This is a genomic window from Croceitalea sp. W27 (assembly GCF_055693185.1).
Genome location: NZ_CM146327.1, coordinates 2,111,713 through 2,169,383, shown reverse-complemented (window position 1 = coordinate 2,169,383; position 57,671 = coordinate 2,111,713). Strand labels below are relative to the sequence as shown.

Here is a 57,671-nt window from a genome sequence, read left to right as displayed (position 1 = left end):
GCAACACGAAGACTATCACAAACCTTCCGATGATTTTGAAAAGTTGAACTATGAAGGGATGGAGCTAATCGGCAATTATATTCTGAGCATCGTTGCCGAGCTGGATGACAAGAAAAAATTGGCCTTCAGAACTACTAAAAATGAAAGTGAAGAAGTACCCCGTTTTAAAGTTGGTCTTGGAGTGATGCCCGATTATCTTTTTGATGGAAAAGGGATGCGAATAGACGGTATAACAGAAAATAGACCAGCTTACAAAGCAGGGCTTTTAAAGGGGGATATTGTAATACAACTAGGCGACAGCACAGTTAGCGACATGATGAGCTATATGAGAGCGCTTTCTGCTTTTGACGAAGGAAGCATTGCCAAAGTGGTGGTAAACCGTAATGGGGAAAAAGTTGAGGCGGAAGTAAAATTTTAAATTTCCTTATTTTTGCAACCCCTTAAAAATCAGAATCTAAAATGCCCAAGATAGGCAACATACAATTACCGGATTTTCCATTGCTTCTAGCCCCTATGGAGGACGTGAGCGACCCTCCTTTTCGCGCTTTGTGCAAAGAGCAGGGTGCCGATGTGGTCTACACGGAGTTTATCTCTTCCGAAGGTTTGATTCGTGATGCCGCTAAAAGTGTGATGAAATTGGATATCTATGAAAAAGAACGCCCTGTTGGCATACAGATTTTTGGCGCCAATATGGATAGTATGTTGCAAACCATAGATATTGTAGAGCGTTCTAATCCTGATATTATTGATATTAATTTTGGGTGCCCCGTAAAAAAAGTAGTTTCTAAAGGTGCCGGTGCCGGAATTTTAAAGGATATCTGCCTGATGGAGCAGCTAACGGCAGAAATGGTAAAACGTACCAAACTGCCAGTCACCGTAAAAACAAGATTAGGTTGGGACCACGATTCTATAAAAATTGTCGAGGTAGCTGAACGACTGCAAGACGTAGGCTGCGCCGCTATTGCCATTCATGGGCGTACCAGAGCACAAATGTATAAAGGCGACGCAGATTGGAAACCGATAGCAGCGGTAAAAAACAACCCTAGAATGCATATACCCGTATTTGGCAATGGCGATGTCAATACGCCAGAACGCGCTGTAGAAATGCGGGATAGTTATGGGTTGGACGGTGCTATGATCGGCCGCGCAACTATTGGAAATCCGTGGTTTTTTAAGCAAGTAAAACACTTTTTTAAAACAGGGGAGCATTTAGCACCCCCAACCTTGGCAGAACGTGTAGAAGCGGCTAGAAGACACCTACAAATGTCTATTGATTGGAAAGGGGAAAAGCTAGGTGTTTTTGAAACTCGTCGCCATTATACGAATTACTTTAAGGGAATTCCCAATTTCAAAGAGTATCGAATGAAAATGGTGACCAGCGATGAATCGGCGGATGTATTTGCGGCTTTTGATGAGGTGTTAGAAAAGTTTGGCGACCACCAATTCGTTACTACCTAAGTTTATTTATAAAATTGTCCCCTTGAGGGGACTTTAGGGGTGTCATTCAAAGATTAAATAAACACTGAATTTTATTGCGCGACTAACTTTTTAGTAATTCTACTACTTGCAATCTTTGAAGAAATCAAGCCCAAAACTATAATGGTAGCTAAAACCACAAAGACGTTCAGCAAATCAAATTCTACAGGATATGCCAAAGAGGGGGTTATCTTCAACCATTCAAAAGCGAGCTGAGAGCCAATTAGAATAGCACCGATCAAAACTCCGATGAAGCCTCCTAAAGATGTTACCAAGACACCTTGCAAAAAGTAAATGCGCCGTAGTTCTTTGATAGTGGTGCCTAGCGCAAATAAGGTCTTAGAGTTTTGTTGTTTGTCTAGAATCATCATAATAATGGCGCCAACCACATTGAACAAGGCTATAATCAAAACTAATGTGAAGATGAGGTAGGTAGCAAGGTTTTCGGTATTGAGCATTTTATAAAGCGTACCGTTAAGCTCACGACGACTTAAGACGATTGCTTTTTCGCCCAGGACTTTTTTTATAGATGAACGGGCATCTTCTAATGCCATACCACTGCTTAACTTAAAATTTACTGCCGAAACCTGTGTACCGTCTTTTTCCAAGAGCTCTTGTACCAAATGTAATTGTGTAATTACATATTTTTTGTCCAAACCCTCTTCAATCGTGTAAACTCCGCTTACTACAAGCGGCAAGCTATTGTATAATTCGGTGTTTAATGATTGTGGAGAAAAAGAGCCTTTTCCAGGTTTTGGGGCCAGAACCTGCATGGGGGTTCTGTAATTGTCTATGGGCACCCCAAGTTCATTGTAAATACCAATTCCCATAACCGCATTGTATTCCGTTACGCCCCAATTGCCAAAATAAAGGGTGCTATCGATACCGGTTACAGAACGATAATTTTCATCGACCCCTTTAATATAAGCTAAGTCGCCCTTTTCTCTAAAGGTTAGATAAACGCGCTCTTCTAGCTCTTTAGAATAACTTGCCATACCGTTTAAGTTAGACAAGGCATCTTCCTCTTCAGGTGAAATAGAAAAGAATTTACCAGTAGTTGGTATAGCCTTTATATCGGGGTCGAATACGTTTGTAAATTGAAGGCTAAATGTTTTTAATCCCGCGAAAGCGGAAAGCACTATAAATAAGGCTGCGGAGCCGATAACAATGACCAAAAAAGTAATAAAATTGATAATATTTACCGCATTTTGGCTGCTTTTTGAACGCAAATACCGCTTGGCGATGTAAAACGGAAAACTCAATTTTTAAGATTTCTTTCGTTTGGCAAGCAGGTCTCGATTTTCAATAGGATTCTCTTCTCCTTTTAATGATTTTTCAATACCATCGATATAATCAAGGGAATCATCTAAATAAAAGGTCAAATTTGGAACACGACGAAGTTGGTTTTTGGTTCGTTGTGCCAATTCATGCTTAATAAGAGGCTCGTTAGACTTCATGCCCTCCAATAGCTCAGAAGCTTTATCATTAGGAAATATGCTTACATAAACTTTAGCAATAGATAGATCAGAAGTGATATAAACCTTTGAAACCGAAATCAAGGTTCCTTTAAGTCCGCCATCAGTAGCTGCTCTCTGCAGAACTTCGGCCATATCTTTTTGAATGATACCTGCGATTTTTTTCTGGCGTTGTGTTTCCATACCTGCAAAAATAAGGTAATAATGCTATCTTAGTGGTGAAATGGATAAGATAGAACACATAGGCATAGCGGTCAAAGACTTGGATGCTTCTAACCAATTATTTAAAAAGCTTTTTGGAACGCTACATTATAAAATCGAGGAGGTAGCTACAGAAGGGGTGCGCACTTCTTTTTTTAAAACGGGACCAAATAAGATTGAATTGTTAGAAGCTACCAATGAAGATAGCCCTATAGCGAAATTTATAGACCGAAAAGGAGAAGGTGTACACCATATCGCTTTTGCGGTAGAAAACATCAAGCAAGAAATAGCACGATTGAAAAATGAGGGGTTTACCGTTTTAAACGAAGAACCTAAAAAAGGTGCAGACAATAAATGGGTGGCTTTCTTGCATCCAAAAACTACAAATGGTGTCTTGGTAGAACTTTGCCAAGAAATCAATGAAAATGAAGGCTAAGAAAATGTTGGTGTATAGAAAAATATATCCTAATTTTGCTGCCCTAGAAAATAGGTCCTATAGCTCAGTTGGTTAGAGTAGCTGACTCATAATCAGTTGGTCCCTGGTTCGAGCCCAGGTGGGACCACTGGGAAATTTCAAAAATTCCCTAAAAGCCTGAAAATAGTTCATTTTCAGGCTTTTTTATTTTTATTGGTCCAGTTACACAGAGGCTAAAATACATTTCTCTTTTAACGAATCTCCATCCCTCCTTCCAATAGAAACTTTATCGCCATCGCTTTCAGCACGGTTGTATTGAATTGCGCGTATTTTGAACTATTTTGGAAAAACACCTGCTAATGGTCAGCTACACAATTGAAAGATACATCAACGTCATTATTGTTTATATTTAAGTCGTGAATCTTGAACAGCAAAGTATTTTAATTTTTAGTGCCCTTGGCGCTTTTAATGGACTTCTTTTGAGTTTATACTTTCTTTATTTTAAAAAAGAAAAACGACTTAGCGATTACTTTTTGGGAGCACTGATTTTGATGCTTAGTATACGCACCATAAAATCTGTATTTCTATATTTTAACCCCCATCTTTTTCAGCTTTTCGTCCAAATTGGTCTATCTGCATGTATTTTTATTGGTCCTTTTTATTATCTCTATGTAGTTTCGATGACTAAAAAAGAGCATCGGCTGAAAAAAACATGGTGGTGGTATATATTGCCGTTTCTTGTGCTGATTCTATTCTTGGGCATTCGCTATCCGTACTATGAATATCATAATATTTGGGCCCCTTTTATAAATCTTTTTTACAAACTGTGGTTTTTCTGTATTATCGCCGCAAGTGTTCATATGATTCCTATTGTTAAAAAGTTTTTTAACAATAGCCGGGAAATCGCAGATGAAGAAATTTGGTTATTGAATATTTCCGTAGGTGTTTTCTTGGTGTATTTAGCTTACGACTTTGGAGAGTATACATCATATATTGTTGGGGCATTAACTTTTTCATTCGTTTTTTATATTACCATTTTACTCTGGGTGTTTCGCCGAAATAAGAAAGCAATTGCTGCCGATTTACCTATTAAATATGCAAATTCAAGCATTTCGGAAGCTGAGGCCTCAAGGTTGATTGAAAAGCTCGACACCATTATGGAAAGCGAAAAGCTATATCTTGACCCGAAACTTACCTTATCAAAACTTAGTGAACGGTTAGAGGTTAAAAGAAAATCACTTTCTCAGTCCATCAATCAGATAAAAGGGTATAATTATTCTAAGTATATCGCCTGTCTCAGGGTTGAGGAGGCCAAAATCATGCTCGCTTCTACAGATAAGAATCACCACAAAATTTCGGCCATTGCATACGATAGCGGTTTCAATAGTACGTCTTCTTTTAATGCCAGCTTCAAAGCGTTTGTTGGTCTTACTGCCAAAGAATACCGTGAATCCTTAAATTAATGCTAATTGATTACCAGAATCATGATTCTGGTAGGATTATCCTTTGCTGTTTTCTTTTTTTGACCAGAAATTAATGAATTGAAATCATCAAATTATATGATTACAAAGAAACTACGCTATCTTGTGTTTTTTGGATACGTTAGTTGCATATTCTCTCAAACCGAAGAAGTAGCAATACATAACGTAATTGACAGTTATGCCCTAGGCACTGCATACAACCAATCCGAAAAAGTTTTATCTGCATTTTTACCTGGGGCCAACATGTTTTTAGATCATAAAGACAAGCCTTTATTCATAATGAAAGTTGAAGAATATGCGAATCGCATTGATGCGTCAAAAGCGGGCCAATTCAACGGAAGGACAACCAACATTTTAAATATTGACCGATTTGGAGGCATTGCAACAGCCAAATTGGAGGTGTTACTACCCGAAGCAAACCTTAGATTTATCGACTATTTATTGTTAAAAAAACTGGATGACGGCTGGAAAATCATTAGCAAGACCGCGGGCAGCGAAAATACCTATAAGAATGGTGAAAAGGTACTTTTAGTTGTTTCCAACGTATCAAAACAAGGAAATTCTGAACTTCCGGCAGGTAATAGTTTTTCAGAAGTGGTTGTGGCTTACGATGAATATAAAAAGGCAGGGTACCATGTAGATGTCGTTAGCCCTAAAGGCGGAAAAATCCCACTGGCTTATATAAACCCTGCAGATAGCCTGCAGCTACAATATTTGTATGATACTGATTTTATATATGCCATTTCACATACCCAAAAACCAGAAGAAATAAGCCCTGATGACTATGTTGTTCTTCAATTTACCGGAGGTAGTGCCCCTATATTTGATATTCCTCAAAATATTGAACTCCAAGATATCGCTATAAAAATCTATGAAAATAATGGTGTAATCGCTGCGGTTTGCCATGGCACGGCGGGTATTGTAAACTTAAAAACTAAAGATGGACAATATCTTATTAAAAACAAAAGGGTAAACGGTGTGCCCGACTCCCACGAGAGCAAACAATTGCCGCACTACACCCAATACCCTTTTATTATAGAAACACTTTTAAAAGAAAGGGGAGGGAATTTTTATCACTCAAAAATTGGCACTCCGCATATGGAAGTCGATGGTCGTTTGGTAACAGGGCAGAATTCACTCTCTTCAGAGATGGTTACCAGAAAAAGTATCGAAATCAGCAAAAAATTAATCGCTTCGAAATTGATAAAATGATGAAAAAAAATTTTAAAAGATACATCAACATCATAGCAATCGTTATGGTTTCACCGATGATGATTTATGGACAAACAAAAGTTAGTCAAGAGCTTGAGCAACAAATCGATTCTATTTTTAGCAGTTTTAAAGAACAACCGGGTTGTGCAATAGCTGTTGCGAAAAATGGCAAGACACTGTTTCAAAAAGGATATGGCTTGGCAAATATGTCGTATAACATTCCGGTTACTACAGAAACGATATTTGATGTTGCTTCTAACTCCAAACAGTTTACGGCAGCATGTATCTTTCTGCTTGAGCAAGAGGGTAAGTTAGATATCAATGACCCAATTCAGAATTATTTACCAGAAATCCCTACTTATCCTCAAGGTGAAATCACTATTAAAAATTTAATTCATCATACCAGCGGTGTTCGCAGTTATTTAGCAACCTTACATTCTAAAAATACCTTCTGGGGCGATAGCTTTAACAATGAAGATGCTATTAAAATATTGGCAAGACATAAAGGATTAAACTTTCCTACTGGAACACGCTATTACTATAGCAATACAAACTATGCACTTTTAGCCAGCATAGTAGAAAAAGTAAGCGGCCAATCGCTTGCAGAATATGCTAAAAGACATTTGTTTAAGCCTTTAGGCATGGAGCATACATTTTTTAAGGAAAAAAGGGATGCCATCATCAAAAATGTTGCTATCGGCTATGAGTTAAATGGAGAATCTTTTATAGAAAATCATAACTATAATGCTACTGTTGTCGGCGACGGGGGATTGCATACCAACTTGGAGGATTTTATTCGTTGGAGCGATAATTTAAAAACCGGAAAAGTTGGTGGTGAGCAATTTATTAAAAGAATGATTACCCCAGGGAAATTAAATAATGGAGAAGCCATTAGTTATGCAGGAGGCCTGTTTTACGAAAATCATTATGACATTGACGGTTTGCCAAGAGTTGCTCATAGCGGAAGTTGGGCAGGATTTCGGTCACTGTTCTATAAATTTTTAAATCATGACACCTCTATAATCTTACTTAGCAATAATGCGAATACCAATGTCTGGCAATTATTAGATCAGATAGCACCTCTTTTTTTAAATGAAGAGATTACTCAGGCAAGGCAAGCCATGAGTGCCAACAGCGATCATGAAATGGAGCCATTAACTCTTACGAACAATCAAAAGAAAAAATTCATTAGTAAATATTATAGTACTTTAAACGGTTATTTAAGGGAGATTTTATTAGAAGATAATAGATTGGTTTATGAGCGTGCTGGGGCCAATCCAGTGCCATTAGTTGCTATAGCTCCGAATGTGTTAGTCTATGAGCATACATCACGGGTGAAGTTTTTATTTGACAAGAATTCGTTTAATTCATTTGTAGTGACCATTAATGACCAAGAACCAATGCCCTATCAAAAATATAAGGAGCATACATACAAACAGTCCGATTTGAAACAGTTTGAAAATAACTATTACAATAAAGATGTGGACGATTTTTTTCAAATTGTTGCTGTGGAGAACGAATTACAAGTATTGGTAAAAGGAGCGGAAATTTTCCGTTTGCAGGGCATTGCGGAAGATATATTTACCTCAGAACATTCAGGATATATCCATTTTGAAAGGAATCAAAATAATACAATAACAGGTTTTACCAGATATGACGATCATTTGTATAATTTGAAACACACTATAGTAAAACCCTACAAGTAGTTGAGTTTAAGAAAATGAAAGCCAATCTGTCACCTAGTAATTTTCAAACTTGCTTGCTTTTGGTTTGCATAGCCTTCTCAATCTGTACTTCTTGTAAAAAAGAAAGTCGCTCTCTTGAAGTACAGCTGCTTTATAGGAATGCTAAAAATGGAGAAACCCTTTTAGGTTCCAAGGAAAATGTTATTAAGGCAATTAGAGAAGGTGCGGATATTAAAATTGGTTGGCAATCTGTGGGGAAAACAAGAAAAATTGAACATTTAAGTTCACCAATATGGTTAGCGATTTTAAATGAAAAAGAGGTTGTGGCTTACCTTGACCCACAGATTTTTGCCGATACAGATTGGAAGAACCTATCTGCTTCGTACGAAGATTATGAGAATCTGTATGTCGAATGGCGTGTGGTTTTAACCACTTCGGGAAATTTCGATGCTGTTTGGTATAATAGAAAGTCAGATTCCGTGGTGCGAAGAGTTCCGCAAAATCATGAAATGACCTGGTTTGCTCGATTTTAATTGAAAAAAACAACTAATTGAACTGATGCAGTGATGAAATATGTTTTACTAATTATTTATTTGAGTGATATAATCGCAGAGCCCCAATTAACACCACTAGAAAATTAGCACTTAATTCTATGAAAAAATCGTTCACTATAATAATAACACTAATTACCATAGTATTAGGCTCAACGAATAGTTTCGGTCAAGGTAAAACGGAAATACTGCTTGATAGTCTTGAAAGTTATATTGAAAAGAAACTTATCCCAGGTGCAATGATTAGCATTGTTACTGCTGACAGTAAAATCTTTGTGGGTGGTATAGGTTATGCAGATATTCAAAAGAAAGAAAAAGTTACCGAGAAACATTTATTTCGTCAAGGGTCAATTTCTAAATCATTTACGGCGATGGGACTCTATAAATTACTTGGAGATTCACCATATGATTTAAGTACGCCTATAATTGAAATCGATAAGAATATTCCATTTACAAATAAATGGAAAGACAAATCTCCAGTTAGAGTATCGCATCTTTTAGAACACACTTCTGGTTTTGAAGATTTTCATCTTCATGCTATGTACAATACAAAATACAACACTCTTCCGGCCATAATTAATTTGGTTAATGACCATAGGAATTCGTTACATTCTAGATGGATGCCAGGGACAAAAAAAGCATATGCAAATCCGAATTATATTCTTGCTGGGCATTTAATTGAAAAGATATCAAATATTTCTTTTACTGAATATGTTGATAGAAACATTCTAAAACCAATAGGAATGTGGTCTTCGGGTTATTTTTTTAATAAACCTGAGGATAACTTATTCGCTCAAGGCTACCAACGAAACGGTAAAATCTTAAATCCTATAGAATTTGCCACAATAAATGGCAGTCCGGCAGGAGATTTTTGTGCAAATGCAGTTGATATTGCCGCATACCTTCAGCACATGATCAAGCGTGATACCTCGGTATTTTCAAAAGAAGAGTTTGAGAGAATCGAAAGTCCCAAGACCAGTATTGCAGCTAAGAATGGATTGATAGTTGGATATGGACTTGGTAATTATTCCATATGGAAAAATGGTTTTCTTTTTCATGGCCATGGAGGGCAAATAGACGGTTTTACCTCACGATATGTTTACTCAAGAGATGCAGATATCGGAGTGGCGGTGGCAATAAATAGAAACGGAAACGCAAACGAAATCGTCGATGAAATCTTGGAGCAGGTTTTAAGCACTGTAAATAAAATGAATGAGAACAGAAAAATAGTGCCGATTCCAGATTCAATGAAAGACGAATTTTCAGGATTTTACGAATTCAAAAGCCCCAAAAGTAAACTAACGACCTTTCCAGATGATATGCTCGCCGGATTGAAATTGGATTTTCAAAAAGAGAAAGTGATTACAAGAACCTTGTTAGGAAAATCTAAAGACACTTTATATTATGCAGGTAAGAATCAATTCTATTTAAATGATGAAGGTGTGCCATCTGTACTATTTATAGGTAATGATTCTGAAAACAAGGTCTTATGGATAAATGATAATTATACAGTGCGGCAATCATGGTTAAAAAGAATTTTTCTTTTTTTCGGCATATTATTATCTGTAGTCTTAGTACTTGCTTTCACATTGTCTAGTTTGATATGGCTAATCAGAAATGGCTTTAGAAAAAACAAAAAAAGCCCAGTCAATCAGCTTACTATTTTTGGGGTTGGCGTCTCATTTATCTTAATTTTTGTTGGTTTTGGTACAACTGCGAGTAATTTAAAATCATTTTCAGGCATAGATTTCCCCTCCGTACTCATGTATTTGAGCTCATTCACTTTTGTTATCATGTCGGTATTTTCAATTTATAGGTGTTTTAAGTTAACCGGATCTAAGGTCTTTAATGGTTTGTATATACTTACTTCTATAGGAGCGCTATCACTAGCATGGTATTTATGGAGCATTGGCTTTATTGGACTAAAAATGTGGAATTATTAGATACTGCTGAAAATCGAATTCTATGAAAAAAAATGACCTTACTATTTTACAAAGCTTCGGGATTACGGCAATCGTGGTTCTTGGAATGCTCTTGTTTAGTCCAATGAGTTTACTATTGGGTAATTTTATGGGCAAAGAACCTGCAACACTTATCTACTATCTTTTGGCCATAGGAGTGCCTTTTTGGATTATAAGCGCCATTCGAAAGAGTAAGATCAATAGCAAGGCTTTCAATTTCAAGATTGAAAATAAAAAGATAATTCCCTTCATTATCATTGCGGCTGTAGCTTTGCTTTTTGGTCTAATTTTTCCTATTACAAACTTGATTCCAATACCAGAAAGTATTAAACAAGTCTTTTTGTCCTTTAGCAATCAAACAGGAATTTTTGCATTTATCTTAATGGTGTTTGCTGCGCCAATTCTCGAGGAATTGATTTTTAGAGCGATTATATTGGATGGTTTACTAAAAAAGTATACTCCAATTACTGCAATTATAGTCTCCAGTTTCCTTTTCGGACTAGTTCATTTAAACCCATGGCAATTTGTAACAGGTTTGGTAATAGGCATTTTTTCAGGATGGGTGTATTATAGAACACAGAGTATCTCATACTCCATAATAATTCATGCGACAGCTAATTTTAGCGGGTATTTGGTCCGATACTTTGTGGACATGGACTCTACCATGGATAAAACGCTAACAGAGCTATATGGCGGATTATTAAACCTAGTTTTAGCGATTTGTGGTTCAGTACTTCTAGTACTAGTTTGTATCTATTTTTTGAATAAAGAGTTTGCTAAGAGAAAAAGCATAAGCAAAGGAAATAATAGCATTATTTTATTGATTCTGTATTCCACAATTTCAATTTCTTCGTGCAGTCCAGAGGTGAAGTCCGAATTTTCTGAAATTCAGAATTATTTGAATGCGTTAACAACAAAAGATTTTTCGGGAGCAATACTAGTTGCTAAAGAAGATAGTATAATTGACTATAGGGCCTATGGCTATGCAAACATCGAACACAAAATTAAGAATGAGGTACACACTAAATTCAATCTCGCCTCCATTACCAAAATGATAACGGCAGTTGGTGTTTTAAAGCTTTATGATGAGGGTAAAATTTCTTTGGAAGAACCGATTGGAAAATATCTACCTAGTTATTCAAATGAAGAAGTTAAAAACAGTGTTACCATTCATCAACTGCTGTCTCATACTTCAGGACTTAATAATTTCTATACTGAAGAACGGTTTTTAGCAACGGATAAATTGCAGTACAAAAATGTAAGTGACTTTGTGCCACTTTTTGAAAATGACACCCTCTTATTTAAACCTGGTTCAAAGTATCATTATAGTGCATCGGGGTTTGTGTTATTAGGTTTGATTATTGAAGAAGTGAGCGGGCAAAATTACTATGACTATATTAAAAATGCTGTTTTTAAACCTGCACAGATGGAAAACGCCTCGGTATTTGAAATAGATGCAATAACAGAAAACAGAGCTGATGGCTATACTTCTCATTTTGGAGAAATGGAAACGCTTAAGAAAAATGAATCTTACCTTTCAAAAGCGTCCCCAGCAGGATTTCATTATGCTACTGCTGAAGATTTGTTCAATTTTTCAAAGGCATTAAGAAAGGGCAAATTGCTTAAAAAGGAAACGGTAAAACAAATGCATCAACCAAAAACCAAAGGCTATAATACCCATATTGGTTATGGAGTGGACATTGATTCAAGGTATAATCAAAAGATTACCGGCCATAGTGGAGGTTGGTATGGAATTCACAACGAATTACTCCATTTCACAAAAGACCAATACACGGTAATCATCTTATCGAATCAAGATGATGATGGAAAAAAAGGAGCTTCCGGAGTAAAGAACTTTTTTATTCAATTATTTGCGAAAAAGAACTAACTAATAAACGTGTATTAAAGTAAAATCATCAAGAAAAATTTCAGAATTATGCATAAAAACATATTAGTTTTAGTAATCTTTTTAATGGTAAGTGTACAGCTGTCAGCTGCTGCTTCAAAAAAATGCTTTCCTTCCATTCAGGCGCGAAACGATTCGACTAGAATCGCCGAACTTGACCGCTATTGGGAACGATTAAATAAAACTGTAATAGAGGGTGATTTTGAAGGGAATAAAGATTGCTTCCATAAAGATGCCGTTATCGTATTTGCGTCAGGAAATAACAAGACTTCTGTGCCAATTTCGACTGCGCTGGAAGGTTGGAAGAAGGGGTTTAAAGATACTAGAGAAGGGGAAATAAAAGTGAATATAGAACTTCGTTTTTCTCAAAGAATTGGCAACGAAACTACTGCTCACGAAACAGGAATATTTGTTTATACATCTACTGATACCAATGGTGGAAACACAGTCAGGTTTATCATTCCTTTTGAAATGCTACTCGTAAAACGTAATAATAAATGGTACGCTATGATGGAATATCAAAAACCACTTGCAACTCAAAAAGAATGGGACGCTCTACAATAGCGAGTATTTGAAAACATAGCACTGGCATACTGAAAATTTCAGAGACGTTTCATTTCTAGGTTGTATGTTCTATTTGAAATGATTAAAGAAAACATTCACATAAAACGAGAGATAATATACTGTATAGAATTATTTGTAACGAACAGAAAGATTATTGTAAATCCTTAAAGCTTTGCGACCGCGTTGTCAAAGTCGGGCAATGCTTCAACAATAGTATTGGTAACTTCCTGGCCAATTTCATCGGCATATTGAGCGTAAATCGTGTAGCCTACAACTAGCATTCCTATAACTAAAGACCAGATAAGGATTCTTGCAGGAAGTAATTTTTCAGAAGCTTTCATGCCAAATTGATTAAGTTGGTTAACTAAAAGTAATCTAAAAAAATTAGATTAACAAATACTTAACAAATCTAATATCTTGTAAAGCAGTCGACTACCCTAAAATAGGGTCTTATTTAAGCATTATGCGTGCCGTCACAGTAGGGCGGATTACTTGTTTTTTTACAAGTACATAAATAGGCTTCTTTGTCTTCTTCAACACTAAAACCCATAGATGGGGTAGCATTATTTGCTCGATGAGAACCATCACAAAAAGGTTGGTTGGTACTATGGCTGCAGGTACACCAGGCATAGCGCTTATCTTTTTCTAAATCAACTTTAATAGGGCTGTAAGAATCACTCATGTCTAATCTTTATTATAAATTAAAATTAGCGTAAACCTTTCTAAGAATTAAAATAAATAAGACAACTTAGCGTACCAGAATTGCAATGGCCCCAATCGCCGTGACCACCAAAATAAAGATGCGATATTGCTTTTCGTTAATCAACTTTACCAGTTTTACACCTGTAAAAAGACCAAGTAAAATAGCAGGCACTAATTTTAAATTTATGGCCAAGGTTTCTAAAGAGATAGTCTCCCAAACGAATAAATGAAAAGGTAACTTAAAGAGATTGGTAATTAAAAAAAGCCAAGCTGCTGTGCCAACAAATTCGTTTTTAGGCAAGCGCATAGCCAAAAAGAAAAGATTGGTAAAGGCACCTGCGAGATTGCCTATCATTGTACAGATGCCTGCAAAAATACCTGTGCCGCCTGCAAAGGCCCAATGAGTAGGCACTGATTTTGATTTTCGTCTTTCCCAATAAATCAAAATGGCCAGACTTATCATAATCACCACGACCATGCCAATTTTAAATTGCTTCTCGGGCAAATCCTTACCTACAAAAACTCCGATTAAAATACCAGTGAGCATCCAAGGTAAAAACTTACGAATGTACTTCCACTGGGTATGTCTATTGTAGTAGATTACGGCAAAAACGTCACCTACCAAAAGCAAGGGCATTATCAGACCCGTAGATTGCTTTGCGCCAAATGCAAGGGCCATAAGGGTTACATTAAAAATAGAGAGGCCTTTGAGCCCGGCTTTTGAAATACCAAGCAAAAAAGAGGCGGTTGCGGCCAACACCCAACCGATTGTGGAAACTTCAATATTCATGCTTGGTGGTTAATTCTGATGTTATTGGTGGAACCTGAGTTTAGGTTGAGCGAATCTAAGGCAAAAATATTTTAAAAATCGATATCTTTAAAAATCGACCAAAACCAACTTATGGAACTCAGTACACTTGACTACGGTTTTATTATAGTTTTTTTCTCCCTTGTTTTAGGAATTGGAATATACGTTTCCAAAAAATCAGGAAAGAATTCTTCAGAATTTTTTCTTTCGGGCCGCACTATGCCTTGGTGGCTATTAGGCCTGTCAATGGTGGCCACAACCTTCTCTACCGACACGCCCAACTTAGTTACTGATATCGTGAGAACTTCAGGGGTTTCTGGAAATTGGGTTTGGTGGTGTTTTCTATTAACAGGTATGCTTACCGTTTTTGTATATGCCAAGCTATGGAGAAAGTCTAATGTAAAAACAGATCTAGAATTTTATGAGATGCGCTATGGAGGTAAACCAGCGAGTTTTCTTCGAAAGTTTAGATCGATATATCTAGGGGCGCTGTTCAATGTAATAACCATGGCATCGGTTACCTTGGCGGCCATAAAAATAGGCGGTATTATGTTGGGTCTAGAGCCTTGGGAAACCGTTGTTGGAGCAGGACTCATAACGGTAATTTTTAGCGCATTAGGGGGTTTTAAGGGAGTAGTCTATACGGATTTTCTTCTATTTTTTGTAGCCATGGCAGGTGCAATTGGAGCCGCATTTTATTTGGTAAATATTCCTGAAGTGGGAGGCATTGAAGCTTTGATAGCCCACCAGAACGTTGCAGGCAAACTAAATATATTGCCTGATTTTGATAATACCAGTGTACTTATAACCATGTTTATTATCCCTATTGCAGTGCAATGGTGGAGTTCTTGGTATCCAGGGGCTGAACCTGGTGGCGGTGGTTATATCGCACAACGCATGTTGGCTGCCAAAGATGAAAATCATGCTATTGGGGCCACCTTCTTTTTTAATATTATGCATTATGCTCTTCGCCCATGGCCATGGATTTTAGTGGCCTTGGCATCTTTGGTGGTTTATCCTGATATTGCTAGTATAGCATCGGCATTTCCTGAAGTGGCTGAAAGTAAATTGGGTCATGACCTTGCATATTCCGCCATGTTGACCAAATTACCAAGCGGACTTTTAGGAGTGGTTTTGGCTTCATTGGTTGCAGCTTATATGAGCACCATTTCAACACAATTGAATTGGGGTTCTTCTTATATTGTTTTTGATTTTTACAAACAACAGATAAATCCTGATGCCACAGAAAAGCAGATGGTTGCAGTGGGTAGAATCTCTACTGTAATATTGATGGTGCTTAGTGCATTATTAGCGCTAACGCTTCAAAACGCATTCGAAGTTTTTGACCTTTTGGTAACCTTCGGCGCAGGAACGGGACTAGTCTTTATTTTACGCTGGTTTTGGTGGCGTATCAATGCATGGAGTGAAATTACGGCGATGTTTGCTTCGGGAATCATCTCAATTCTATTGGTAAAAACCAGTTTGGGCGACATATTATTTGACCCTATAACGGGAGTTTTGCCAGAATGGGCCAATTATCCTTTTGTGGTGGTGGTCACTACAGCAATTTGGGTGGCGGTTACTTTTATGACAAAACCTGAATCTGATGCAACGCTGCGCTCATTTTATAAAAAAATACAACCCGGAGGACCAGGATGGGCAAAAGTGGTTTCAAAAGCAACCAGAGATAATGAGGAGATTAGTACAACTAACGAAAAATGGAGCGTTCCCTCTGGTATTGGCGCAATGTTAATAGGAGTCGTTTTAATTTATAGTATCATGTTTGCCACAGGGTATTGGATTTATGGTGAAACCACATTGGCGCTAACGCTTACGGGCATTGCTATTGTAGCAGCAATTTTATTGGTTCGTACTTGGGGTAAAATGAAGTCAACTATTTTATAACATAGACATGAAAGACAGGATATTAGCGATTGATATTTTTAGGGGCATGACTATTGTTTTGATGATTTTAGTCAATACGCCTGGTACATGGTCTAACGTATACGCCCCCTTTTTGCATGCAAAATGGCATGGTTATACACCAACCGATTTGGTTTTCCCTTTTTTCTTATTTATTGTCGGAACCTCAATAGTTTTTGCATACCAGAACAAAAAGACAAACGCTGGCACCTATAAAAAAATAGCTATCCGAAGCTTAAAACTGATAGGGTTAGGCCTGTTTTTGGGTGCATTCATGCTAAGCTTTCCATTTATAAAAGACTTTTCAGAGATTAGGTTTCCAGGAGTTTTGCAAAGAATAGGGGTGGTTTTCTTTTTCGCTTCGATATTATTTATAAATCTTGACTGGAAAAAACTTATCGGCGTTTCAGCTATTCTTTTAATAGGATATTGGCTGTTGATGACCTTAGTGCCAGTAAACGGCATAGAATCAACTTTAGACCGTGCGCCTAATAATTTTGCAAACTGGATAGATGTAAAAGTATTCGGAACCCACAATTACAAACCAGACTATGATCCCGAAGGACTGTTAAGCACAATTCCATCAATTGTAAGTTCGTTGTTAGGAATTTTCACAGGACTAATATTACTGTCAAAACAAAAGAAAAAGGCAACTATTCTATTTGGTCTGGGAGGGTCGCTACTATTAATAGGCCATTTATGGGATTTTGTATTTCCTATTAACAAAGCGCTGTGGACAAGCAGCTTTGTTTTGGTTACCGCCGGTTGGGCCAATGTGGTTTTAGCATTGATTTATTACCTAACGGAGGTAAAGAAAATTGAATTTGGTAGTATATTCAAATACGCTGGGGCAAATGCTATTGTGCTCTATTTTTTATCAAGCTTTATCAGCAAGGTAATGGGCCTCATTAAGGTTGGAGAAACCTCTTTGCATGGTTGGCTTTTTCAGAATATATATGTTCAAGAATTTATGTCTTTAGAAACTTCTTCCTTACTTTATGGGTTAAGTGTAGTTGCTTTCTATTGCCTATTGGCGTATGTACTTTATAAGCGTAAGATTTTTGTTAAGGTTTAAACAAAAAAAATATTAGTCTAGAATACATTTAAATGAATGTAAAAATCGAACAATTGATTTACAGTTTTTTCTTATGAAATTAAATTTACCATTCTTTTTAGTAGCTCTACTTTTGCTTTTATCATGTAAAAATCAATTCTCAGATTTACCAAAAGAAGTTGCATCATATTTTGAAAAAGGCCTTCATGATTCTAAAAGTTTTGAATTGGTTGAAATAGATTCATATCAACTTCTAAAATCTGAAATGGAGCTTTATATTTCGAGTAAACCTGATCAATTATCTATTGAAGATTATATTAAGAAAGAAGCAGAATTTAATACTATTTTTAAGGAGATTCTTTCGAATCAAGAAAGATATCCAGTCTTACATACTATTAAATATCGAGCAAAAAATGGGTTTGGAAGCTTGAGATTAAGCACAAAATACTGTTTAACCTTTCCAAATGGCGAATTCATAGGTTGTTATGATGATTTTAAAACTTTCTCAAATGGAATTTATGACAAAATTGTAATTCCAAAAGTTCAACATTTAATAGAATAAATACTAATGATTTTATTCTTAGTCAGTCATCCTTTTCGACTTAGCAAAAGAGTCTTACATCTAATGTCATTTTTCCAATAACCTAGCTACATATTTGCCAATAACATCAAACTCTAGGTTTACCACAGTTCCTTTTTTATAGGTGTTAAATCGGGTGTGCTCATAGGTATAAGGGATTATGGCCACGCTAAAACGGTCTTTTTTAGAATCTACCACCGTAAGACTGGTACCATCAATAGTTATTGATCCTTTTTCTATGGTTACATTATTTAAGGACGAATCATATTTAAAAGTAAAAACCCAACTACCGTCTTTTTCTTCAACACTTTGGCAAAAAGCGGTTTGGTCTACATGGCCTTGAACGATATGGCCATCTAATCGGGCACCTAAAACCATAGCTCTTTCTAAGTTTACCTTATCATCAACTTTAAGTTCGCCTAAACTTGTTTTATCCAAGGTTTCTTGTATAGCCGTAACCGTATATAAATCATTATCAATAGCAACGACGGTCAAACACACCCCGTTATGCGCAACACTTTGGTCGATTTTAAGTTCTGAAGTAATAGCAGATGAAATAGTAATATGAAGATTTTCGCCTTCCTTTTTTAAATCTTTTACCTCTCCTAAAGTCTCTATAATACCTGTAAACATGTCTTTTTGAAATTACCTAGCTTTGTAATGTAAAAGTAGCTATTCGAATATTGATTCTATGGACGGAAGTAAAAAAATACGGTTAGGCATTTCAGTGGGTGATTTAAATGGTATTGGATGTGAAGTAGCCCTAAAAACTTTTCAGGATAATAGGATGCTCGATTTTTGCACTCCAGTTTTATTTGCTTCCAACAAGACCATATCAAACCAAAAGCAGACCTTAGGTATTGAAGTCAGTTTTAATGGCGTTCACAATGCTGCAAAGGCACTCGATGGTAAAATAAATGTGGTCAATGTTTGGAAAGAAACTCCAGAAACCGCCTTTGGTCAGGCAACGGAAGAAGGAGGAAAATACGCCATAAAATCGTTAAAAGCTGCGGTCGAAGCCCTAAAAAAAAATGAAATAGACGTTTTGGTAACCGCCCCGATAAACAAGAACAACATACAGGCCGACGATTTTAAATTTCCCGGTCATACCGATTATTTGGCGAAAGAATTAGATGGTGAAAGCCTAATGTTTATGGTTACCGATGAACTTAGGGTAGGGCTTTTAACCGATCATATTGCGGTAAAAGATGTGGCACAAGCAATTACCACCAAATTGATTCAAGAAAAGGTGGCAACCATGGCCAAATCATTGCAGATGGATTTTGGTATTCGTAGACCAAAAATAGCTCTGTTGGGCATTAATCCACATAGTGGTGATAACGGCACTATTGGTGAAGAAGATGAGAAAATTATGAAACCGATTATTGAAAAATTATTCAATGAAGGGCATTTGGTGTACGGGCCTTATTCTGCAGATAGTTTTTTTGGATCTAATGGGCACGAAAAATTCGATGCGATACTGGCGGCGTACCATGATCAAGGTTTGATACCTTTTAAAACGCTCTCATTCGGTAAGGGGGTTAATTTTACAGCGGGCCTCAGCAAAGTAAGAACTTCACCAGACCACGGCACAGCCTATGAAATAGCGGGGAAAGGCATGGCAGATGAAAGCTCTTTTAAAGAAGCGGTATTTGCAGCGATACGTATTTTTAGAAATAGAAATGAGTATGCCGAGCTTACTAAGAATCCACTAAAAAAACAGAGGGTAAAGCGTTCTGCCTAACAGCAACGGATATTTTTCGTTAAAGATTGGCTTTTTGTAAATAAATACTATCTTTGCACCCGCCTTAATGGCTCGTACACAAACCATACGCGTAAAAATGAAGAAGTTGAAGGGGTTTTTTATTCCTTTCTCAGGATTGAAGTTAGGAAAACACGAGTTTGAGTACACAATTGATAATACGTTCTTTGAATCTTTTGGTTATGAAGAGTTTAATTCATCTTCAATTAACATAAAAGCTATTCTTGATAAGATGAACACGATGATGGAATTGGATATCATCGCGTCGGGCAGTGTTAATGTGAATTGTGATCTTACCAGTGAACCATACGATCAAGAAATCGAATCAGATTTGCAACTGGTCGTAAAGTTCGGGGAAGAATATAATGATGAAGACGATGAGATTTTGATTCTACCTCACGGAGAATACCAAATCAACATTGCTCAATATGTCTATGAAATGCTGGTTTTGGCGGTTCCACAAAAAAGAGTGCACCCCGGGGTACTTGATGGAACATTAAAATCTGAGGTTTTAGATAAGCTTGAAGAATTACAACCAAAAGAGATACAAGAAAATAAAGAAGATACAGACCCGAGGTGGGACGGACTAAAAAAATTATTAACGGATAAATAGGCAACAATGGCACATCCTAAAAGAAAAATATCAAGAACAAGAAGAGACAAAAGACGTACACATTATAAAGCGGTTGCACCAACAATTGCGAAAGACTCTTCAACAGGAGAAATGCACCTATACCACAGAGCCCACTGGCACGAAGGTAAATTGTACTATAGAGGGCAAATCCTTATAGACAAAACAGAGGAAGAAACTGCTGCGTAAGTAAGCTCTATTTTTAAAAAATAGCGACTCCCGATGTAATTATCGGGAGTTTTTTTATGGACTCAACTCAATTTTAAAAACGAACGATTTTAAAGCGAAAAGTCGTAAAAAATCACTATTTTTCACCACTTTTTGGTCTATTTTCATCTTTTTTGACAAAAAACGGACACTAGCATGACAAAAAAAACAGCAGCAATAACAGCTGTGGGAGCTTATCTCCCAGATTTCATCTTAACCAATCAGCTATTGGAGACCATGGTAGATACCAATGATGAATGGATTACCAGTAGAACCGGAATCAAGGAAAGAAGAATACTTAAAAAAGAAGGGGAAGGAACATCATACTTGGCCATAAAAGCGGCGGAAGACCTTTTGCAAAAACAAAACCTTGATCCATTAGAGATAGACTTGGTTTTGGTGGCGACCGCAACACCAGATATGATGGTTGCTTCAACGGCAGCCTTTGTGGCTTCTGAGATTGGTGCTACAAATGCTTTTTCCTATGATTTACAAGCTGCATGCTCTAGTTTCTTATATGGAATGTCAACAGCATCTAGCTATATAGAATCAGGCAGGTATAAAAAAGTGTTATTGATAGGAGCCGATAAGATGTCTTCTATTATAGACTATACAGATAGAACTACATGTATCATTTTTGGAGATGGGGCAGGGGCAGTTCTTTTTGAACCTAATGAAGAAGGTTTAGGCCTGCAAGACGAATATTTAAGATCAGATGGTATAGGGAGAAATTTTCTAAAGATGGATGCCGGAGGTTCAATTTTGCCCGCATCTGAAGAAACCGTAAAAAACCGTCAGCACTACGTCTTTCAAGATGGTAAATCGGTGTTTAAATTTGCCGTATCTAACATGGCAGATGTATCTGGCAAAATTATGGAACGTAACAATTTATCTCATGATGATGTGCAATGGTTGGTTCCGCACCAAGCCAATAAAAGAATTATAGACGCTACCGCCAGACGTATGGGGGTAGAAGATAGCAAGGTAATGATGAATATTCATCGTTATGGCAATACAACCTCGGCAACACTGCCATTACTTTTGGCCGATTATGAAAATCAATTAAATAAAGGAGACAATCTCGTTTTTGCCGCTTTTGGTGGCGGATTTACCTGGGGGTCTATTTATTTAAAATGGGCATATTAACTAACTAGAATAACTAAATCAAATTCAATGGATATTAAAGAAATTCAAAGCTTGATCAAGTTTGTTGCCAAATCTGGCGCAAGTGAAGTGAAGTTGGAAATGGAAGATATCAAGATTACCATTCGTACCGGTGATCAGTCAAGTTCTCCAGAGACAACTATAGTGCAACAAATACCTATGGCTCAGGCTCCGGTAGCTGCTGCTCCACAAGCTCCTGCCGCACCCGAAGCCACACCGGCCGCTCCAGCTGCTGCTGCCTCTGATGATTCAAAATATATCACCATTAAGTCTCCAATCATAGGTACTTTCTATAGAAAGCCTGCGCCCGACAAACCTAACTTTGTTGAGGTTGGCAAAGAGATACAACAGGGCGATGTGCTTTGTGTGATTGAAGCGATGAAACTTTTTAATGATATTGAATCTGAAGTTTCAGGAAAAATTGTCAAAATATTAGTTGATGATTCTTCTCCGGTAGAATTTGACCAACCTTTATTTTTGGTTGACCCATCATAATTTTAAGTTTAGAAGTTTGAAGTTTAAAGTTTAAAGCAAACGCTTTCAAACAAATAAACTACTAAACGGTAAACTCTTAAACTAAAAGAATATGTTCAAAAAAATATTGATTGCCAATAGGGGGGAAATTGCACTTCGTGTGATACGAACATGCAAAGAAATGGGTATCAAAACGGTGGCGGTTTATTCAAAGGCCGATGAAGAAAGCTTACACGTGCGTTTTGCCGACGAAGCAGTTTGTATTGGCCCTGCGCCAAGTAGCGAATCGTATTTAAAAATCCCAAATATTATTGCAGCGGCCGAAATTACAAATGCAGACGCGATTCATCCGGGATATGGATTCCTTTCCGAAAATTCGAAGTTTTCAAAAATCTGTTCCGAGCATGATATAAAGTTTATCGGCGCTTCTGGTGATCAGATAGACCGAATGGGAGACAAGGCTACGGCCAAAGAAACAATGAAAAAAGCCGGAGTGCCATGTGTTCCTGGTTCAGATGGTTTGCTCAAAGATGTAACAGACGCAAAGAAGACAGCCAAAAAAATGGGCTATCCCGTAATGATAAAGGCTACTGCAGGTGGTGGAGGAAAAGGAATGCGTGCTGTTTGGAGTGAAGAGGAAATGGAAGATTTATATAATAGTGCTGTACAAGAAGCTTCTGCGGCTTTTGGTAATGGTGCTATGTATATGGAAAAGCTAATTGAAGAACCTCGACACATCGAAATTCAGATTGTTGGTGACCAGTACGGTAAGGCATGTCACCTTTCTGAGAGGGACTGTTCGGTACAAAGAAGACACCAAAAGCTTACCGAAGAAACCCCATCTCCTTTTATGACCGACAAGTTAAGGGATGACATGGGGAAAGCCGCTGTAAAAGCCGCTGAATATATTAAGTACGAGGGAGCTGGAACAGTAGAATTTTTGGTAGATAAGCACCGAAATTTTTACTTCATGGAAATGAATACACGTATTCAGGTAGAGCACCCGATTACGGAACAAGTTGTTGATTACGATTTAATACGTGAGCAGATTTTAGTAGCTGGTGGTGTGCCAATTTCAGGAAAGAATTATTATCCGAAACTCCATTCGATAGAATGCAGAATCAATGCGGAGGATCCCTATAACAACTTTAGACCTTCACCAGGTAAGATTACTACATTACATACCCCAGGAGGCCATGGTATACGTTTGGACACTCATGTTTATAGCGGCTATATTATTCCACCAAACTATGATTCTATGGTGGCAAAATTGATTACTACGGCACAGACTCGTGAAGAAGCTATCAATAAAATGCGCCGTGCTTTAGATGAGTTTGTAATTGAAGGTGTTAAAACGACCATACCCTTTCATAGACAGTTAATGGATGAGCCAGATTATTTGGCGGGTAATTATACTACCAAATTCATGGAAGATTTTGAAATGGATGAAAAATATGACTATTAAAACAAACCCCGATCTTTCGGGGTTTTTGCTTTTATGGAATTAAGTTATTGGGAATATAAGACATGGCTTTCGAACATAGATTTTACTATTGTGGGGAGCGGTATCGTTGGCCTTACGACTGCGGTTCATCTTAAAAAGCGTTTTCCTAAAGCGAAGGTTCTTATTTTAGAAAGAGGGATGTTACCACAAGGTGCGAGCACAAAAAATGCGGGCTTTGCCTGTTTCGGCAGTGCTTCTGAATTGCTCTCAGACTTAAAGACACATACAGAAGATGAGGTGCTTCAATTGGCAAAACAACGTTGTGAAGGCATACAGAAACTTCGAGAATTAGTAGGCGATAAGGCACTCAACTTTGAGCAATATGGAGGGCATGAACTTTATTTGCAAAAAGACGTTGAACAATTTCAAGAATGCAGAGAAAAACTATCTTACCTAAACAAGCTTTTACTACCAGTTTTTAAAGAAGGAGCTTTTGAGCAACAAACAAACACTTATAATTTTGAAGGAATTATACCTTCTTATATTACCCAAAAGTTCGAAGGTCAAATAGATACGGGAAGTATGATGACAGCACTTCTTCATATTGCCAATAAAGAGGGTATTCTTATTCTTAATTCGGTAAACGTAGAGGACTTTTTTGAAAATGAAGATAACGTTTCTATAAAAACAAGTCAGTTTGAATTTTGTACTCAAAAACTCCTAATTACTACGAATGGTTTTGCTTCCCAATTCTTAAATGAAAATGTAAAGCCGGCAAGAGCACAAGTGTTAATTACCAAACCAATTTCTGATCTAAAGTTAAAGGGGACCTTTCATTTTGATGAAGGCTATTATTATTTTAGGAACATTGATAACAGAATCTTGTTCGGGGGTGGCCGAAACTTAGACTTTGATGCTGAAGAAACGACCACATTTGGTAGAACAAAATTGGTACAAGAGCAATTGGAGCAGTTTCTAAAAACGGTCATACTACCCAACTCCGTTTTTGAAATAGAACAACGTTGGAGCGGAATCATGGGTGTGGGAAACAAAAAGAAACCAATTATCAAACAGGTATCCAACAACGTCTTTTGCGGTGTTCGCTTAGGCGGTATGGGTATCGCCATTGGAAGTCTAGTTGGAAAAGAGCTCGCCGATTTAGTTTAAACCTTTCTGCCGTCCAATAGATTTACAATTCTTGAACCGTAGGCGGCATTTTTTTCGGAGTGGGTCACTTGTATAATAGTAACACCATCTTCTTGGTTTAATTTTTTGAAAAGCTCCATGATTTCCTCACTTTGTTGCGAGTTTAAATTCCCGGTAGGTTCATCTGCTAAAATTAGTTTCGGATTTGCAATTAGGGCACGAGCTACACCAACAAGCTGTTGTTGCCCCCCGCTCAATTGAGCCGGGAACAAATCTTTTTTACCCACAATATTAAAACGGTCCAACATATCGGCAACCATGGCTTTTCGTTCCGCGCCTTTGTACTTTTTATATAACAAAGGCATTTCTAGGTTCTCTTGAACCGTAAGCTCATCCAATAAATGATAAGACTGAAAGACAAAGCCTATATATTCTTTGTACAGATTAGCTCTATATTTTTCTTTGAGTGTATGAACTGATTCATCTAAAAAATTATATTCTCCCTCATCAAAAGTATCCAACATACCAATTACATTCAATAGTGTGGATTTACCTGAACCTGAAGGCCCCATAACCGAGATAAACTCTCCTTCTTCTACCTGTAGATTAATGTCTTTTAACAGAAAGATTCTTTGACCTCCTGAATTGACCCATTTGAAAATATTATTTAGTTGTAGTAGCATAGTATAATTATTTTAATTTTTATTCTTCTCTAAGTGCCTTAACAGGATTTTTATTGGCCGCATTAATCGCTTGACTTCCAACGGTAAACATCGCAACTGATAAAGCCGCTAACCCTGCCCCTATAAAGTAGCCCGCATGTAATGGTATTTTGTATGCAAATTGCGACAGCCAATCTTTTGCCAATAAATAGGCTATTGGTAGTGCAATCACCATTGAGATTAGCACTAATTTTACAAATTCACTAGACAACATTATTGTAACTTGAGATGCTGTTTGGCCAAGAACTTTTCGAATGCTTATTTCCTTTTTTCGTCTTTCTGCTGAAAAAGCCGCTAACCCAAAAAGACCTAGGCAAGATATTAAAATGGCCATTCCTGCAAAATATTTGGATAAAGTAGCTACTCTTTGTTCAGATAAGTAGAGTTGTTGGTATTGATTGTCCAGAAAGCGAAAATTAAATTCTAATCCGGGATTGAATTTATTGTACAATTTGGTTAAAGCTGCTATGGTAGCTTTTTCTTCACCTGCCTTTATTTTCACCACTAAATTACTTACCCATTCTGTTCTACATAATAATGCCATTGGGGCAATCTCTTGATATAATGATTGAATATTAAAATCTTTTACAACACCAATAATTTCTCTGTTTGGTCCGCGCATATTTATAATTGTTCCTATAGGATTTTTGAGCCCCATTAGTTTTACCGCTGTCTCATTCAGTATAATTTTTGAATCGTTATCAGGCTTTTCTTTGACATAAGACCGACCTTCTTTTAGTTCTATGCCCATGGTTTCTATAAATTCTGGACCAACATGTGCATGTCTAAAAGTTATCTCTTTATCTTCTTCATTTTGCCCGGGCCATGTATGGCCCCGAGATGAATTACTGAAATTAGTCATACCACCCTGCATAAAAGAGGCATTAACTACCCCAGGTAGCTGTTTTGCTTCTTTAATAAAAACTTCCATGTTGGTAATAAGTCCATCTTGACGCTCAAAAATCATCACATTGTCCTTATTAAAGCCTAGGTTTTTTGACTGAATATAATCGAGTTGCATATAGATTACGCTCACCGCAACAATTAGTAATAGCGAAATACTAAATTGAAAAATTACAAGACCTTTTCGAATAAAAAGCTCTCCGAACGAAGTGCGTATCTTTCCTTTTAAAACTTTAACGGCACTGAACTTAGTTAAATATAAAGCCGGGTAGCTCCCTGAAATTAAACCTGTCAATAGGGTTATACCAATAATTGTAAAAATCACTGAGCCTTCGATTGCAAAGACTAATTCTTTACCCGTTAAATTATTAAACCAAGGCAAAATCAATAACACAATAAAATAGGCACTAATTAAAGAAAAGAATGACAGCAACAAAGATTCGGTAAGGAATTGAAAAACAAGCGACTTTCTGCTTGCTCCCACTGCTTTTTTGATTCCTACTTCTTTTAATCTTCTTGATGCTCTGGCCGTTGAAAGGTTCATAAAGTTGATGCAGGCTATTAAAAGAACAAAGAGTGCTACTATAGAAAAAAGAATCACGTAGGTTATTCGCCCCCCAACTTGTTTTCCATTTTCATAGCTTCCTTTTAGATAATTATCACTGTACTTAGTAAAAAATACCTGCTCATCAACATTTTCATTTTTCTTTTTAATAAAGTTGGCCATTTTACCATTAAAGGCCTTAATATCTACATTAGGTTTAAGCAATGTGTAAATACTAGAACTGTTGCTATACCAGTTGATGTAATCTGGATTTCGGTACTTTAAAAAGGTTTTATACGGCAGTACAAAATCGAACTGTTTTGAAGAATTTTTTGGTATTTCAAAAACACCAGTAATGGTAAATACATCATCTATTTCTTCTTCCCCTTCCTTTAAAGCAATAGTCTTTCCTATTAAATCAACATCTGGACCAAAAAACCTACTGGCTAATTTTGAAGAAATCACCACAGAACTCACATCTGACAACACTGTGTTTTTATCCCCAGAGATTAAGGGAAAAGAAAAGACCTTAAAAAAATCGTCACTTGCCATATGCCCAAAGGCACTTAATTTTTTTGTTTCGGTTTCTAGTCTTGCATTACCGTCAAACTCATATATAGCCACGGCCATTTCAACTTCAGGCACCTCTTCTTGCAATGCCTTAAGCATTAAGCTAGAGTTTGAAGTAAATGTGCCAATTGCTCCTTGACCAATGGGGACATTTCTTCGAACTTGATATAAAGACGCTTCATTCTCATGAAACTTATCAATCGAAACTTCATTGAAAACCCATAAATAGACCAATAAGACACAAGTTAATCCTGTGGATAAACCTACTAGGTTAATTAAGAAACTGCTTTTGTGCTTTCTAATGTTTCTCAAATACAATAAAAGATTGTGCTTTAACATGTTTTAATTTTATATAGTGATGGCTCAAAAAGTATTTTATTCATCCCTTAAAGAATCTATAGGGTTTTGCATTGCAGCTCTGATAGTTTTAGTACCAATAGTTAAAAGTGCTATCAGGACTGCCGTTGCTCCAGAAATAACAAACAAGGACCAATTTAGATTCATATGATAGGCATAATTCTGCAACCATTCTTTACCTAACCACCACGCTATTGGACTGGCTATTATAAAAGCAATGAATACTAATCGAAGAAAATCTTTGGTCAATATATAGGTTATGGAAGATACACTTGCACCGATAACCTTTCTAATTCCTATTTCTTTAGTGCGTTGTGCAACTATTAAAAGTGACATAGCAAAAAGACCGATACAGCTTAAAATTATTGCTATAATAGAACCTGTGGTAATAAGTGTTGCCATAGTTTTCTCCCTTCTAAAAGTTCGGTCCACATTTTCATCTAAGAACGAGCCCAAAAATGTTGCATTTGGCTCTATCTTTTTATAAGCCGCTTCTATTGACTCAACAGAATTGGCCATGTTTACCGGGTTTACTTTTACAAAGGCGTAGTTTAAACCTTCCGTTCTATCTAAAAGAAAGGTAAGGGGTTCTATGGCCTTCGAAACATCTTGAAAATTATAGTCCTTTACCACGCCTATAACAGGGTAAGCCAAGGTGTCGTTAATAGCAATTTTAGCTTCTAAGGGGTTCTTTTCACCAAGCTCTTTTGCCATACTTTCATTTATAACTACCGCCTGAGCATCCGTCTTTCTATTAATTTCGAAGTTTCGCCCTTGAAGCAACTCTAGCCCCAAGGTTTCTATGTAATCGTAATCGACAACCAAGGCGTTGGTATTAACACTTTTGCCTTTATAATCAAAACCCCATACACTTGTATATTGGCTTCCGTCCCTTCCTCTTCCAAGGTTGATGTCTGAAGCGCTGATTCCTAAAATATCAGGGTTTCCAGAAAGCTCTTGGCGCAATAATTTTATAGCATCGTAGCTGTTCTTTTTTCCGTTAATAGGAAAGGAGAATACTTGTTCCTTATCATACCCTAGATCTTTATTGCGCATAAATTCTACCTGACCCCATAACACTAAAGTGCCACTAATGAGCAATATGGCAATACCAAATTGCACTACTATCAATGCATCACGCAACCTATTTCCTCCAGAAGTCTCCAGTTTTCCTTTTAAAGATTGAATGGTACCAAGGCGACTTAGCAGTAAAGCCGGGTAGCCACCAACTATCAGTGTAATGGCAAATATCAAAACGATTGCGCCCACTAGTACTTTTGAAGAAAGGAGCACTTCGAAAGAAGCGCTGGTTCTAAAAAGAGCCTGAAAATTATCTAACAACAGAATACTGAGAAGAATGCCCACACCTATCGAAACGGTAAAAACCAAAAGACTTTCTCCCCAAAATTGAAAAAATAACTGTCTCTTTTCTGCCCCTAAGGTCTTGCGCATACCTATTTCACGTAATCTTTGTGAACTTTTGGCGATACTCATATTAATAAAGTTGACACAGGCGATAAATAAAATTAAAAAGGCCACCCCTAGAACAAGATAAACACTGGTGCGGCTGGTTTCGGCAACGCCCGTATTAAAACTGGTGAAATGAATCTCTTTTATGGGAAGTAGACCTAGTTGAAGAAATTGTCCGTTTGCATCTGGTAATGCACCATCACGTTTTAGTTTTTCAATCGAGTTTTTATAATGAAGATTGGTAAATGCATTGCTGTTTTTTTCAAAAGCCTTGGCCGAAACCCCTTTTTCTAATTGGACCAACACATCATGATATTGAGCCCCCCATCTTTCTTTGGTTGGCACATATGACGCATTTTTTTCAAAAGGTATTGCAATTTCAAATTCTAATGAACTTTCGTTAGTATTCTCTTTTGTAACAGCTCTTATTGTAAAGGGTTCTTGTTTTCCATTAATTAAGATGTTGACAACTTTGTCTATAGGATTCTCATCACCAAATAATTTACTTGCTGCAGCTTCTGAAATGACTACTGATGATAAATCTTGTAGTGGATTGGTTTTATTTCCTTGAAGAATAGGCAGGGTAAACATTGAAAAGAAATCTGGAGCTACCCATACAGCGTCTAGATTGATTTCCTTTTCCTTGTAGAACAGCAAGGCATTCTCTTCAAGAAATTGAGTGATTTTTTGAACACCTGGCACCTCAGACTTTAACGCTTCGGAAAATGGGGTGGGCATACTTGTACCAATCTCTGTACCTTTTGGTGTCTGCCAGGTAATGTAAGTTTTATAAAGTTGGTCTCCGTTTTCATGAAAGCTATCATAAGAAAGTTCATTAAGGGAATCCATAACCAACAGGGTAGCCACAGCAAAGGCAACGGATAAACCTACTATATTTATTGAAGTAAACAGTCTGTTTTTCCAAAGATTACGCCAGGCGATTTTCAAATAGTTCTTAAACATGATTGTTGTTTTTTGATTGATTGTTACTCGTCTCTTAAAGACTCTACAGGGTTTGCAATGGCAGCCTGAAAACTTTGCCAGCTTACGGTTAGTAAAGCAATAAATAGCGCTACAATTCCGGCCAATGCAAAAACCCACCAACTTAATGTAGTTTTATATGCAAAACCTTCTAACCATTTGTTCATAGCATACCAAGAAATTGGTAAAGCAATAACAAAAGCAAGACCTACCCATTTCACAAAATCTTTATTTAATAGGGTAAGTACTTGAGCTATGGTAGCTCCATTTACTTTTCTAATACCAATTTCTTTTTTACGCTGAACTACCGTGTATGATGTAAGACCAAATAGCCCCATTGAAGCAATTATAATTGCTAGAAATGTGAAAATTTGAAATGCTGTGCCAAAGGCCTTATCTTCTTTATATTGAGCTTCGAACTTTTGATCTAGAAAAATATAATTAAAGGTACTCTGTGGAAAAACTTGTTTCCATTTGGCTTTTATCTGGTTTATCGCAGGAGTAAATCCGGCAGTAGATGTTACGGATGGGTCTAGCTTTACCAGAACATTGCTCACTTCTCTTTGATATCGTATGACCATTGGTAATACCGGACTTTTTAAACCAAAATGATAGTAATCTTTAATAACACCAGAAACCCGCCAATCATTATTGCCCCAGAAACTAATCGTTTTATTTAAAATATCTTCTGGTGACGAAATCCCCATAGTTTTCAGGAAAGTTTCATTCACTACAACTTGATTGCCTTCCCAATCCGATGAGGGTAAAAATGTTCCTCCAGCTAAAAACTCTATATCGACCAAGTCAAAATAATCAGGTTGGGCATGGTAACTATAGAATATCTTTTCATCTTTTCGTGTTCCGTCGGGTAATTCAATTCCTCGTGTTGATGATAGGTTGTCAAAACTATCACCAGGATAGGTTTGCGCTATTGCGGTATTTTTAACAAAAGACAAAGTTTTAAGTTCTTCCTTTAAAACCTGAAAATCGTTTACCACTAAAGAGTCTGCTTTTGATGTCACTACAGAACCTTTTAATGCAATAATTTGGTTCACGTTTGCGCCAATAGGTTTACTTTCTAAAAAGTTGATTTGTTTGGTGACAACAATAGTCCCGATTAATAAAATAATGGTCGCTAAAAATTGTGTTGTAATTAATCCTTTTCGAATATTTAACCCTTCAGCAGATGCCCTTACCTTTCCTTTTAAGGCTTTTGCCGGCGAATACCTACTTAGTAATACAGCTGGGTATAGACCAGCTAATAGCATCCCTAAAAGGATGAAAGCGAAGTATGGTAAAAAATCTATTATATTAGAAAAAGTAAGACTCAATTCTTTAGAGGTAATAGCATTATATGTGGGCAAAAGAATTAAAACCAGAAGAACTGCAAAACCTATCGCAATAAAATTTAGCAGCGTAGACTCCATTAAGGATTGGATAATTAATTGCGATTTTTGCGCACCTGCAACTTTTCTAATCCCGGTTTCTTTTGCCCGCTCCATCGATTTTGTTGCGGAAAGATTCACATAGTTTAACCACGATAGTATAAGGATTATAAAGGCAATAGCCGACAAAAACTTAATGCGTGTAGCACTTCCATTTACAGAGACTTCATAAGGTTTGTTAGAATATAAATGGATAGCCTCAATAGGTTCTATGTTATGTCTTTCTTCTTCATCTTCTTCAATATCACTATCAATTATTTTTTGGCGAAGAAGATCAGTATTAGTATTTGGAGCCAACTTTAAATAGGTATAATAATTATTCATGTTCCAATTGAGCTCATGGGCCCTTGGCCCCCAATCTGTCCAGGTTTTTTCGGTCTCATATGAAATCAAGAAAGAATTTCTATAATGGGCCGTTTTTGGAACATCTTCCATAATACCAGTTACGGTGAGCACTGCTTCTGTGCCTGCTCGATAAGCTGAGATCGTTTTTTGTATCGGATTTTCATTACCGAACAATTTTTTAGCGAATGATTTTGAAAGCACTATGGAATAGGGTTCAGCAAGTACTGTTTCTTTATTTCCTTTAAGTAAAGGGTAACTAAAAATATTAAAATAGGAGGGGTCTGCCAGCGACCCAAGAGGCTCTTCTAAAATTCGGTCTCCTACCTTAAAGGTCATCTTCTCAAAATAGTAGAAACGTACATAATCCAAGACTTCTGGAAATTCTTTCTTTAAAGTAGGGCCAGATAAATTATAGGTCATAGCGTCCCCAGGGGCGAAGGTGTCCCCACCTTCCAAGTAATCCATATAAGTTCTATACACATTCTCCGAACCTTTAAATTTGTCATAGCTATTCTCATAATTTACATATAGCATTATTAATACAAAAGAGGCGATTCCAATAGCTAGACCAAAAATGTTTATGAAAGAATACAACTTGTTTTTGAAGAGATAACGCGTTGCAATTTTTAGAAAAAGCTTATACATAAAGTGTTTGTTTGTGTTAGAAATACCTAGATCATTATCAAAAGTCTATTTTCATGCCAAACACATAAAGTATTGAAAAACAAATAACTGTAAAAATAAATAAAATGAGAAGTGTAAATTTTTTGGACAGGTTTTGTATAATATGTTTACACTTAAAATCTTTTAAACTATTCTGACCTTAGACTATTCACGGGATTTTGATTAGCCGCTTTATAGCTCTGAAAACTAACCGTTAATAAGGTCAGTAGAATGACCGCCCCACCAGATAAAAGAAACATCCATGGGCTTAATGAAATCTTATAGGCAAAACCTTCTAACCAAGTGGTTACCGCAAAATAGGATAATGGCATAGCTAAGATAAATGCCACTAGTAACCATTTTATAAAATCGTTGTTAAGAAGCACTAGTATTTCTGTCTTGCTCGCGCCGTTTACCTTTCGAATTCCTATTTCTTTATATCTACGCTGCGCTAACATCAAGGCAAGGCCCAATACGCCCATTGTGCAAACAAAAATTGAAATTAACGCAAAAAGCAAAATCAGTCTTTTCTGGAGTAATTCTGTTTTATAAACATCCCTGTAAATGGTATTCACTTCTACATAATCTAAAGGATATTCTGGAAATAGCGTGCTCCACACATGCTGCATGCTTTGAATAACTTCATTTTTAGATTTGGAATTATAGGAAATTACAATACTATTTAACCAGCTATTTTCCCTCTTAAATAGTACCAGAGGCTCCACCTTAGTTTGCAATCCCGATAAATGAAAATCTTCGACTACCCCAATAATTTTACCCTGGGGAAGTTCCACACCAGGCACTGGAGAGAGCAATTGAAATTCTTTACCTACTATAGCTTGAGCATCTTGAAAACCTAAATGATGTAAAGCACTTTCATTGATAAGATATTCCCCATTACCGCTTTCATCCATATTATCATTAGTAAAATTTTCACCACCCAAAAAGGTAAGTCCAAATACATCAGCAAAAGAGTAATCCGCCGCAAAAACTCCAATTGTATTAGTATCTTGTTCAGATTTGGGAGCATCTTGGAGCGTATAGGAAAACATATCATGTGTTTCGCTTCCAGGAGTATCCATCATTGCGGAGACAGAAGAAACCCCACTTTGTTTTAACAATTCGGTTTTAAAGAGGCCAAAATCTTTTTGAATTTCAGAATGTACCAAAGGCAAACAAACGATGTTCTCCTTAGCGCCCATGGCTTTGTCTAGGGCATAATTTGTCTGTTTGGATATAACCAGTACAACAACCAACATTATAATTACAAGGCTAAACTGTGTGACAAGCAAAACTTTGTGCGTTTTAGTTTTTCCTTCGTTTCTTAATTTTTTTTGAAGAGATACACGCCTCAAACGATTTTTTAATACCGGTTGTAAGCCTGCAAAAATCATGAGCATACTAGATATGCTAATCGTTAGCGCTATAAATAACCAATTATTCTCAATGAGATCGATCTGGTAGTTTTCATAAATCAAGGTATTAATGGGATATAGTAATGCGAGCGAAAAAACTATTGAAAATAGTATGACTAAAGCACTTTCAATTAAAAAGTAGCTACCCATGATTCGCTTGGATGACCCTAAAATTTGATTAATTGCCAAAAAAGTTGATAGGTAACCAGACATTCCCAGGTTTAGACTTGCAAAATTGCTCAATGCTATCAGTAGTAAAATTATCCCTGCAATTACTAGAACCCATATGTTGGACAGAGAACTATTTGGTTCAATTTCACGAAACAGATCAGACTGCAAATGAATATCAGTTATGTTCATTAAGTGAGCTGCAACCTCAGTTTTATCTGTCGTATTATCATTAGTAAATACATCTGCTAGGGCAAGAGATAATTTTTCACCTACAGCTTTAATATTTGTGTTTTCCGCTAAAAGTAAATATTGATAGGCCCAGCCCTGAATTTTGTCTTTCCCGGGCATAAATAAAATATCAGGATGTAGATGACTTTGTTGTTTGGGGTTTTCCATTACCCCCATGATTTGAAAATCAGCTTTTGTAGCATTAAAATGACCTTCTGGTAAAGAGATTACTTTACCAATGGGATTACTCTTTCCAAAAATATTTTCTGCAAGTGATTTTGAAACCACCACCGAACCTGGGTTCTGAAAAACGGTTTTCGTATCGCCCTTTAGTAATGGAATATCAAAAAGCTCAAAAAAAGAGTCATCAACTGCAAAGCCTTGATTTATTGCATAATATTTTTCTTGGTGCCGTATAAGCTTACCACGAATTGGTGCTAAGCGCACAAAATGTTCAATTTCGGGAATTGCTTCTGTTAATGAAGGCAGTTCTTGAGCGGCAAAAAAACGTGCAAAATGATTGTGCTCTAAAAAATCTGGACTAGTAGCAGTTAACCGATAAATATTTTCTGCCTTAGCATACTGCCTATCATAACCTAATTCATTCTTAATAAAAAGTGCAATAAATATGATTCCACATAAACCAAGTGCTAGACCAATAACTTTAATACCGTTTAAAACAGGTCTTTTTTTTATGTTCCTTAATGCGTATTTTATTAGCATAAGATGAATTTATATATTTTATTCCGTACGCAAACTTTTGACAGGGTTTACAATAGCCGCTTTAATACTTTGGTAGCTTACAGTTATTATGGCAATCGATATGGCTATAAGCCCAGCGAGCGCCAAGATCCACCAACTGACTTCAATTCGATATGAAAAATCTTGTAACCACTTGTTCATTGCGTACCAACCGATGGGTAATGATATAAATATGGCAACACCTACAAGTTTTAGAAAATCTAAGGTAAGTCGATATGAAATTTGGCCAACACTAGCCCCTAAAACTTTTCTTACACCGATTTCCTTGGTACGTTTTTCTGCATTAAATGCGGCCAACCCGAATAAGCCAAGGCAAGCAATAAAAATGGAAAGAACTGTAAAAACAATAAAAATTCGCCCCAATCTTTGTTCGGCCCGATACGTATTATTAAACGACTCATCCATAAAACTATAAGCTAAAGGTTGTTCAGGAATATTTTTATCCCATACTTGTTCAATTGCAGCTATTGTATTAGAAAAATCCCTTCCACTGAGTTTGACGGCCAAGTTTCCTGTTGAGGTTCCTAATCTCAGGCTTAGTGCGCCAATGTCATCTCGTAATGTTTCAAAATGAAAGTTATCAACGACACCAATTATGGTATAAAATTCGCCATTTTCATCTCCTATATCACTAGATACTCTTAAACCTAGAGCCTCTTTGGCACTTACACCTAAAAGTGACGCCGCAGTTTCATTTATTATTATTGCTGTAGAATCCGCTGTCCGTTGTGGACTAAAATCGCGTCCTGCCTTAAGTTCAATACCTAAAGTTTTTAAATAGTCGTAGTCAACAAGCCATCGCTGCATGTTAACGGCATCTTCTTGATTATTAAAACCTTCTTTAAAATAAGTGTAATCTGATCTTGAAGATGGTGTTGGCAAAAAACTGCTTATTGCAGCGCTTTCAACTTGAGCGAGTTTTTGCACTTCTTGCTTAATTACATCGCCTTTTTCCCTTGCGCCATAAAAGTCTTGAACGATTAAAATCTGATCTTTTGAAAAACCCAATTCTTTACTTTGTATATAATCGAGCTGGTTAAATACTACAAGTGTACCTACTATTAAGAACACAGAAATAGCAAATTGAAAAATTACTAATGAGTTACGAATATTACCTCCGCCTACACTTGATTTACCTAACCCTTTCAGAACTTTCACCGGAATAAATCGAGACATAAAAAAAGCAGGGTACCATCCTGAAAATAAGCTTAATACAACTGTTGAAAAAAGTACAACTAACCAAAAAATCGGATTGAGATAGGGTATACTTATTTCTGTTCCTGCAAGCTCATTAAAAAAAGGCATTACAAAAATTGCGATTACAATTGCTGCCAAGAGCGAAATAAAAGAGATAAGTGCAGACTCTGTTAAGAACTGTCTTATTAAACCAGATTTATTTGAACCTAAGGTTTTTCGAATACCCACTTCTTTGGCCCTCTTTAAAGAATGGGCAGTAGACAGATTCATAAAATTTACACTTGCCAATAGAATTAAGAACAACCCGATAAAAGAAAGAATGTAAATGTTTTGGATAGATCCATTTGCGCTCAATTCAATATGAGCATCTGAATGTAAGTGTATATCTGTTAAAGGGATGGAATAATAATTCACATAGTTTCCCGAGGCCCTAAAGTCTTTTTCTGTAATCCCTGGATAAATGTTTTGCACCCAAGGAATTAGATAATCTCCAACAATTCCTTGAAGCGGAGCTTGAAAATCTTCAATTTTTGCACTTGGAATAAGCTTAATAAAAGTAAAATAGTTATGGCTCCCCCATTCATTTTGTTGGGCATCTTCATAACCAGACATGGCCATAAAAATGCTGTGATCACGCAATAAAGAGTTTTTAGGTAAATCATTAATTACCCCAGTGACGGTATACGTATCTGTATTGTCAAGAACTAGTTCTTGCCCCAATGCATTGTTAACCCCAAAATGCTTTTCTGCCGCTGTTTTGGTAAGTATTAGGGTATTTGGTTCTTTTAGCGCAGTTCTGGTGTCGCCAACTAGTAAATCAAGACCGAACATTTTAAAGAAGTTGGCATCGGCATACGCAGAATGGAGTTCTTTAGTATTATTTTTTGCAGCACTTTTACGTAAAAGAATACTTCCTAAATTTCTAATTCGGGTAGCCATTTCTACTTCCGGAAAGTCATTTTCCAATACTGCTGCCATAGGTGCAGCTGTTTCAGCAGATATATTTTCATCTCCACCAAATTTAATATCCGCATTTATCCTATGAATGCGGCTGGCGTCAGCGAACATTTTATCATAGTTCAACTCATTATGAATATATAATGAGATTAGTAAAACACCGGACATACCTATGGCAAGACCAAAGATGTTTAATGAAGTAAAAAAGGGCTGTCTTTTAAGACTACGCCAGGCAACTTTTAGATAATTTTTAAACATGACCAATTCGTTTTTTGATTGATATGTAATTGAAATCTAATTTTATGCCATTATTTAACTAGTTGCAAATCAAATATTTAAAACAATCACCTAATTATAGACTGTAAATTTTTTTTACACCTTATGTATAATTAATTTACAAGGCTATTCTGTTCTTAGACTTTTTACCGGATTCCGTTTTGCTGCCTTAACTGCTTGATAACTTACCGTTAGGAATGCGATAACCAATGCTGAAAGACCGGCTAATGCAAACACCCACCACGAAAGGTCTATGCGGTATGCGAAATCTTGAAGCCATTGATTCATGGCGTACCATGATATGGGAATAGCAATCAAGAGCGAAATGCCTACCAACTTTAAAAAGTCTTTTGAAAGTAAAGCGGTAATACCACTTACAGAAGCCCCTAATACTTTGCGGACTCCTATCTCTTTGATTCTGTTCTGAGCCATATAACTAGCCAAACCAAATAGCCCTAAACAGGAAATTAGAATGGTTAAAAGCGTAAAAAGACTAGCGAGTTTTTCAAAGCGTTGTTCACTAACAAAATTTCTGGCATACACTTGGTCCACAAACTCATAATTAAAAGGATATGTGGGATTTTGGTTTTTAAAAATAGTTTCAATTATTGCCAAATTATCTGCAACATTTTGGTCTGAATTTAACTTAATGTGAATAGTATTTAACCACCATTGGGCACCTTGAATAATCATTGGCTCAATTTTTTGAAAGGGGGAGTTGAACACAAAATCTTCCACTACACCTATCACCTGCCAATCGGTATTGTTATCTTTAATGATTTTTCCCAGTGGGTCATCGAAACCCATCAAACTAACGGCTGCCTCATTTAAAATAACCCCCGTAGAATCCGTAGGATATCTTTGTAAATCAAAGTCTCTACCTTGTATTAAGTTTAGTCCCAGTGTCTTAACCACATCGGCATCAGTACTCATACGGTGGACCAAAGTTTTATTCTCAGGATTCTTTCCTGGCCACTCTATACCCCAAGAATTGCTCCAACTTTCCGTTACCCTACTACCCATTCTTGAAATGGATGTAGCGCTCCCACTTTTTAAAAGTTCGGTTTTAATGGTTTCGTAGCTTTCTTCTATTTCGCCTTCAATAGTTATGGTGATTAATTGGTCTTTGTTGTAGCCCAATTTCCGATTTTGAACAGTATCAATTTGCTGCCTAATAACGATAGTAGCCGTAATTAAAATGATGGCCACGGAAAATTGGATGACTACCAATACCTTTCTAGGAGTTACGAGCGTATTGATTTTTTGGAAAGTTCCCTTTAATACTGAAGAGGGTTTGAAGGAAGACAGATATAGAGCAGGGTAGCTTCCCGCTAGAATTCCTGTAAACAATACAATTCCTAAGATAGAGAGATATAACCAGGGATTTTTCCAATTAATGGAAAGCTCAATGTTTATTAATTCTGAAAACCATGGCAGTACCGATATGACCGTTCCCAAAGCAACAATTGTAGCTAGAGTACTGATGAGAATAGACTCTCCCAAAAATTGCCAAATCAATGTATATTTTCTAGCCCCAACAACTTTTCGAACGCCTACCTCCTTGGCTCGCTTTTCACTCCGTGCCGTGCTAAGATTCATAAAGTTAATACAGGCAATCACCAAAACGATTACTGCAATTAGGGCAAACAGCCTAATGATATCGATAAGTCCACCTGTTTCTATACCGTTTTCAAATTCAGAATATAAGTGTGACCGAGTGTAGGGATAGAGATAAGTAATCATATTGGGTGATTCTCTATCGTATTTCTCTCTGAGGGTTGAAACCTTCTTAGAAAAAGCATGATAATCCACGTCCTCCTTTAACAGGACGAAAGTACCGACCGAGTTGTTGTCCCAATATTCATCATCCCAATTGCGCTGTTTCAAATAGGACCACGGTATTAAATATTCAAATCTGAAGTCTGAATTTTCAGGAAGGTCTTTAAGAATTCCACTTATCTTAAAAGAATCCCTGTCATCCATTTCAACCACTTGTCCAATAGCTGGTTCGTCACCAAACATCTTTTTGGCGAAGGATTCTGTCACCACTAAACTGTTTACATCTTCGAGAACCGCTGTTATGTTTCCTTCTATCAATGGAAAACTAAAAATCTTTAGGAAGCTAGGGTCTACTATAGTACCCGTTGATTGGATACTCTTGTCGCCCTGACTAAAAAGAAAATTGAAATTGTAAAAATATCGGGAGACTTCCTCGATTTCTGGATAGTCTTTTTTTAAAGTAGGAGCCATCACTTTTGGAGTACTGTTCCAAGTCCATATTTCTCCGTCTACAGGATACTTATTGTACACCTGATAAATTCTATCCTTCTTTTCATGGAATTGGTCATACCCAATTTCGTAGTTAACCCAAAGAAGTATCAGGGCAGAAACCGTTAGACCTATTGATAAACCAAAAATATTCAGTAGCGAAAAGCTCTTATTTCTAAGAAGATTCCGCCAAGCGATCTTTAGATAGTTTTTAAACATGATTACTTTTTTTGATTGATATGTAATTGAAATCTAATTTTATGCCATTATTTAACTATTTATAAATCAATTGTTTAAAATAATCATCCAACTATAGACTGTAAATTTTTTTTACACCTTATGTATAATTAATTTACAAGGCTATTCTGTTCTTAGACTTTTTACCGGATTCATCATTGCTGCCCGGATGGATTGAAAACTTACCGTAAACAAGGCAATTGCTATCGCTAGTAATCCGGCGATAAAAAATATAGACCAGCTTATGTTTATACGGTACGCGTAATTTTCTAGCCAACCATTCATCACCCAATAGGCTAAAGGAAAACTTATCAAAAGAGAAACTAAAACAAGCTTTACAAATTCCTTCGATAACATTTTGGTGATATTAAATACACTGGCCCCTAAAACTTTACGAACGCCGATCTCTTTTTTGCGCTGTTCTGCCATAAAAGCAGCTAATCCAAAGAGCCCTAAGCAAGCAACAAATATGGCTAAGCCACAGAATAAAAGCCCCAGAGTTGCCGCTTTTCGTTCTAAGGAATAGAAACGTTCAAGATTCTTGTCTAAAAAGACGTATTCAAAACCTGATTCTGGTACAACTTCTTTAAACTTTGCTTCTAGTTCTCCCATAATAACCGGTAATGAAGCACTATTAAAACGCACCAAAGCAAACGATTTGGCTTCTGATTTTCCATTATGGAAAGCGTATGCTCCAATAGGTTCGTGTAGCGATTCAAAGTTAAAATCATCAATTACACCAACTATGGTGGCATTATCCCTAAAACCGCCTATCAAGACTTTTTTACCTACAGCATCTTCTACAGAATAACCTAAGTATCGCACTGCTTTTTTGTTTAAGACAACATCAATTAAGGTGTCATTTTCTTGTTTTACACTTGGCAGCATTTTACCTGATAACAGTTTTAACTTGAGCAAATCAATAACTTCGGCATCAACACGATTGGTACTTATCTGTAATCCGTTTTCATCTTGCTCATTTTTAAAAAGCATTCTTCCACTTACCGTAACCCCAGGGAACCCTTGCGCCATGGCAGTATTGGTTACATTACTTAAAGACTTGAACTCTTGTACCAACGCTGTTTTCTTTGCTGTTTCGTTAATGGCCATGGTAGAAATAGCGACCGTATGTTCAGGTTCATATCCTAATTCTTGATTTTGTATTAATTGTAATTGCTTATAAATGGTAATAACACCAACAATAAGCATCACAGAGGCAGCAAACTGTAATACTACCAGCCCTTTTCTAATATTCACAACGCCTCCTGCCTGTTTTATTTCTGGATTAAGAATCGCTTTTGGAGAAGAACGCGACAAATAAAATGCAGGATATGACCCCGAAATAAGCGTTGTGATTGCCCAAAAAACAAACAAGCCAATCACTAATTCTGCTTTAAACAATAAAGAAATATCGAGCTGTTGTTCCGTAATGGCGTTAAAAATTGGAACGGTAACAACCGCTAATACTACTCCAATAACTAAAGCAATAAACGTTATTAAACCTGTCTCTGCATAAAAACGAACAATCATGCTTTTAGATGATGCTCCAAGTGTTTTGTTAATACCAACATCTTTTGATCGTTTTTGAGACCTGGCAGTCATTAAATTCATATAATTGACACAGGCTATTATTAGAATTAATAAGCCTAGAATGGATAAGTTTTCTATCTCGCTAATATTACCGACTCTGTTGGTATACGAATTAACGTAATTTGAGGAATACAAATGAACTTTCTCTAAAGGCTGCAAGGATAGTGTAAACCATTGCCCCTCTTTCGCTACATTTTTATCTAAAATAGCTTGCATTTGCAATTCTGTTGCTGCGACAGAAGTGTTTTTTTTAAGCTGAACATAGGTTTCAAAACTAGAGTTGCCCCAAGTAGGGTTTTTTGCTGCCCAAGAAGAACTAAAAGACCCTATAACATTACAATGCAAAGTACTATTCCCCGGGAAATCTTTAAATACACCTGTTACTTCTAGTTGCTTTTCATTGTCTACCGTGATTGTTTTGCCCAAAGGATTGTTGTCGCTAAAATATTTTTTAGCAGTACTTTCTGATAAAATCACGGTATTAGGTCTATCTAAAGCAGCATTGGAATTCCCTTTTACAAATTCCATATTAAAAATGGAAAGTAAATCAGGGTCACACCAATACAATTCTTTCTCTAAAAAGTTAGATTCATCGATTTTGATAAATGCGGTCTGCCCAAAATCATGTTTTAGCATGCAAGAGGCGTAAGCTATATCAGGAATATCGGATTTTAATGCCGGAGCTAATGCAGCCGGCGCAGTGCAAAACACCTGATTACCATAAGATTCGCCCGTGTGAATAAGGGTCCTATAAATATCATCTTTGTTTATATAATCTGTGTCATAGCTCCGTTCATAGGCAATGAACATAAATAAAAGTATCGTAATCGCTAAACCCAAAGAAAGGCCCACAATATTTATAACCGAAAACATACGGTTAGCTTTCAAATTTCGCCAAGCTAATTTTAAATGATTTGTAATCATGATTCTCGTTTTTTGATTTTGATTAAACTCAACATAGAATGATTGTGTTTTTTATTCCGTTCTTAAGCTTTTGATAGGGTTCTGTAAAGCGGCATGTAATGACTTATAGCTAATGGTAGCAAAAGCGATCAGCATGGTAAATATGGCTGCCAAAGCAAAAAACCACCACTTTATTGTTATATGATATGCGAAATTTTCAAGCCAGCTATTCATCAAATAATACCCCAATGGAAATGCCACTAAAAATGAAAGTCCGATAAGTTTTAAAAAATCTTTTGAAAGCATTGTAACAATTTGATAAACCGAAGAACCTAAAACTTTTCGTATACCTATCTCTTTAAAGCGTTGTTCGGCAGTAAAAGTTACAAGACCAAATAGACCCATACAGGCCACTAAAATGGTAAGTATCGCAAAAATGTTGAGCACAGTTCCCATTTTTTGCTCAGCAACATAGGTGTCTCTATAAGACTCATCTAAAAGGGCGTAACTAAAAACTTCATCTGTGTTGAAACCATTCCACAATTGTTGTGCGTCTGCAATAAGGGCTTTCATATTTGCTGTTTTTGCCCGCACAACAAGACCCCCGGCAGAACCATAGTTCATAATTAAGGGTTCTATGGTTTTATGAAGTGATTCATGATGAAAATCTTTTACTATTCCAATTACGGTCACTGTTTCATTTCCGTTGTCAGTTGCTCTTTCAAAGCTTTTTCCTAATGGATTTTCACCAAGACCGAATGCTTTTACGGCACTTTCGTTTATGATGACCTTGTCTTGTTCAAAACCAAAATCATCTGAAAAATTTCGACCCTCTAACAAGGTCATGCCCATTACATTCATGTATGCACCATCAATATCATACTGCATACTTCTTCTAATAAATTTGCCGTTTTTATAGATTGGAGATACTGAATTATTGGAAGGGCCTGCCGGAACAAATCCTGATACGCTAACGCCTGCTACTTTTGAATTTTTAAGCAATTCATTTTTAAGGGCATTTCTTTTGTTTTCTCCAAGAAGATAGGCATCCCTAAGAACCAATATTTCGTTCTTATCGTAACCTAGACTTTTGTTTTGAATGTAAGACATCTGTTGATTTACCACTAGTGTACCCAATATTAATGCTGCCGATATTACAAATTGAAAAACTACCAGCCCACTGCGTAAACCTTTTGTTCTGCCACTGCCAGAGAATTTATTTTTTAAAGCTGTTACGGGTTTAAATGAGGATAGGAAAATAGTGGGGTAGCTACCAGCCAAAAGACTTATGAGTAAAGTGGCTACCAATAAAGCCGAGATAAGCTTAGGGGTTACCAAATAGGATAATTCAAGTTCTTTTCCTGAGATTGTATTGAAATAAGGTAGTACAATGGCCACTAATACTACGGCAAATAGCATTGCCATAAGTGTTGCCAAAAAAGACTCCATTAAAAACTGATTTGCAAGCTGCTTTCTGCGTGACCCCAACACTTTACGAATGCCTATTTCCTTTGCTCTTTTAGAAGCTGAAGCGGTTGAGAGATTCATAAAATTGATACAGGCGATGAGCAGCATAAAAAGTGCTATGGCACTGAAAATGTAAACGTATTTTATATCACCGCCTTCTTCTAAAGAGGATGCTTTGGTAAATTCTGAATTTAGGTGAATACTGGTCAAAGGCTGTAAAAAGAGACCTATCGGGTTTTCTTTGCTGAACTCGGCGAAAGAAATACCTATTTCTTCTTGAAGTTGAGGCCCCATATTTTTTTCTACGACCCCTGGTAATTTTGATTCTAAATCGCTTTGAGAAGCTCCCTTTTCTAGCTCTAGATAGGTATGAAAATTACCTTGAGTCCAAGAATTACTATTAGCGGCAGATAAACCTTGCATAGAAATAAAGGCGTCAAAATGAAAATGCGCGTTTTTAGGAATATTTTTCATCACCGCACTAATTTTATAAGGCTGACTTTCTTCGTTTAAGGATAACGACTTACCGATCGGGTCTTCTTCTCCAAAATACCTGAATGCTAATTCTTCGGTAACTACAATAGCATATGGAGCGTCTAAAGGATTTTTGTATGTGCCTTTAATAATGGGCATTGTAAAAACATCAAAAAAGTTTGGATCAACATAGGCCAGGCTCGTATTGTTAAATTTGACCTTGTTATAGCTGATACTGGGATTGTGAATTTTTTGTAAACGCGTAGCATCTAAAACTTCTGGAAAGACTTCCTTTAATGTTTGGGCAACAGGAGCCATTACTACCGCCTCCCTAATATCTTCATTTTCAATTTTAGCTTTGAGCACAACCCGGACGATTTCATCCGCTTTTTCATTGAAGGTGTCATAGTTCAATTCGTCTACAACAAAAAGCATTATCAGCAAACAAGAAGCTATACCTAAAGTGAGACCAATAATATTGATAGCGAATATTCCTCTATTCTTTCTAATGTTTCGCCAGGCTACTTTTAGATAATTTTTAAACATGACCGATTCGTTTTATGATTGACTTACGAATTAAAATCGATTACCATGCCAAGCATATAAACAATTGATAATCAATTATATAAAAATAAACCATTGTGTTAGTGTGTAAATTTCTTTTACAGTTTATGTACAACATATTTACACCTTACTAAACCTAAACGCCTTGTTTTAAAGTTTTTAGAACAAGGCATAGTATTATTATTCTGTCCGTAAACTTTTTACCGGGTTTTGTTTGGCAGCTCTAATTGCTTGAAAACTTACCGTTAACACAGTTACCCCCATAGCTCCCAACATGGCCAATGCAAAAATCCACCATTTTAAGATTACTCGGTACGGGTATTCTTGTAGCCAACCGTTCATAATATAGTAGGCAATTGGCACTGCAATAAAACAGGATATCACCACCAACTTTAAAAAATCTTTAGAGAGCATATTCCAAACATTGAATACAGAAGCCCCCAATACTTTGCGAACCCCAATTTCTTTGGTACGCTGCTCTGCTACAAAAGATGTAAGGCCAAATAACCCTAAACAACTGATTAAGATGGCCAAGGCCGTAAAAATGCCTGAAAGCGTGCCTACGCGCTGCTCCGCAGCAAATTTTTCAGCATATTTATCGTCTACAAAATCATATTGAAACGGAATCGCGGGAAAATTATCTTTGAATATCCGTTCTATGGTCGCAATGCTTTTGGCTGCACTTTGCTTCGGATTCAACCTTAGGGTGTAGTAGCTAAAATTATCATGACGGTCGTATACGTACCAAGCTTGCTTTACCGCTTCATACGGAGATTGGGCTATAATATCTTCAACTACGCCAATAATTTTTCTTGAAGGCCCTGGGTCTTCTTCATCGGTATCTCTGATTACCATGCCAACGGGATTTTCAACTCCCATATATTTGACGGCGGTTTCATTAATTAAAATTCCCAATGAATCCGAAGCCATATCCCTAGAAAAATCCCTTCCTTGAACAATCTTAAGGTTTAAGGTACTTGCATATTCGGGTGAGACTTCCGTCCAAGCGAAATCTTCTTGAAAGCCCTCTGGTTTTCCTTCCCAGGTATAACCACTTCTGTTAGACCAAACTTGGGTAGTAGGGCTACTAGAGGTAGCCATGGCAGTGGCGGCACCAGAGCTTAAAAACTGCTCACGCATTAAATCTGTCTTACCCGTAAAATCGGCGGACCATGTGGGTATTTGAATCAGCCCTTCTTTATCATAACCTATTGGACGATTTTTAGCGTGATTTATTTGTTGCATCACAATTACGGTACCAATAATAAAAGCCACCGAAACCGTGAATTGAAGTACTACTAAAATCTTTCTTGGCAAGCCAGCATATTTGCCCGACTTAAAAGTGCCTTTTAGAACATCTACAGGTTTAAAAGAGGAAAGATAAAGTGCGGGGTAACTACCGGCCAACAAAGCAGTAAATAATATAAAAACAACCGAAATCAACCAAAAAGAACCATTGTTCCAGGGAAAAGTAATTTCTTTACGGGCCAGTTCATTGAATCCATTCAAAGATAGAAGTACAATAACAGCTGCAACAACAAAAGCAAAAAGAACTACTAAAAAAGATTCACTCAAAAACTGATATATCAATTGCCCTTTCTGAGAGCCAATGGATTTACGTATTCCTACTTCTTTAGCGCGTTTTTCTGAGCGAGCAGTACTTAGGTTCATAAAGTTGATACACGCCAAAAGCAGTACAAAAGCCCCAATGATTCCGAACAACCAAACATATTTTATACGACCGCCGACTTGTTTACCATTTTCAAAATTGGAACGCAGATACCAGTCCTCCATCGGTAACAGAAAAAGTTGGGGGTTGAATTCTGCGGTATCTTCATTAAGGTCTTTTTTTACATTTCTGATGGTTTCGGAAACTGTTTCCATATTGGCGTTTTCTGCCAACTGCACAAACAATTGAAAAGAATTATTGCCCCAGTTGTCAAGTGAATTTTTAATCCATTCGCGATTGGCTACATAATTATCCCAAGGGATAATATAATCGGTATCATTAAAGGTATTGTTATAAGGGATATCTTCATAAACGGCAGTTACATTTAAATCATACTCGTTGCTGATTTTAACGACTTTTCCAATAGGATCTTCTTTGCCAAAAAGCGCATCAGCTGTGGATGCCGAAAGCATTATAGAATTGATTTCCTTGAGCCCATTTTTTTCGCCCTTTATAATTTCAAGATTAAGAAATTCAGGAGCCATTGGCTGCATATAATTACCTGGGCGAGAGATACTATTATCCTTATATTTTATATAGCTGTCTTGTGTCCAAGAGGCCATCATTAAATGTTTAAAATTATCAGCGTACCCATCTCTTAATGCTGGTTCTAGAGGTAGTGGTATTGCGGGCCCGGTTCCCGTTCGGCCATTGAAGGTTTGTGACTGAAAAACCTGCGCAATTTTATCTTTATTTACGTAGTAACCGTCACGTGTTAACTCATCATACATCCAAAGACCAATAATAAGTGTTACTGCCATACCTAGGGCCAGCCCTCCGATATTAATAACAGTATACCCCTTGTTTTTTAAGAGGTTTCTCCAAGCTATTTTTAGATAATTTTTGAACATGATGATTTCGTTTTTTGATTGATGTTATTCTGTTCTAAGACTTTTTACCGGATTGGCTACAGCTGCTTTAATAGCTTGAAAGCTTACCGTTAATAATGCGATACCCATAGCTACTATTCCTGCTGCTAAAAACACCCAAGCACTCATCGTAATTTTATAAGCAAAGCTTTCTAGCCATGATCTCATGAACCACCATGATAAAGGAATTGCAATGAGCAAGGCAATCACTACTAGACCCATAAAATCTTTAGAAAGCAACTTAACGATGCCCGAAATGCTTGAACCCAATACTTTACGTACTCCTATTTCTTTTTTTCGTTGTTCCGCTGTGTAAGCTGCCAGACCAAACAAACCTAAACATGAGATAATGATGGCAAGTACTGCAAATATTTTTGCTAACTCGCCTACCAATTCTTCGTTTCTAAACCTAGCATTGAAGAGGTCATCTTCAAACCGATACTCAAACGGGAATCCAGGATTGTATTTTTTCAAAACATTCTCGATAGCCGCAAGTGCATCCGTTTTAGATGATTTGGGTTTTATGTTTATATACATGGTGTTCGCATTGTCAGAATAACTATAAAAAATAACCGGTCCTGTATTGTTATTACCGTATACGTCCCCATAGACATAATCATTTACTATACCTACTACATTATAGTTGATATTCTCGTCCGTAATAGTTTTTCCGATAGCACTATCTTCTCCCATCAATTTAGCAAAAGATTGGGTTATTATAACATTGGTACTGTCTATAATAGCATTGTTGTTGAAGCTACGACCTTCAAGTAAATTTAATCCTACAGTGCTAAAAAAGTTTGGACTTACAAACCTATATCTCACCAATACATTCTCGGAATTCTGCCCCCCTTGCCATCGATATCCTTGCCCATTAAAACCTCCTGTGAGCATGTTTGCATTGGTCAGCGCCACATTATGTATTAGACCTGATGCTATCATTTCCTCTTTAATAGGTTGAAATTTCTCAATCATATTCCCGCTTACGGGTAGATTTAGTAATGTTTCTTTGCTATAACCTACATCCCTAGTGCTTACATGTTGTATTTGTTGATAGATTATAGTGCTGCAGACAATAAAAACTATAGAAACGGAAAACTGGGCAACCACAAGACCTTTTCTTATTACGTTAGCGTTTCCTTCGCTAGAACCTGCGCCCTTAAGGACTTTTGCCGGGCGGAAAGAAGATAAATACAGAGCGGGATACCAGCCAGCTAGTAGCCCACATATAAGCGTAATGCTCAATAGGGAAAATAGATGCATAGGACTAGACAGCCTAAATTCAATCTGCTTATCTACTAAGCTATTGAATGATGGCAGTAAAACCATTACTAAAACAATACTCAACAGGGCGGCGATACTTGCCAGAATAATGGCTTCTGTCATAAATTGGCCTATCAATCTTTTTTTACTAGATCCCAATACTTTTCGCACACCAACTTCATTGGCCCGCTTACCACTTCTCGCCGTAGATAGGTTCATAAAATTGATACAGGCAATCAAAAGAATAATCAAAGCGATGAAGGTCAGCGACCTTACCAAAGTAACCCTGCCTCCAACAATTTTTCCTTCTTCAAACTCGGAACGTAGATGCCAATCCTTAATGGAATGTAAAAACGCCTCATTTGGAACTTCCGTGGCATATTCTATTTTGGAAGCTATCATTTTCCTGACCTTGCTATCTACTGTTTTAAAGTCAGTATTTGGAGTAAGTTCTACGAAAGTATCAGCAAAATTTCCACCATATTGTTCGGCCCATGCCATATTTTCTTGTCCCAATTGAAAACGCTGAAAGGGTATAAGCCAATCAAATTTATAGGTAATGGTACTTGGCAAATCTTGTATTATACCTGTTACGGTAAAGGAAAACTCACTATTCAATTGTAGTACTTTATTCAAGACGTTTTTATCGGTGCCGAAAAGCGCTATTGCGGTTTTCTGTGTCAACACAATTGCGTCCGGTCTAGAAAGGGCCGTGTTCAATTCTCCCTCCAAAAAATTTAAACTAAAGATTTCTAAAAAATCAGGTTGCACGTACCTTCCAAATCTATTGATTCCCGTTTCCCCGTTTGTGAGCAACATCTTATCCCCAAATGTTGCGGCAGATTTTGCAATTCCAGGTACTTCTTCTTTTAAATCTTTGGCAAGGGGTCCAGGGGTAACGTTATAAGTATATACTTCCCCTTCAAAAGTCTGGTTGGTGGGCACGTAATAGACCAGATCCTGTTTTGGAAAAACACTATCATAATTCACCTCATCTTCAACCCAAAGCAAAATTAGGCAAGCACATGTAATTCCAATGGCCAGACCAAAAATATTCAAGGCACTGTAGCCCTTATTTTTCAGTAAGTTCCTCCAAGCAATTTTTAAATAGTTTTTAAACATGGCCTATATTTTTTGGATGGTCGCTTCACCTATTATTATTCCTTTTTTTATTTCAGGAGAGCCCCTATAGGCAATAACAGCTTCACCATAAGCAGTAACTTTCAATCTGTCTTTAACCGAGATGCGATAGCTTCCTTCTCCGTAGGCTGTAATTTTAGCACTATTGGTTTCAACATCAAGCATATTTATTTTAGTTTCACCATATGCTGTGATTTTTTGATTATCAATACTTCCTTTTTTAAGTTCTAGATAACTTTCTCCATATACTGTAGTCGTCAAGTTATTTAAGCGTACTTCATTAAAATATACTTCGGACTCTCCAAAAAGCTTTAGTGTAAACTCAGATTGATCTAGTATACTTTCGCAAATAAATTTTTCGGCACCTCTTAGCGAAAGTTCTTCTAACTGGGTGTAGGTTACGGTGGCTATAATAACTGTGCCTTTATAAATAGGTTTATTGTAACTGTAATTGTCTCCTTTTTCCTTTTTACTATCCGTGTATGTCTTTGCACCATCTAGATAAAGGCGAAGGGTTGAACCCACGACTTCAACGTTTAATTTTTCAAGTGGCTCCGTACTGCTATGTATTTTAATATTGTTTTGAGAACCTTGCACGAAAGTGACCGAGATGTGCGGACTTACAATTACCTTGTCAAAGTCTTCGACAGAGATTGTCTTGATCTGGGAAAACGCATTGATTGAGAACAATACGAAAACAAATGCTATAAGATTGAAACTGATATTTTTAATGGATGATTTCATGATTTTGTTTTTATGATTGATGATGTTATTCAGTTCTTAAATTCTTTACTGGGTTGGTTAGTGATGCCTTAATCGCATGAAAACCAACGGTACCCAATGCTATAATTGATGCTATAAGTCCGGCAAGCGCAAATATCCACCACTGAAGATCTATTCTATATGCGAAATTGTCTAACCATGATTTCATTGTAAATGCTGCAATCGGTACTGCGATTAAAAATGCAATACCCACTAGTTTCATAAATTCAAGTGATAATAAGTTGACCACTGTGGTAACAGAAGCCCCTAGTACCTTGCGAATACCTATTTCACGACGACGCTGTAACATACTGTAAGCAGCAAGCCCTAGCAACCCAAGGCAAGAGATGAAAATTGCCAAAACTGCGAAATTGACAAAGATCTTTCCGAAACGTTGTTGGGTTCTATATTGTCTGTCAAACGCCTCATCTAAGAAATAATAGTTGAATGGATTGGTCGGCATTACTTTATTCCATTCAGTTTCTATGGCAGCTATTGTTTTGGACATGTCGTTCGACTGTATGGTAACCGATAAAAAATCGCCCCCGGCCTCTGAAACCGTTATGCTCATGGGGTTAATTTTTTCTTCTAACGACTTAAAATGGAAGTCTTTTACCACACCTATTATTTCCCCTTGTTTGCCCCATTGAGAAAAACTGGCTCCAAGCGCATCTTCAGGTGAAACATAACCTAATAATTTTACCGCTCGTTCATTTATTATCATTGCGGCAGTGGAGTCGGAGGCAAAGGCTTTAGAGAATGACCTGCCTGCCAATAGTTTCAATCCGTATTGGTCCATATAATCATAATCCACGAAAAATGCATCTATATGAACCGCCAATTGTTCATTGGTGCTATCTTCTATAAGTGAATAGGCGATATTATTCTTAACACCGGGAACACTTGAAGTGTAACTCGTTGATTTTATTTCTGGAATTTCATTTAGTTTTTGCTGAAGCGCTTTTCTTTCTGGAATATAACCCGTCTCCAAAACAACAACATGATCTTTGTTAAAACCAAGCTCTTGATTGCTCATATGCCCCATTTGGTTATAGATTACTATTGTACCTATAATCAGAGTAATAGAAATGGTGAACTGCGCAATCACCAAGCCTTTTCGTAAAAGAATACCGCTAGAGCCTGTTGAGAAATTGCCTTTTAAAACATTTACAGGCTTAAAAGAAGAAAGCACAAACGCAGGATAAATTCCAGCTAGCACCCCTATTAATAACGAAGTTATGAATAGAATGAATATGTAACCAGGATTTGATAAAATGCCTGAACTAATTTCTTTACCTATAAATTCTTTAAAAGCAGGTAGGGCAAGTCCTGAAAGAAAAACTGATAAAAGAAAAGCAAGTAGAACGATGATTATCGACTCACCTATGAACTGTTTGGATAGTTGGTTTTTTTCAGCACCGATCACCTTTCTGACACCGACTTCTTTTGCCCGTTCTACGGAACGAGCTGTAGTTAAATTGACAAAGTTGATACAAGCAATCAATAGGATGAACAGTGCAATTATTGAAAAAATATAGATTGAATTGATATCACCACTTACACCCTGATTGCGATTAGAATGTAAATACACATCTGTGAAGGGCTCCATTTTTAGGGTCACCAATGATTTTTCTTGGCGCATTTGATCACCTGTATATTTTTCGAGAAAAGCTGGAAATTTTGACTGTAATTTCAAAACATCAACATTCGGATTTAAAAGCACAAATGCCTCTGGGTCATAGGTACCCCACATGTCGTTGATATTAGGTATTACCCCATTAAAATAGGTAGAAAAAGAAATGAGCAATTCGGGTCGAAATCGCGAATTTTGTGGAGCTTGCTCCATAATACCGGTTACTGTAAATGTTAAATCGTTTATATCTTCATTTTGAATTTTTATGGTTTTTCCAATACTATTTTCGCTTCCAAAATATCGTTTTGATGTTTCAGGTGTTAATACAACGGAATAAGGTTCTTGTAGAACAGTTGCTTTGTCTCCCTGTAATAGATTGTAATCGAACATATCAAAGAAGGATGCATCTACAGCGACGGCATCTTCTTCTTTGAATTTTAAATCTCCGTTTCTTACAGCTAAAGAAAGACCCATAATTCGAACAGCATCTTCTATCTCTTCGAAGTCATCTTTTAAATGAGTGGGAACGGCAAGTGCGGGTCTATCAATTTCTAAGACATCACTAGGCACTTCAACATCAGCGATTAAACGATAGATATCTGCCTTTTTAGAGTGAAAAGAATCATAACTAAGTTCAAAACTGATATATAATACGATAAGAAAGGTCGCACTTAAACCTACAGCAAGCCCGGTTATGTTAATTGCAGATAACCCTCTTCGTCTCCAAAGATTTCTAAAAGCAATTTTTATATAGTTCTTGAACATGGCAGAAATAATTTTGATTGATTAATGATTGTTTGATTGATGAATAAACTCCTATATCATTGCTCCAATAGCTCTATTTTGGCTTTCCGTTACGATTTGACCATCGAATAGATTTACAACTCTATGTGCATAATGCGAATCCCTGTCTGAGTGTGTTACCATTACGATTGTTGTGCCTTCTTGATTAAGCTCTGTTAAAAGGTTCATTACTTCGATACCGTTTTTAGAATCCAAATTTCCTGTTGGCTCATCTGCTAATATTAGTTTCGGATTTGTAACCACCGCCCTTGAAATGGCTACGCGTTGCTGCTGCCCACCAGATAACTGCTGTGGAAAGTGCTTTTCTCTGTGCGCGATTTTCATACGCTCCAAAACCTTCATCACTTTCTCCTTACGTTCCGCTTTACCCATTTTTAAATAAATAAGTGGCAGTTCTACATTTTCATAGACCGTTAGCTCGTCTATAAGATTAAAGCTCTGGAAAACAAAGCCTAAATTTCCTTTTCTTAGTTGTGTGCGTTGACTTTCTTTTAAACCACCAACCTCGTTACCGGCAAAATTGTAGCTCCCCTCCGTTGGGTTGTCCAACATTCCGATAATATTTAATAAGGTGGATTTTCCACATCCTGATGGGCCCATGATAGCTACAAACTCACCATCCTCTACCTTAAGGTTCACATTGTTCAGTGCTAAAGTTTCTACTTCCTCAGTTCTAAAACTCTTCTTTAAATTTTGGATTGTTATCATTTTGTTCAATTGTTTCGATTAGTATAATTACACCAAGATTTCCCTTGATGTGACAGTTCTTTTATTATTTTAATACAATTCTTTCTGCTTCCCCGAAGCTATCATAGTTACTGGTAATCACTTCTTCACCGGCATCTAAACCTTCTAAGACTTCGTAGTATCTAGAATTTTGTTTTCCAATTCTAATAGGTCTTTTTATTGCTTCATTACTACCAGGAGCTACAACAAAAATCCATTGTCCTCCAGTACTTTGAAAGAAGCTTCCTTTGGGCAATAACAAGGCATCGTTAGATTCTCCTAATTGTAATTTGATGTTATAGCTCTGACCGGTACGAATAGTTTCTGGCTTGTCTTCGGTAAAAACCAAATCAACCCTAAATCTTCCATTACGAACTTCAGGATATACTTTTCGCAGTCGCAGGGGATATTCAGTGCCATTACGTTCTAAAACCGCCACTAAATCACGTTTTACCCTATCGATATAATGCTCATCAATATCGGCTTCTATCTTATAATCGGTTAGAACATTTACTTGCCCGATACGCTGGCCTTGGGTAATATTTTGCCCTATTTCTGCATCTAAAAAGCCAAGCTGGCCATCTGCCGGCGCTCGAACATTTAAATGATCTAATCTTTGATAGACCATACCTAAGGTTTTTTGCATTCTAGATAAATCTGCATCCAATCCTGTAAGTGAAGTTTTTCTTAACTCATCATCAGTTTCTGTTTGAGATTTTACGATTTCATATTGCTTTTTCGATAGCTCGTAGTTTTCCTTTGCTTGCAGGTATACTTCTTTGGAAATCAACTCTTCTTTAAAAAGGGCTTCATTTTGCTCAAAACTTCTTTTTAAGCGTTGTAAATCCGTACTCGCAGTTGCCAACGACCTGCGGCCTTCGACTTGGCGTGAGTCAAAATTTAATCGTGTAGAGCGTAAATCATTCTGCTTCAAGGCCAAATTACTTTCGCTATTCAATATTTGTTCATAGAGATTGATGTTTTCAAGTTTAAGTATGATATCACCTTTCTTCACTGTAGCTCCTTCTTCTATCAATTTTTCGGTAACCCTTCCACCTTCATAGGCATCCATATAAATAGTAGCGATTGGGGCAACGTTTCCATTAATAGTGATGTAGTCATCAAATTTCCCCTGTGATACTTGGGCAATGGAAAGTTTGTCTTTCTCGGTTCTAAAAGTAGAAACTGACGGAGAAAGCAATTGATAGCCAACAAATAGCAATAGTAACCCTAACGCTATGTAGCCAAAGTGTTTTGGTTTTAATCCTTTTTTCTTTTCTATTTTAATATCCATTCTTTTACTATTGTCTAATTAATATTGAAAACCGGAAGTCCTTTATAGAAATCCAGCGTACTTTTATTTACCCGCAATCTTAATTGTGCCTGTAACTGCTGGTTCCTTGCAGTGGCAAAGAGCGTTTTTGCCCGGCCCAGCTCTATGGCGTTAATCATACCTTTTTCATATCTTTTTTGAGCAATCTCAAAGGCCAATTGTTGTGATTTGGAAGCTTTGGATGTTTGTGCTGTTTCCGTAATTAGGGCTTCATGCTCCTGCACCAATTGTTGAATGATTTGATAAAGTTCTTGCTCGGTGATTTTGGCGTTGTTCTTGGCCCTTTCCAAAGCAATTTTTTGTTGTTTTACCCTAGAGCGATTTGCCCATCCGTTAAATAATGGAATATTCAAGGAAGCTCCAACATATTCAAACCTGTTTTCTTCAAATTGGTCACGAAATGGTTTTGTTTTTCTAATGGTATCGTTGCCTGTAATGATTTCCTCTGTAATTGTTTCAAAATACCCGGTACCGATACCTCCTTGTAAGCTCAGCGAAGGGTAAAGGCCACCTCTTGTTGCTGCAAGTTGTTTCTTTGCCGCTTTTACCCGGTAGTTTTGAGCTTTTATGGAGGGCATAAAACCTTTGGCCTTGGTGAAAATGGAATCTGAAATTACAGTATTTTCTTCGTTGGTCGTTTTCACCTCACTCAATTCGGGCGCGATTGTAATGTTATCTTCATTTTGGAGGTTCATCGCCTGTATTAAGGTCAATTTAGCAGCTTTTAAGCGGTTTTCATTTTGTGTCAATGCCAATTTATCGGTAAAAAGAAGGGATTCTGCTTCATACAAATCGGCCCCCGCCATAGTACCCAGCTCTACTTGCCTTTTTACCAAATCGTAATTGGTCTGCGAAATTTGCACCTGATCTTCTGAAATTGAAATTAAGCCTTCGATGAATTGAATGTCATAGTAGGCTGACATCACCCTAAAGCCCAACAAATATTTTTGCTGCACATGCTCTTCCTTGGTGGCTTTGTGTAAAAACTTGGAAGCTTTTAGTGTATTAATTTTTTGGAACCCTTGAAAAACATCAAAAGAACCGTCCACGGAGTAGTTGTTGGAAAAAATATCGGTATTCACGATACTGTTATCCTCTGGGTTTACCTGCCTACCGTACCTAACAAAATAATTGGCAAAACCACTGACAGTTGGGAGCAGATCCCTGATAGATTGCTTATAAGTTTCCTTATTGGATTGTTCGTTATACTTGAAATCCTTTATTTGCAGATTATGCTCTAGGGCATAGGCAACACATTCGTCTAAAGACCATTTTTGTTGTGCTAAGGCCTTAGAGCAAATCATACAAATGATTAGGATGGTTGTTTTAATTTTTGGGCTCATAACTATTAATATGCCAAACTATATACTATTGTTATGCCATTATTTTAAATTGTTGATTTTGAATTACTTAGAATATATTATCGATTTCGACCAAAAGACACATGTAAAATATTTATACAGATATTGTAAAAAAAATTGACACTTTTAAATTAAGTAAAAATTCATATTGTAGTTTTAGTACTATATTTTATTGTTTAAGAATGGTCGATGCGAAAATTTTAGTGATAGATGATAACAAAAGTGTATTGAGCGCTTTAGAAATCTTATTACAGTTCGAGTATAAAACTGTTGAGACCATTTCCAATCCGAATCAGATATCGTCTAAAGACCTTAAAGAGGTAGACATAATTCTTTTGGACATGAATTTTTCGGCTGGTGTCAACACAGGAAATGAAGGCCTTTTTTGGCTCAGAGAAATAAAAAAGAAAGCCGCGAACACCTCAGTAATTATGATGACGGCATACGGTGCTGTAGACTTGGCGGTCAAGGCACTTAAAGAAGGCGCTTCTGATTTTATTTTAAAACCTTGGAACAACGATAAGTTGTTGGCTACCGTAAAGTCTGCATTTGAGCTGCGAAAATCAAGGCAAGAGGTACACCTTTTAAAAAAGAAAGAAAGTAGTCTTAAAAAGGTTATCAATGAAGATAAAAACTATATCATAGGTAATTCTAAAGCTTTAAATACTGTTTTAAACCTTACCAGAAAGGTAGCGAAAACTGATGTTAATGTTCTTATTA

General features: G+C 36.8%; 43 protein-coding genes and 1 tRNA gene (2 of these 44 only partly in view). 22 read left to right on the top strand and 22 right to left on the bottom strand.

Annotation, left to right across the window (positions count from 1 at the left end):
• Both ACZ1GR_RS09810 and dusB read left to right on the top strand, forming a co-directional pair.
• Positions 1-418: the 3' end of a M28 family peptidase gene (locus ACZ1GR_RS09810; protein ID WP_472608811.1), read on the top strand. Its footprint begins 803 nt before the window's first position; 418 of the gene's 1,221 nt are visible here — the last part of the coding sequence; its start codon lies beyond the left edge, outside the window; it ends in the stop codon at positions 416-418.
• Between the two features lie 41 nt (positions 419-459).
• Positions 460-1,458, top strand: coding sequence for a tRNA dihydrouridine synthase DusB (gene dusB, locus ACZ1GR_RS09805; protein WP_472608810.1), 999 nt, complete (start codon positions 460-462; stop codon positions 1,456-1,458).
• Between the two features lie 71 nt (positions 1,459-1,529).
• Here the strand turns inward: dusB and ACZ1GR_RS09800 are convergent, their stop codons facing one another.
• Both ACZ1GR_RS09800 and rbfA read right to left on the bottom strand, forming a co-directional pair.
• Complete coding sequence (locus ACZ1GR_RS09800; protein ID WP_472608809.1) at positions 1,530-2,738, bottom strand: ABC transporter permease; 1,209 nt, start codon at positions 2,736-2,738, stop codon at positions 1,530-1,532.
• A gap of 3 nt (positions 2,739-2,741) precedes the next feature.
• The gene (gene rbfA, locus ACZ1GR_RS09795) at positions 2,742-3,134 is read right to left on the bottom strand and encodes a 30S ribosome-binding factor RbfA (protein WP_472608808.1); all 393 of its coding nucleotides are present in this window, start codon (positions 3,132-3,134) and stop codon (positions 2,742-2,744) included.
• Positions 3,135-3,174: 40 nt separating this feature from the next.
• Between rbfA and mce the strand changes: the two genes are divergently transcribed.
• The 9 genes from mce (at position 3,175) to ACZ1GR_RS09750 (ending at position 12,927) form a co-directional block, all read left to right on the top strand.
• Positions 3,175-3,588, top strand: coding sequence for a methylmalonyl-CoA epimerase (mce, locus tag ACZ1GR_RS09790; protein WP_472608807.1), 414 nt, complete (start codon positions 3,175-3,177; stop codon positions 3,586-3,588).
• Positions 3,589-3,641: 53 nt separating this feature from the next.
• Positions 3,642-3,715: transfer RNA gene (locus tag ACZ1GR_RS09785), tRNA-Ile, on the top strand.
• Positions 3,716-4,247: 532 nt separating this feature from the next.
• Positions 4,248-5,030, top strand: coding sequence for a helix-turn-helix domain-containing protein (locus ACZ1GR_RS09780; protein WP_377766993.1), 783 nt, complete (start codon positions 4,248-4,250; stop codon positions 5,028-5,030).
• A gap of 96 nt (positions 5,031-5,126) precedes the next feature.
• Positions 5,127-6,260, top strand: a complete 1,134-nt coding sequence (locus ACZ1GR_RS09775; protein WP_472608806.1) for a nuclear transport factor 2 family protein — start codon at positions 5,127-5,129, stop codon at positions 6,258-6,260.
• Complete coding sequence (locus tag ACZ1GR_RS09770; protein WP_472608805.1) at positions 6,257-7,966, top strand: serine hydrolase domain-containing protein; 1,710 nt, start codon at positions 6,257-6,259, stop codon at positions 7,964-7,966. The genes ACZ1GR_RS09775 and ACZ1GR_RS09770 overlap by 4 nt, the downstream gene beginning before the upstream one ends.
• Before the next feature lie 59 nt (positions 7,967-8,025).
• Entirely contained in the window at positions 8,026-8,478 is a 453-nt protein-coding gene (locus ACZ1GR_RS09765; RefSeq protein ID WP_472608804.1) for a hypothetical protein, read from the top strand.
• A gap of 119 nt (positions 8,479-8,597) precedes the next feature.
• Positions 8,598-10,439: a serine hydrolase domain-containing protein gene (locus ACZ1GR_RS09760; RefSeq protein WP_472608803.1), complete on the top strand. Its 1,842-nt coding sequence runs from the start codon at positions 8,598-8,600 to the stop codon at positions 10,437-10,439.
• Between the two features lie 22 nt (positions 10,440-10,461).
• The gene (locus tag ACZ1GR_RS09755; protein WP_472608802.1) at positions 10,462-12,345 is read left to right on the top strand and encodes a serine hydrolase; all 1,884 of its coding nucleotides are present in this window, start codon (positions 10,462-10,464) and stop codon (positions 12,343-12,345) included.
• 48 nt (positions 12,346-12,393) lie between these two features.
• On the top strand, positions 12,394-12,927 hold the full coding sequence (locus tag ACZ1GR_RS09750) for a nuclear transport factor 2 family protein (protein WP_472608801.1): 534 nt from the start codon (positions 12,394-12,396) through the stop codon (positions 12,925-12,927).
• Between the two features lie 164 nt (positions 12,928-13,091).
• On the opposite strand, the gene ACZ1GR_RS09745 is transcribed toward ACZ1GR_RS09750, so the two are convergent.
• The 3 genes from ACZ1GR_RS09745 to ACZ1GR_RS09735 form a co-directional block, all read right to left on the bottom strand.
• A complete protein-coding gene (locus ACZ1GR_RS09745; RefSeq protein ID WP_472608800.1) occupies positions 13,092-13,268 on the bottom strand; it encodes a hypothetical protein in 177 nt (58 codons plus the stop codon).
• A gap of 113 nt (positions 13,269-13,381) precedes the next feature.
• Positions 13,382-13,609 (bottom strand): CDGSH iron-sulfur domain-containing protein, encoded by a 228-nt coding sequence (locus ACZ1GR_RS09740; RefSeq protein WP_472608799.1) that lies wholly within the window; start codon positions 13,607-13,609, stop codon positions 13,382-13,384.
• Positions 13,610-13,675: 66 nt separating this feature from the next.
• Positions 13,676-14,419, bottom strand: coding sequence for a sulfite exporter TauE/SafE family protein (locus ACZ1GR_RS09735; protein ID WP_472608798.1), 744 nt, complete (start codon positions 14,417-14,419; stop codon positions 13,676-13,678).
• Positions 14,420-14,530: 111 nt separating this feature from the next.
• On the opposite strand from ACZ1GR_RS09735, the gene ACZ1GR_RS09730 reads away from it, so the two are divergent.
• From ACZ1GR_RS09730 to ACZ1GR_RS09720, 3 genes are all read left to right on the top strand, one after another.
• On the top strand, positions 14,531-16,342 hold the full coding sequence (locus tag ACZ1GR_RS09730; RefSeq protein WP_472608797.1) for a sodium:solute symporter family protein: 1,812 nt from the start codon (positions 14,531-14,533) through the stop codon (positions 16,340-16,342).
• Positions 16,343-16,349: 7 nt separating this feature from the next.
• Positions 16,350-17,435 carry an acyltransferase family protein gene (locus ACZ1GR_RS09725; protein ID WP_472608796.1) on the top strand — a complete coding sequence of 362 codons (1,086 nt, stop codon included), beginning with the start codon at positions 16,350-16,352 and terminating at the stop codon, positions 17,433-17,435.
• Positions 17,436-17,508: 73 nt separating this feature from the next.
• Positions 17,509-17,976: a hypothetical protein gene (locus ACZ1GR_RS09720; protein WP_472608795.1), complete on the top strand. Its 468-nt coding sequence runs from the start codon at positions 17,509-17,511 to the stop codon at positions 17,974-17,976.
• 66 nt (positions 17,977-18,042) lie between these two features.
• Here ACZ1GR_RS09720 and ACZ1GR_RS09715 read toward each other — a convergent pair whose 3' ends face one another.
• Positions 18,043-18,627 (bottom strand): riboflavin synthase, encoded by a 585-nt coding sequence (locus ACZ1GR_RS09715; protein WP_472608794.1) that lies wholly within the window; start codon positions 18,625-18,627, stop codon positions 18,043-18,045.
• Positions 18,628-18,685: 58 nt separating this feature from the next.
• Here ACZ1GR_RS09715 and pdxA point away from each other — a divergent pair, with 58 nt between their 5' ends.
• The 7 genes from pdxA (at position 18,686) to ACZ1GR_RS09680 (ending at position 24,843) form a co-directional block, all read left to right on the top strand.
• On the top strand, positions 18,686-19,738 hold the full coding sequence (gene pdxA / locus ACZ1GR_RS09710) for a 4-hydroxythreonine-4-phosphate dehydrogenase PdxA (protein ID WP_472608793.1): 1,053 nt from the start codon (positions 18,686-18,688) through the stop codon (positions 19,736-19,738).
• Between the two features lie 97 nt (positions 19,739-19,835).
• Entirely contained in the window at positions 19,836-20,369 is a 534-nt protein-coding gene (locus ACZ1GR_RS09705; protein WP_472608792.1) for a YceD family protein, read from the top strand.
• A 6-nt stretch (positions 20,370-20,375) separates the two neighbouring features.
• Positions 20,376-20,576: a 50S ribosomal protein L32 gene (gene rpmF, locus ACZ1GR_RS09700; RefSeq protein ID WP_377767013.1), complete on the top strand. Its 201-nt coding sequence runs from the start codon at positions 20,376-20,378 to the stop codon at positions 20,574-20,576.
• Positions 20,577-20,750: 174 nt separating this feature from the next.
• The gene (locus ACZ1GR_RS09695; protein ID WP_472608791.1) at positions 20,751-21,740 is read left to right on the top strand and encodes a beta-ketoacyl-ACP synthase III; all 990 of its coding nucleotides are present in this window, start codon (positions 20,751-20,753) and stop codon (positions 21,738-21,740) included.
• Positions 21,741-21,767: 27 nt separating this feature from the next.
• The gene (gene accB / locus ACZ1GR_RS09690) at positions 21,768-22,253 is read left to right on the top strand and encodes an acetyl-CoA carboxylase biotin carboxyl carrier protein (RefSeq protein ID WP_377767015.1); all 486 of its coding nucleotides are present in this window, start codon (positions 21,768-21,770) and stop codon (positions 22,251-22,253) included.
• Between the two features lie 91 nt (positions 22,254-22,344).
• Positions 22,345-23,697, top strand: a complete 1,353-nt coding sequence (gene accC / locus ACZ1GR_RS09685) for an acetyl-CoA carboxylase biotin carboxylase subunit (RefSeq protein WP_377767016.1) — start codon at positions 22,345-22,347, stop codon at positions 23,695-23,697.
• 33 nt (positions 23,698-23,730) lie between these two features.
• Positions 23,731-24,843 (top strand): NAD(P)/FAD-dependent oxidoreductase, encoded by a 1,113-nt coding sequence (locus tag ACZ1GR_RS09680; protein WP_472608790.1) that lies wholly within the window; start codon positions 23,731-23,733, stop codon positions 24,841-24,843.
• Here ACZ1GR_RS09680 and ACZ1GR_RS09675 read toward each other — a convergent pair.
• From ACZ1GR_RS09675 to ACZ1GR_RS09600, 16 genes are all read right to left on the bottom strand, one after another.
• On the bottom strand, positions 24,840-25,505 hold the full coding sequence (locus tag ACZ1GR_RS09675) for an ABC transporter ATP-binding protein (protein WP_472608789.1): 666 nt from the start codon (positions 25,503-25,505) through the stop codon (positions 24,840-24,842). The two genes, ACZ1GR_RS09680 and ACZ1GR_RS09675, sit on opposite strands and share 4 nt — an antisense overlap.
• A gap of 19 nt (positions 25,506-25,524) precedes the next feature.
• Positions 25,525-27,900, bottom strand: coding sequence for an ABC transporter permease (locus ACZ1GR_RS09670; protein WP_472608788.1), 2,376 nt, complete (start codon positions 27,898-27,900; stop codon positions 25,525-25,527).
• Positions 27,901-27,936: 36 nt separating this feature from the next.
• Entirely contained in the window at positions 27,937-30,351 is a 2,415-nt protein-coding gene (locus tag ACZ1GR_RS09665; protein ID WP_472608787.1) for an ABC transporter permease, read from the bottom strand.
• A 23-nt stretch (positions 30,352-30,374) separates the two neighbouring features.
• Positions 30,375-32,804, bottom strand: coding sequence for an ABC transporter permease (locus ACZ1GR_RS09660; protein WP_472608786.1), 2,430 nt, complete (start codon positions 32,802-32,804; stop codon positions 30,375-30,377).
• Between the two features lie 167 nt (positions 32,805-32,971).
• Positions 32,972-35,359, bottom strand: a complete 2,388-nt coding sequence (locus ACZ1GR_RS09655) for an ABC transporter permease (protein WP_472608785.1) — start codon at positions 35,357-35,359, stop codon at positions 32,972-32,974.
• A gap of 18 nt (positions 35,360-35,377) precedes the next feature.
• Positions 35,378-37,810: an ABC transporter permease gene (locus ACZ1GR_RS09650; protein ID WP_472608784.1), complete on the bottom strand. Its 2,433-nt coding sequence runs from the start codon at positions 37,808-37,810 to the stop codon at positions 35,378-35,380.
• 144 nt (positions 37,811-37,954) lie between these two features.
• Positions 37,955-40,315 carry an ABC transporter permease gene (locus ACZ1GR_RS09645; RefSeq protein ID WP_472608783.1) on the bottom strand — a complete coding sequence of 787 codons (2,361 nt, stop codon included), beginning with the start codon at positions 40,313-40,315 and terminating at the stop codon, positions 37,955-37,957.
• Positions 40,316-40,456: 141 nt separating this feature from the next.
• Positions 40,457-42,847: an ABC transporter permease gene (locus ACZ1GR_RS09640; RefSeq protein WP_472608782.1), complete on the bottom strand. Its 2,391-nt coding sequence runs from the start codon at positions 42,845-42,847 to the stop codon at positions 40,457-40,459.
• A 51-nt stretch (positions 42,848-42,898) separates the two neighbouring features.
• Positions 42,899-45,313, bottom strand: a complete 2,415-nt coding sequence (locus ACZ1GR_RS09635; protein ID WP_472608781.1) for an ABC transporter permease — start codon at positions 45,311-45,313, stop codon at positions 42,899-42,901.
• Positions 45,314-45,511: 198 nt separating this feature from the next.
• Positions 45,512-47,911 carry an ABC transporter permease gene (locus ACZ1GR_RS09630; RefSeq protein WP_472608780.1) on the bottom strand — a complete coding sequence of 800 codons (2,400 nt, stop codon included), beginning with the start codon at positions 47,909-47,911 and terminating at the stop codon, positions 45,512-45,514.
• A gap of 24 nt (positions 47,912-47,935) precedes the next feature.
• Positions 47,936-50,314 carry an ABC transporter permease gene (locus ACZ1GR_RS09625; protein WP_472608779.1) on the bottom strand — a complete coding sequence of 793 codons (2,379 nt, stop codon included), beginning with the start codon at positions 50,312-50,314 and terminating at the stop codon, positions 47,936-47,938.
• Between the two features lie 3 nt (positions 50,315-50,317).
• The gene (locus ACZ1GR_RS09620; RefSeq protein ID WP_472608778.1) at positions 50,318-51,076 is read right to left on the bottom strand and encodes a head GIN domain-containing protein; all 759 of its coding nucleotides are present in this window, start codon (positions 51,074-51,076) and stop codon (positions 50,318-50,320) included.
• A gap of 25 nt (positions 51,077-51,101) precedes the next feature.
• The gene (locus ACZ1GR_RS09615; RefSeq protein ID WP_472608777.1) at positions 51,102-53,492 is read right to left on the bottom strand and encodes an ABC transporter permease; all 2,391 of its coding nucleotides are present in this window, start codon (positions 53,490-53,492) and stop codon (positions 51,102-51,104) included.
• 51 nt (positions 53,493-53,543) lie between these two features.
• A complete protein-coding gene (locus ACZ1GR_RS09610; protein ID WP_377767031.1) occupies positions 53,544-54,239 on the bottom strand; it encodes an ABC transporter ATP-binding protein in 696 nt (231 codons plus the stop codon).
• A 64-nt stretch (positions 54,240-54,303) separates the two neighbouring features.
• Positions 54,304-55,551 (bottom strand): efflux RND transporter periplasmic adaptor subunit, encoded by a 1,248-nt coding sequence (locus ACZ1GR_RS09605; RefSeq protein WP_472608776.1) that lies wholly within the window; start codon positions 55,549-55,551, stop codon positions 54,304-54,306.
• 14 nt (positions 55,552-55,565) lie between these two features.
• Positions 55,566-56,894, bottom strand: coding sequence for a TolC family protein (locus ACZ1GR_RS09600; protein ID WP_472608775.1), 1,329 nt, complete (start codon positions 56,892-56,894; stop codon positions 55,566-55,568).
• Between the two features lie 239 nt (positions 56,895-57,133).
• On the opposite strand from ACZ1GR_RS09600, the gene ACZ1GR_RS09595 reads away from it, so the two are divergent.
• Positions 57,134-57,671, top strand: the beginning of a protein-coding gene (locus tag ACZ1GR_RS09595) for a sigma-54-dependent transcriptional regulator (protein WP_472608774.1). It continues 827 nt past the right edge of the window; only the first 538 of its 1,365 coding nucleotides appear in the window; it begins with the start codon at positions 57,134-57,136; the stop codon falls past the right edge of the window.

Coding starts and splice junctions, on each gene's coding strand:
- dusB (WP_472608810.1), top strand. CDS start 460: ATGCCCAAGATAGGCAACATACAATTACCGGATTTTCCATTGCTTCTA.
- ACZ1GR_RS09620 (WP_472608778.1), bottom strand. CDS start 51,076: ATGAAATCATCCATTAAAAATATCAGTTTCAATCTTATAGCATTTGTT.
- ACZ1GR_RS09665 (WP_472608787.1), bottom strand. CDS start 30,351: ATGTTTAAGAACTATTTGAAAATCGCCTGGCGTAATCTTTGGAAAAAC.
- ACZ1GR_RS09775 (WP_472608806.1), top strand. CDS start 5,127: ATGATTACAAAGAAACTACGCTATCTTGTGTTTTTTGGATACGTTAGT.
- ACZ1GR_RS09660 (WP_472608786.1), bottom strand. CDS start 32,804: ATGTATAAGCTTTTTCTAAAAATTGCAACGCGTTATCTCTTCAAAAAC.
- ACZ1GR_RS09735 (WP_472608798.1), bottom strand. CDS start 14,419: ATGAATATTGAAGTTTCCACAATCGGTTGGGTGTTGGCCGCAACCGCC.
- ACZ1GR_RS09745 (WP_472608800.1), bottom strand. CDS start 13,268: ATGAAAGCTTCTGAAAAATTACTTCCTGCAAGAATCCTTATCTGGTCT.
- ACZ1GR_RS09630 (WP_472608780.1), bottom strand. CDS start 47,911: ATGTTCAAAAATTATCTAAAAATAGCTTGGAGAAACCTCTTAAAAAAC.
- ACZ1GR_RS09695 (WP_472608791.1), top strand. CDS start 20,751: ATGACAAAAAAAACAGCAGCAATAACAGCTGTGGGAGCTTATCTCCCA.
- rpmF (WP_377767013.1), top strand. CDS start 20,376: ATGGCACATCCTAAAAGAAAAATATCAAGAACAAGAAGAGACAAAAGA.
- accC (WP_377767016.1), top strand. CDS start 22,345: ATGTTCAAAAAAATATTGATTGCCAATAGGGGGGAAATTGCACTTCGT.
- ACZ1GR_RS09715 (WP_472608794.1), bottom strand. CDS start 18,627: ATGTTTACAGGTATTATAGAGACTTTAGGAGAGGTAAAAGATTTAAAA.
- ACZ1GR_RS09730 (WP_472608797.1), top strand. CDS start 14,531: ATGGAACTCAGTACACTTGACTACGGTTTTATTATAGTTTTTTTCTCC.
- ACZ1GR_RS09675 (WP_472608789.1), bottom strand. CDS start 25,505: ATGCTACTACAACTAAATAATATTTTCAAATGGGTCAATTCAGGAGGT.
- ACZ1GR_RS09615 (WP_472608777.1), bottom strand. CDS start 53,492: ATGTTCAAGAACTATATAAAAATTGCTTTTAGAAATCTTTGGAGACGA.
- ACZ1GR_RS09605 (WP_472608776.1), bottom strand. CDS start 55,551: ATGGATATTAAAATAGAAAAGAAAAAAGGATTAAAACCAAAACACTTT.
- ACZ1GR_RS09720 (WP_472608795.1), top strand. CDS start 17,509: ATGAAATTAAATTTACCATTCTTTTTAGTAGCTCTACTTTTGCTTTTA.
- ACZ1GR_RS09670 (WP_472608788.1), bottom strand. CDS start 27,900: ATGTTAAAGCACAATCTTTTATTGTATTTGAGAAACATTAGAAAGCAC.
- pdxA (WP_472608793.1), top strand. CDS start 18,686: ATGGACGGAAGTAAAAAAATACGGTTAGGCATTTCAGTGGGTGATTTA.
- rbfA (WP_472608808.1), bottom strand. CDS start 3,134: ATGGAAACACAACGCCAGAAAAAAATCGCAGGTATCATTCAAAAAGAT.
- ACZ1GR_RS09770 (WP_472608805.1), top strand. CDS start 6,257: ATGATGAAAAAAAATTTTAAAAGATACATCAACATCATAGCAATCGTT.
- ACZ1GR_RS09680 (WP_472608790.1), top strand. CDS start 23,731: ATGGAATTAAGTTATTGGGAATATAAGACATGGCTTTCGAACATAGAT.
- ACZ1GR_RS09740 (WP_472608799.1), bottom strand. CDS start 13,609: ATGAGTGATTCTTACAGCCCTATTAAAGTTGATTTAGAAAAAGATAAG.
- ACZ1GR_RS09705 (WP_472608792.1), top strand. CDS start 19,836: ATGAAGAAGTTGAAGGGGTTTTTTATTCCTTTCTCAGGATTGAAGTTA.
- ACZ1GR_RS09755 (WP_472608802.1), top strand. CDS start 10,462: ATGAAAAAAAATGACCTTACTATTTTACAAAGCTTCGGGATTACGGCA.
- ACZ1GR_RS09760 (WP_472608803.1), top strand. CDS start 8,598: ATGAAAAAATCGTTCACTATAATAATAACACTAATTACCATAGTATTA.
- accB (WP_377767015.1), top strand. CDS start 21,768: ATGGATATTAAAGAAATTCAAAGCTTGATCAAGTTTGTTGCCAAATCT.
- ACZ1GR_RS09640 (WP_472608782.1), bottom strand. CDS start 42,847: ATGATTACAAATCATTTAAAATTAGCTTGGCGAAATTTGAAAGCTAAC.
- ACZ1GR_RS09655 (WP_472608785.1), bottom strand. CDS start 35,359: ATGCTAATAAAATACGCATTAAGGAACATAAAAAAAAGACCTGTTTTA.
- ACZ1GR_RS09635 (WP_472608781.1), bottom strand. CDS start 45,313: ATGTTTAAAAATTATCTAAAAGTAGCCTGGCGAAACATTAGAAAGAAT.
- ACZ1GR_RS09600 (WP_472608775.1), bottom strand. CDS start 56,894: ATGATTTGCTCTAAGGCCTTAGCACAACAAAAATGGTCTTTAGACGAA.
- ACZ1GR_RS09645 (WP_472608783.1), bottom strand. CDS start 40,315: ATGTTTAAAAACTATCTAAAGATCGCTTGGCGGAATCTTCTTAGAAAT.
- ACZ1GR_RS09650 (WP_472608784.1), bottom strand. CDS start 37,810: ATGTTTAAAAATTATCTAAAAGTTGCCTGGCGTAGTCTTAAAAGACAG.
- ACZ1GR_RS09780 (WP_377766993.1), top strand. CDS start 4,248: ATGACTAAAAAAGAGCATCGGCTGAAAAAAACATGGTGGTGGTATATA.
- ACZ1GR_RS09725 (WP_472608796.1), top strand. CDS start 16,350: ATGAAAGACAGGATATTAGCGATTGATATTTTTAGGGGCATGACTATT.
- ACZ1GR_RS09625 (WP_472608779.1), bottom strand. CDS start 50,314: ATGTTTAAAAACTATTTAAAAATTGCTTGGAGGAACTTACTGAAAAAT.
- ACZ1GR_RS09750 (WP_472608801.1), top strand. CDS start 12,394: ATGCATAAAAACATATTAGTTTTAGTAATCTTTTTAATGGTAAGTGTA.
- mce (WP_472608807.1), top strand. CDS start 3,175: ATGGATAAGATAGAACACATAGGCATAGCGGTCAAAGACTTGGATGCT.
- ACZ1GR_RS09610 (WP_377767031.1), bottom strand. CDS start 54,239: ATGATAACAATCCAAAATTTAAAGAAGAGTTTTAGAACTGAGGAAGTA.